Below are 56,004 nucleotides of genomic sequence, written 5' to 3' on the forward strand. Positions count from 1 at the left end.
CGCCGTAATCGGACTCAAACTCGTCCCACACGCACCCCGAACCGGCGGCGGAACAGACACCCGGTAACCCGGCGGCGGCCGTGTCACCGCTCCCCGCAGTGTGCCGCTGTGGCTATGGTGTGCCACTGTGGCTATGGGCCGTAGCGGCCCCTGCCACGGTCAATTTGTTGACGTGCATCCCTGATGGCCCGCGCAACGTCCGGATTTTGAGCCTCGATATCATCCGCGCCCTTGTCAAAGCTTCGGAAGGAATGGAACAGTATTGGCAACAGACAAAGGATGCAAATACCCGCGATGATCACAATCGAGACAATGTCCATTGCTTAGCTTCCCCCTTGTTTTGGAAGGAACCACAGGCAACGCGATGGCTAGATTCTGTGCGTCCTCCCTTCGAGACTAACCTGCCTGCCCCTGCCCCTGCGACGGATGCGGCATCGGCCACCCGGATTGGCGTTCCCCTGCCGGCGCCGCCTGGCCCGGGCGCCACCCCCGTCAAGAATACGAACGACGTCGTTCGCCAGCCGCGCCTGCAGACCCCGCCACGTTTCGGGTGTGGCCGCAGTGGAAGCCGTCAGCCCCGCCGCGGCTGCCCTGGCTGTTTGCCGATGAGCAGGGTCGCCAGGTATCGGTGGGGATTGCGGGTGCCGAACGCCGCGCGGAGAACCTGCCGCAGTGCCTCCGCCTCGGGCCCCGGTGCCAACAGCGCGGCCTGCGCCCGCGTCTGCATCAGCGTCTGTTCGCCCGCCTCGTGGCGCGCGGTGTGGTAATCCTCGAGGGTCTCAAGAGGCGCGGCGCCGCCCAGGACCGCGGCCAGGCGGGAGGCGAGGTCGACGGCGTCGAGCATCCCCGTGTTCAACGAGGACCCTCCGGCAGAAAACACGTGGGCGGCGTCGCCGGCGAGGAAGATCCGGCCAACCCTGTACCTTTCCGCCTGACGGCTGTTGACGAGCGTGGACCGCAGCCACCGTCCGCCGCTGATCGGCAGCCCGATGCCCAGCACGCGCCTGATGCTGGACTCCATCTCCTCCAAAGAAATTTGCTCAGCCGGTTCCTGCCTGTCGAGCGGCTCCTGGGCGGCGATGATGTAAAGCTCCTTGGATGCGCCGCGGTCCAGCGCCGACACCGGGGCGATCGTGAGGGAACCCGTCGCCGTGTGGTTGGCCTGGAACAACACCAGCCGCCGGCCGCCGGGAAGTTCGACGGTGTTCCTGGTCCGGCGGACTGAGCCTGCCGGGATGGTGACGTGCCCGATCCGCACCAGCTGGCTGCCTGTGGTGCCCGGAAAGTCGATGCCGAGGTGGTGCCGCACGAAGCTGTGGGCGCCGTCGCACCCGGCCAGGAATCCGGCGTCGAGTGTGTAGCCGCCGGGGCCGGAAGCGACCTCCACGAGCACGCCTTCGCCGTCGTCGTGGAATCCGGTGACGGCGTGCCCGCGGCGGATGTCCACGCCCGAGGCGCGGGCACGTGCCTCGAGCAACTGCTCCAGCCGCCGTTGCGGTATCGGCAGGATGCGCAGCGCGTTGGGCCGCAGCGGGTTCAGCCGCAGCGGCAGGGCTCCGAAGGAGTAGCGGGGCACGGGGATTGCGTGCAGGCCCTTCTGCCCGCGCAGCAGTCCGCGCTTCGCCAGGACTGTGGCGATTTCGCCCACCAGACCGTTTCCCTTCGGCATTGCGCTGGGCTCAACCGCCCGCTCGAGGACGACCGGGGCAATGCCTGCGCCCGCCAGCTCACAGGCGAGCATCAACCCCACGGGCCCGGCCCCGACAATGACAACCTTCGCCCCGCTGCCCCGCGTCCCGGTCGCAGCCATATTTTGTCCCGCTTTCGTCCGCTAGGATACCCAGCTTGCCACCGGGCCCGGGACAGATCCAGTGCCACGCCAGGCTGTGCCGAATGACGGCGGGGGCAAGCGGCGGCGGATGTCCACGCCCGTGGTGCGGGCCTGAAGCAGCGCGGGCCTGAAGCAGCGCTGAGGCCATCGAACACGTCGCCTCAGCCGTGGAGCGGCGATCCCACCACCGTGAACCGGAAACCGCCAAACTCGCCCGACAACAGCGGCCGGACAGCGGCGATGGATTCCTGAACCTCGGACAGCGCGAGGGAGGCCTGATGAGACTGCTCGTCTTTCCACAGTTCGACGACGAACACGGTGTCCGGGTGGTCGTCGGCAACCCCGACCTCGTAGACGAGGCAGCCGATTTCACCCAGCATGTTGCTGCGCCGAGTGAGGTGGGTGACCAGCTCGTCCCGCTTGCCGGGGAGGGTTCCAAGGGTTCCAGCATTGGCGAAGGTCATGGTGCCAGCATAGTTTCAGCCGTCAAGCCCGGGTCACGCCGATTGCGTCCAGCCACGGTCAGCGGCCCGTTAATGCCAGCGCAGCTTCCACCAGTGACGGCCAAAGCTCCGCCGCCGCCAGCGGCACCACCACCCAGTCCTTGAACGGCCGGTTCATCCCGGAAGGGTCAAAGAGCGCAGCGCCCGGAAGCGCGAGAGCAGCGGCATGGCCAGCGGAGTCCCGTCCCAGTTTGAAGGCGACGGCGTCGCCGTACAGGGCGCCGATTGCCTTGCCGGCCACCATGAGGGACGTGGAGCCAAACATTTTCCCGACCGTGACGCCCGCATTTGCAACGTCTGCGGCAAGATCACCGAAGGCGGCGACAGCGGCCGGCGACGGAACGAGCTTCTCCATGCCTGAATCATGCCCGACAAGGCGCCCACCAGTCGAGAGGTGGCGCGTTGGCAGGGGTTTCGATGCCCGACCACGGGCGCGGCGCGGAGCGCACCCGGGACCGATTCAGCCGGCCACCTTGAACACCCCGTGCGCGCCGCGTTCGGCGTCCACCATGTAATGCGAGACGAACGGGTAGTTGCCGGCCTGCGGGAACGCCAGCTCCACGAAGCCGCCCTGGGCCGGGGCCAGCGCAAGGGCCTGCGATCCGGCGGCCGGGTCGGAGCCGTCCAGCAGGTAGCGGCCCTCGCTCCACACCGTGCTGAACTGGCCGCCCACCACGTGGAAGGCCGTCGCCCGGTTGGGCCCGGCGTCGAGCACCCAGACGCGCACCTTCTCGCCAACCTTGGCCGTCAGCGGGCGGAAGTCGTACTGGTTGGCGTAGCCGTTGAACACCACGGCGTCCGGCTTGTCCGCCTGGATCTTGGCCAAGTCCGCGACGCCGCCCTGCGGACCCAGGTACAGCTCGGACTGGATGAGCACATACTCCTTGTCCACCTTTGGCAGCTTCGGCGGGTCGATGATCACCGCGCCAAACATGCCATTCGCGATGTGCTGGCTCATGGGCATGGTGCTGCAGTGGTACATCCAGATCCCCGCGCGCGTGGCTGTGAACGTGTAGGTCAGCCGCTCACCCGGGTTGATGGTGCGCATGGGCACATCAGGTGCCAGCGCGCCGGCGTGGAAGTCGATCGAGTGGCCCATCGTGGCGTCGTTGATGAGGGTGACCTTGAACGTGTCGCCAATTTTCCCCCGCAGCGTGGGCCCCGGCGCCGAGCCGTTGTATGTCCACAGCGTTTGCTTCACGCCGGCGGCCACCTCCGTCAGCTGGTCGGTCACCTTCATGGTGACGTTGTGCACGGTCCCGGTAGGCAGCGGCGGGATCACCGCGTTGTGCGCGGTGAAGCCGGCGGCAGGCTCCTTCATGAAGTCCAGTTGCGACGCGGCGCTTGGACCGGCGGTGGCCATCCCGTGGTCCATGCCCGCCATGTCACTGGCCGTTGGCGCCGCCCCGGTGGCGACGATGCTGAACACCATGCCCTGTTGCCGGTGCCCCACAATGCTGCACCAGCCGTCCATGGGGGCGCCGATCACGCCGACGTCCACGGTGGCCTGCTCCCCCGGATACAGCCTCCCGGATTCCGCACCGCCGGCCGTGACGAGGTCGTGCACCATGCTGTCCACGTTCGTGACATGGATGACCAGCCGGTTGCCCACCGGCACGTCCACCTTGTCCGGGTGGAAGCGCATGTTCTTCATCGTCATTTCCACCGTGGTGGTCTTCCCGGTGGCCGTGACGGCAGTTTGGTCCCCGGCCCGGGTGAGTCCCGGCAGGGCTGTCGGGTCCGCCACGATCCCCGCCACCATCACCAGTACGACGACGGCCAGTCCGGCTGCCGCCATCCCCCACCTTCGGCCCGGGGCCGGGTTGTAGGCGGTCGCGGTGCCTGCCGGCGCCGCCGCCGGGGAAGCCGCAGCGGAAGCTGCGGCAGGGGCACCGGGCCGGGCACCCGGCGTCGAACTTTCGGGACGTTTTTGCAGCAGGGCCATGCCCAGCAGCGGCAGGAACCAGGCCAGCCCGGCCAGGACCAGAAAAGTGGTGCCCACCCGGACCAGGCTGGGCACGGGCAGCAGTGACGCCAGGAGTGCGCTGTTGGTCAGGACCACGCGGAACACGGCGGCCCTGTCCAGGATGGCGGTGCGATGCTTGACCATCGCAGGGCCGCCGCCCAAAACCACCGGCAGCAGGTAGCTCAGCGCGGCGCCCAGTACCTGTGCCGCGAACCCTGCCGCCAGCACGGGCGCCACGGACTCGATGCCGTGATGCAGCCCGTTCCAAGAGCCGGAGGTCGCCGTCAGCCCCACCAGCCACACGAGCGACGCGGCCAGCCACACCAGCGCGGCAATGGCGGAAAGCGGCGCAAAGGTCACCGGCGGCTTGCCGCGCACCGCCTTCGCCAGCGGAATGCACACGTAAACCACGCCGCCCAGATACACGAGCAGGCCCACTGTGCACAGGAACATGACGCCGGCAGCGGCCCCCGCGGTGGTCAGGAGCACCCCGGCCAGCAGCGCAAAAACGCCGTGCCGGGCGACGGAATCGGCGCCGTCGGCCACACGGGTGCGCAGCATGGTGGGCAGCAGCGTCATCAACGTGCCCAGGACGGTCAGGCCAACAAAGCCCAGCACGTTGACCGCCAGGTGGACCAGCAACAGCCGCGCGTGCGCCTCGCCGCCCACATTGGCGGCGAGCGCGGCGCCCACCCCGGCGCCGACGGGCAGCAGCAGGCACGCGGCAACGTAGTACCAGACGGTGGCGCCAAAGCGGGAGGGCAGGGCCTTGCGCGCGCGCAGCCCCAGCACCACGGCATGGGCCGCCACCACGGCACCAACCAGGATGCTGCCCAGCAGTGTCAGCAGCCAAATGTTCGCCACCATGGACACGACCACGGCCAGCACCGCCACATTAAGCAGCACCAGCCGGACCGCCATGCCGCGCTGGCTGGGGGTGGGACCGCGCAGCAGTGCCTGGGCAAAGTGCCAGCTCCACACCAGGATCGAGTTGGTCACGGCGCCCAGGAACAGCAGGTGCACCATGAGCCAGCCCGAAGCCGGCACGTTGCGGTGGATGAGGACCACCACCACCAGCGCCACGAGCCAGAAGACTGCGGGGGCGTTGGCGCGCAGGTGCCAGCCGGCCCGGTTCATGCCGGCGGGACCCTGCGGGGCACCCGGTTTCCCGGGCGGGGCCAGATTGATGTTCACGCAACAGCCTTCGGTGGATGGGTGGCCTGCCAGAACGCCATGACGGCAAAAAGCAGGATGGCGATGACATTTAGCACGCCGCCGGTGACCCACGCGCCGTGGAGGCCGCCGGCGTCGCCCAGTCCCAGTCTGATGAGCAGCGAAAGGTGCAGCAGCACGGCCGGCACCCAGAACAGTTCGGTGTACGGCAGCGGCTTGCGCAGCACGGCGGGCAGGATCACGGGGGCGTGGGCCATGATCATCGAGATGGTGAAGCCAAGGAACACGGCGTGGAGGACGACGTCGTACGAGGCGCCGGTCAGTGTCGTGTCATGCAGGGCCAGCACGACGCCGGCAATCGCCAACCAGCCGTATCCCGCCAGCAGGCACGCGGCAATGTAGCGCGGCAGGCCCTGGCCGCGGATGGTCTTGCGCGCCGCGTCGTAACCGGCCAGCCAGGCAACCATGGCCAGCAGCGACAGCCCAAAGAGCGGATAGCCGGCGGCGGGCCACAACAGCGTGGCCACAGTGGCCATGGTCATGGCGAAGGCCAGCGACGTCAGGAGGGGCTCGGCGCGCGGGCTGGCGATGCCGATCCTGGCCAGTTCCAGCCGTTCCCCGGCAATGGTCAGGACCACAAAGCTGATCAGGAACGGCAGCAGGACCGCGATGCTGGGCACGCGCAGCCACAGCGCCGCAGCCCCGACTGCCGCCACGCCGCCGAGGACCTGGATCAGCACCACGTTGTCCCGCTGGCGCCGCCACAGCGGGATGTACACCAGGACCATGGCGATGGTGCCCGCCAGCAGCACCAGCTTGCCCACGAGCAGGGGCAGCGGGGAAATCATCAGCAGCCCTGCAATGCCGAGCAGCGCCGGCGACAGGTAACCGGCCGCCTTTCCCAGTGCCACGGAGCGTTCCAGCGCAATCACCGTGCCCACAAAACTCAAGACGAGCAGCATGCCGTGGATCTCCGGGAACCGCTCGAGCTTGACGGGCGCGTCGGCACCGAGCAGCTGCAGCCCGGCGTTCAGGCCCACCAGCAATGCCGCGCCGGCCGGCAGCAGGAACAGCATGCGGAAGCCGGGCCTGCGCAAAAATGCCTTGGTGCGCCGGGACCTCGCGGACTTGGACGGGCCATTTTTGGATGGTCGAACCCCGGAGGGGCCGCTCTTGGTCGCGGCGCTCACGTGGCCGCAGCCGACGGCAGGTGCAGCGTGCAGATGCCGGGCGCGGCGAAGGGAACCAGCTCCACGCCGTCCTCCCGGACGCCGCTGCCTTCCAGCAAGCCTTTGACCAGTCCCAGGTGCACGGCACAGACCACAGAGGTGTTTTCCCGGGCCGCCGCCAGAATCGGACAGGTGGTCAGCGAGAAGTCGGTGGCGTCGGCGTTGCCCTGGATGCCAAAACCGGCGTCGCGCAGCGAAGCGGCCACATTGCGACGGGTCCTGAGCTGGGCGGCCGCGCCTGGCACGGCAGGCGCGGAAATTGCCCCGCCCGTGCGCGCCAGATGTGGTCGGCGGTCACTGGCACCCGCGCCGGCACCGCCAATCGTGGCGCCGTCCGAGTCGGCACCGCCAACCGTAGCGCCGTCCGAGTCCGTCCGCGAGCCTCCGTCTGCACCCGCCAGGACGTGCGCCCACTGGCGCCCGGCCTGGTCGCCAGCTGCAGCGGGGTCGGCGCTGGTCGACGCAATGTGACGGGCCAGCGCGGCGGCCAGGGCGGCGTAGCCTGCCGGGGGATCCGGCACGGCCGGGGCGTAAAGGGAGGCGGGGCGGCCGCGGCCAGAACGGGACGCCGTCGTTCTTGTGGCAAGGCCTGAAGCTGCCAGGGCGTCCAGGTGCTCGCGAACCGTGTTCGCGTGCTGGCCGGTTTCGGCGGCCAAGGCGTCCACGGTGAGCGGGTCGGCGGCGGCACGCAAACGCTCAAGGACCGCTGCGCGCGCCTTGGAGATTGGGGCGACGGGCTCCGTACCGCCCGGCCTGGGCCCGCGCAGCGGTGGTCCCGACATATTATTTTCCACGGAATATATTGTAGTAATATAAACTCACAATCTCCATTCGAACCACGAAGAAAAGGAAATTTGCCGTGAACAATCTGGTCCTCGCCTCCTCCTCCGCCGAGGCTTTGGCACTCGAAGATGCCAAAACCCGCTTGGCCGAAGCGGGCGGAACACTGGGAACACTGGCTAAAAACCTGGTCTCCGCCGCGGCGGGCGCCGCCGGTGAGCTGGCCGGCGAGGATCAAGCGAAACTGGTGGACTTTGCCGAACGGGAGCTGCTGCCACTGGCCGCCGCACTTGCCCGGGAACTCTCCGGCGCCACTGGCCAGGACACCCTGGTGGCACAACTGGCTGCCGGCCACCAAGCCCGCCTGGCCGAGGCCGTCAAAAATCTCCAAGAACAGGACGTGCCGGCGAAAATCGTGTACGCCGGGGGCCGCCTGGAGGAAGCCGCTGTCGCATTTCTGGACCACGCCACCTCGCTGATTGTGCCGGCACTGGCGCGGAATCCGTCACTCACGCTGGCCGGCATCCTGCCGGAGCGGGCAGTTGCCCCGGAGTCCGCCCCCACACCCGCCACGGGTGGCTGTGCCTGCGGCGGTCATGATGAGCCCGGCCTGTCCGAGCTGGACACGCGCGTCATCCCGCACGCCATCCGCCACGCCACCATCTTTGGCGCGCTCGAGGGCCTCGACGCGGGCCGCGGCATCCTGCTGGTGGCCAACCACAACCCGCTGCCGCTGCTCGCCCAGCTGGAACAGCGCTCCGCCGGCAAGTTCGCCGTCGACTACGTGGAAAACGGCCCGGACACCTGGAAACTGAGCATGGTCCGCAACTAAGCCCCACCGGCACCCTAACCTCGTACCTCGCCCAGGGAACCCTGCCGGCGTGGGCCCAACGCTGAAGCGGACCCACCACGTCCAAACGAAAATGCCGCCGCTCCCGCAAACTGCCGCCCGTACAGCGGTGGCAAAAAGCAGGAGCGGCGGCATTTTTCATGGAACCTTAAAGCGCGGCCTCGATCGCGGCCCGCGCGGCCGGGTCGGAGTCGTTCAGGAACGTCGAGATGCGTGCAGCCTCGTCGGACTCGCCGATGGCGCCCGCAGCCCGGCCCAGCGCGTAAAGCGCCCGCAGGAAGCCGCGGTTGCCCTCATGCGAGAACGGGACCGGACCAGTTCCCTTCCAGCCGTTGCGGCGCAGGGCGTCCAGGCCGCGGTGGTAGCCGGTGCGTGCATAGGCATAGGACTCAATGGTCCGACCCTCCACGTACGCCTCGTCCGCCAAAATGGCCCACAGCAGGGACGACGTCGGATGGGATGCGGCCAAGTCAACGGCTTCGTCGCCGGCGGCCAGCCGGGTCTGAACATCCTCCTCGGCCGGGAGCAGTGTGGGCTCGGGGCCCAGGAGGTTCCGGCGGAATTCCTCGCTCACGTTACTTGAAGGTCTTGCCGGCGGAGCCGAGCTGCTGCGCGGCTTCCACCACGCGGGCGGCCAGGCCCTTTTCGGCGGCGGCACCCCAGACGCGGGGATCGTACGTCTTCTTATTGCCGACCTCCCCGTCCACCTTCAGGACGCCGTCGTAATTGGCGAGCATGTGCCCGGCCACCGGGCGGGTGTAGGCGTACTGCGTGTCCGTGTCGATGTTCATCTTGATGACGCCATAGGAAACGGCGTCCTTGATTTCCTGCTCGGAGGAGCCGGAACCGCCGTGGAAGACGAGGTCGAACGGGCTCGCCTTGCCCAGCTTCGCGCCGACCTGCTCCTGGATGTCCTTGAGGATCTCCGGTCGCAGCTTCACGTTGCCCGGCTTGTACACGCCGTGCACATTGCCGAACGTCAGGGCCGTAATGTAGCGGCCGTGCTCGCCGGCCCCCAGCGCCGCAACCGTGGCCAGGCCGTCGGCCACCGTGGAATACAGCTTGTCGTTGATGGCGTTCTCCACGCCGTCCTCCTCCCCGCCCACCGCGCCGATCTCAACTTCAAGGATGATGTGCGCTGCCGAGGTGCGGGCCAGCAGTTCCCGGCCGATCCGCAGGTTTTCCTCCAGGGTCTCGGCGGAGCCGTCCCACATGTGCGAGTTGAAGATCGGGTCGCGCCCGGCCGCAACCTCGGCCTCGGACGCGGCCAGCAGCGGCAGCACAAAGCCGTCCAGCTTGTCCTTCGGGCAGTGGTCGGTGTGCAGGGCAACGTTGATGGGGTAATTCCTGGCCACTTCGCGGGCGAACGCCGCGAAGCCCAGGGACCCGGCCACCATGTCCTTCACACCGGCACCGGACCAGTAGGCGGCGCCTCCGGTGGAAACCTGGATAATCCCGTCCGTTCCGGCATCGGCGAAACCCTGGAGCGTGGCATTGAGCGTCTGCGAAGACGTCACGTTGACCGCCGGGTAGGCGAAACCGCCAACCTTCGCACGATCAATCATTTCGGCATACTTCTCCGGTGTTGCAATGGGCATGAAAAGCTCCTTGGGGCTAAACGGTACAAAGAGGCGAAGCTGTTGGCCGCCTCCAGCATGGCTACCCCCATCCTAGCGATTGCCACCACGGTGTAGAAGAAGATGAAGCCGGCGCCCGCTTTGTGGACTTTACCCGCGCACGATGGCGGGCCCCGGCCTGGGTGCCGGAGCCCGCCTGTGTTGTGGTTTCAGTTTTACCCAGTGCCGGAGGCCCTAATGGCCGTAGTTGCCTCCCCCGCCGCCGGGGTGTCTGTGCTGGCTGATGGCCAGCGCAAACCGGTAGCTCATGCTCCCAACGCCGGTGACATTGTCATATCCCCTGGCCGTGGACAGCGACGAGTCAAGGTCCATGGAAAGCAGGTACTGATTGCCGCTGTTGGCGCTGGTGTAGGCGAGGACCGGCTGCTCGTGCTGCGGCACTACGTCGGTGAATGCGGTGGTGCGCGCCTTGGCGGTGGCGTAGATGGCCGGGTTCGCGAAACCGAGCACCTTGCCCGAAACCTGCTGCGCCACCGCCATCTGGCCGGCGGTGAGCGGGCACGCCAGGGACGTGCCGCCGTAGGTCTCGGTGGTGTATGGATCCGTGGCCAGCGTGGTGTCGTCATTGATCGGGCTGATGCCGACCACGTAGCCGGTGTAGGGGTCCGCCAGTGAGGAGATGTCCGGGACAACCCGCATGCCCTTGGCCAGTGAGGATGGCACCGTGCCCTTTTGGTAGTCCGGCTGCGCGAAGATGGCGCTGGTACCGCCGCCGGCCCCGCCGCCGTACAGGTTCCCGGGGAGGGGGGAGGTGTAGGCGCCGTTGGAGATTTGGTCCAGAATGCCGCCCCAGCCGGTCTCAAATTTGTACGAGCCGTTCCTGTTCACGGCCAGGCTGGTGCCGCCCACCGCGGTGACCCAGGGGGAACTGGCCGGGAAGTCCGGCGCGGTGTAGCCGAGGTTGATGGTCTCGTCGCCGCTGTCGCCGCTGGAGTAGTACAGGCCGATGCCTTCACCCGCCGCCTGCAGCTCAAGGTTGACCTGGCCGAAAAGATAGTTGGCCGACACTGCCTCGCCGATGTTGCCGTAGCTGTTGCTGACAATGTTGGCCAGCTTGCCGTCAAGGATCTTCGAGAGTGCGACGTCGATCCCGGCGTTGCAGTTGTTGCCGCCGACGTAGAGGATCTTGGCCCCTGGCGCCGTGCCGTGCACGGCGTCAACGTCGAGGGACTGCTCCGGCTGCCAGCCGCTGGGGAACCCACACAGCGCCTCATCCCTGAACTCCCCCGGCGACGGGACAATTTGCCGGTAGTTGCTCGAGTTCATGGGCGGGAGGCCGTAGGCGGCCGAATAGGTGTTGGCGTCCGCGAGGATGGTCGGCGACGCGTACGCATCAATGATCGCCACTGTCTGGCCTTTCCCGTCCGGCGCATGCCCGTGGCTGCCGCTGTTCCCCGGCATTGCGCGCACCACGGTGCCCTTGCCGTAGGCGGACTGGATTTGCTTCGGCGTGTACCCGCAGATGAAGGTCGGGGCCTTGGTCTTGCCGTACGCCTCCGGGATGGTGGTGGTGTTCTGGCCCCAGTAGTTTGAACACGCGGCTGTCTTCGCCTGCGGGGCGGCACTGCGCGCCCGCGGTGTCGCATTTAGTCCGGAATCCGGGGTGGCGTAGTTCGGGTGTTTTGCCGCGCCCTGATCAACGGTGATGCCGGAGACGTAGGCAGCGATGGACTTCGGCAGCGTGGGCACCTTCGACGGACCGACAAGGGTCGTGCCCTTGAAATCGTACTTGTGGAGTTGTGCGCCAAAGACCGAATTCACTTCAGAGGCGCTGCCGCGGAACACCACGTACTGCCTGCTGTCGGGGGTGCCCGTGATCGTCATCCCCTTGGCCTTCAGGAAGCTGACCACGTTGGCATAGTCGGCTTTGGTGGGCGAGTACCGGGCAATCCACTGCGCCGGGCTCAACGACTTCTGGTACATGCTGCTGCGGGGGTTGGAGACTTCCCCGGCCAGCGCCTTTGCGCCAGCCGGGTTGCGCAACGGCAGAAACAGTTCGCCTTCCACCGAGGTGTCCGCGGCGGCGGCACCTTGGTCGTTGGCCGGTTTGGCCCAGCTGGGGACGGCACCGGGGAACGCCGTGTTCGGGGAAGGCGGGGTCGCCATGGCACCCGCACTTCCCATGGCCGCGACGCAGGCTGTGGCCGCGCCGATGGCCAGGATCCTGGCAATGTTTCTTGGGAATTTGAACAAAGTTCTCATTTGAACTCTTTCACCGGTCGGGCACCCTATGCGCCCGCACAAGCCCGAGCCTAAACCCGCTGTGTTTTTGCTGGCTAGGGTCTGGGAAGAATCTATGATTTTTATTTAGGGTACCTTCTGGCTGAAAACGTGCCGGCGGATCCAGGCGTGCATGGCAATGCCGGCCGCCGAGGCGGCATTGATCGAGCGGGTGGAGCCGAACTGTTCAATTGACAGCGTGGCCTGCGCGGCGGCGTGCACTTCCTCGCTGAGTCCGGGACCCTCCTGTCCAAAGACCAGCACGCAGTTGCGCGGCAGCTCATACGTCTCAAGCTTTTCGGAATCGGGGAAAATGTCGATGCCGATGATGGCCAGCCCCTCACCTTGTGCCCAGGCGACAAACTCGTCCACGGTGGGGTGGTGGCGGACATGCTGGTAGCGGTCGGTGACCATGGCGCCGCGGCGGTTCCACCGGCGTCGTCCGATGATGTGCACTTCCTTGGCCAGGAACGCGTTGGCGGTGCGCACCACGGTGCCGATGTTCATGTCGTGCTGCCAGTTTTCGATGGCGATGTGGAAGTCGTGGCGGCGCGTGTCCAGTTCGGCGATGATGGCCTCCATCGTCCAGTAGCGGTACTGGTCCAGGACGTTGCGGCGGTCGCCCCCGGCCAACAGTTCCGGATCCCACTGGGCGCCCTCGGGCAGCTCGCCCTCCCACGGACCCACGCCCACCTCATGGTGAAGTTCCGGGTGGTCAACGGATTCTGCGGCGGGGATCTCGGCGGGAGGTGTCACCGTCCAATTTTAGCCGTTCGGCCGACATCGCAGTGACGCCGTCTGCATGGGCGGCGCGGGCCGTACATCTGAGAGACTGATGCCAGGATAACAACGTCACCAGGAGGCACCATGAACAAGCTGAGCAACCGCACGCCCGCTGACATTGAATGCTGGCTCACCGACATGGACGGCGTGCTGGTCCATGAGAACCAGGCCGTCCCCGGTGCGGCTGAGCTGATCCAGCGCTGGGTGGACACATCCCGGCGCTTTCTGGTGCTGACGAACAATTCCATCTACACCCCGCGGGACCTCGCCGCCCGGCTGCACGCCTCCGGGCTGGAGGTGCCCGAGGAGAACCTCTGGACGTCAGCGCTGGCCACGGCCCAGTTCCTCAAGTCCCAGATGCCACACGGGCGGGCGTTCGTGATTGGCGAGGCCGGGCTGACGACGGCGCTGCACGAGGCCGGCTTCATCCTCACCGACCAAAACCCCGACTATGTGGTGCTGGGCGAGACCCGCACGTATTCCTTTGAGGCGATCACCCGCGCCATCCGGCTCATCGGCGACGGCGCACGCTTCATCGCCACCAACCCGGATGCCACGGGCCCGTCCGCGGAAGGTCCGCTGCCGGCCACCGGCGCCATCGCCGCCCTGATCACCAAGGCCACCAACCGCGAGCCCTACGTTGTGGGCAAGCCGAACCCCATGATGTTTCGCTCCGCCATGAACCGGATTGAGGCCCACTCGGAGACCACGGCGATGATCGGGGACCGGATGGACACCGACATCATCGCCGGCATGGAGGCCGGCCTGCACACGGTGCTGGTCTTCACCGGCATCACCCAGCCGGAAGACATTGACGCCTATCCGTTCCGGCCGGACCAGGTACTAGGTTCCGTGGCGGACCTGATCGCCCACATCTAACGTCCTGTCCCGCGGGCTGCCAGGAACCAATAAAGAGGTCGGAGAAAGCCACGCCGTACGACCGGCAATTGTACTGGTATGGGCAACCAAAAGGACGTTCTAACACCAGTTTCAGCAGCTGTCACCAGTTCAACCGGCAGCCCACACCGGAAACCGCTGGAATCCCCTAGCCGCGGGCACCGTGCTGAGGAGTCGCCTACGCCAGAAGTTGTCCGCCGGAAGCCTCCAGGTAGCAGGTCCCGCACAGTGACTCGTACCAGACGTCCGCACCGTCAATGGCCACCTGGTCCCCGTCAAACACCACTTTGTCACCCACGCGGCGGGTGTTGAAAACGGCCTTGCGGCCACAGCGGCAGATGGTCTTGAGCTCCTCCAGGGAATGGGCAATCTCGAGCAGCCGGGCCGAGCCGGGGAACGCCCGGGTGCGGAAGTCCGTGCGGAGCCCGTAGGCGATGACCGGGATACGGTCCAGGACGGCGATGCGGAACAGGTCATCGACCTGCCCCGGCGTCAGGAACTGGGCCTCGTCAATGAGCAGGCAGGCCACTGGCGGGACCTGGACGTGTTCCAGCAGGGCGTCGGGATCGTCGCCAGCGGCGTGGGCTGCATAGACCGCGCGGGCGTCGTCGTCGGGCTGGATGAGGAAGTCCACGCTGCGGTTCATGCCGAGGCGGGACTCAATTTCCCCGGCGCCCTTGGTGTCGATCCCGGGTTTGGCCAGCAGCACCCGCTGCCCGCGTTCCTCGTAGTTGTACGCCACCTGCAGCAGACCGGTCGACTTGCCGGAATTCATGGCGCCATGTCGGAAATACAACTTCGACAAAACGGTCCTTTCAAGTGTTGCGTGGTTGCAAAGTGCCCGGTCGCCGCCGGGTTCTCGACAGGCAAGCGTCAGTCGAGGCCGAGTTCGTCCTTGCCGAATGCGAACAGGTACGGGACGCCTGCCTCGGTTTCGATGCGCTCCTTGGCGCCGGTGTCGCGGTCCACGATCACGGCGACGGCCTTGATGTTGCCCCCGGCCTTGCGCACGGCTTCCACCGCAGTCAGGGCGGAGCCGCCGGTGGTGGAGGTGTCCTCGAGGACCACCACGTCGCGCCCGTCGACGCCGGGGCCCTCGACTTGGCGGCCCATTCCGTAGGACTTTTGCGCCTTGCGCACCACGAACGCGTCGATGTCCCGGCCGGCGTCGGCCGCTGCATGCATCAGGGCAGTGCCGACGGGGTCCGCGCCCATGGTCAGGCCGCCGGCGGTCTCAAACTCGATGCCGGCGTCGTCCAGCATGGCGAGCATGACGCGGCCGGCCAGGCGTGAGGCCTCGTGGTGGAGGGTGATGCGGCGCAGGTCGATGTAGTAATCGGCCTCCTTGCCGGAGGAGAGGATCACCAAGCCGTGGACCACGGCCAGTTCCTTGATGAGTTCGAGCAGGCGGGCGCGGTCGGCAGCGAGTGTCTGGGTCATGGCTCCCATTCTAAATGGTTCGCCGACAGGGCGCCTGTTCTGCGCACGACTCACCACGGGCCGTGCGCACGACGCCGTTCTGCGCGCCACCCGATGTGAGTGGCGCGCAGAACGGGACAGGATTGTTAAGTTTTGCTTTCCGGCCTACCCGTCGGCGCCGGCCGGCGTCGTGGTGGTGGTGAAACCCTCCAACTTGTTCGCGGCAATCGCGTACTTGTTGTTGAACGTCCCTGGGATGGTGACCTTGGAGGTGTCCACGCCGTTCCCCTTCTCCATGGCGAAGATGACCTTCGGTCCGCCGGCAGGCATGAGGCCGTCCGGCAGGAACTGCCCCTTGTCAGTGGTCAACCCGGCAATGTACTGCTCCTTGCTGATGGTGCTGTTCTGGACGTATGACGCCGGCAGCTTGTTCGCGATGTCCGCTGCCGAGTGCGTGTCGATCCAATGCATGGTGGCGACCAGTGCGTCCACCACCTTTTGGGCGGCGTCCTCGTGATCCTTCACCCAGCTCGCATTGGCCAGGAGTCCTGCCGCAGGCCAGTCGCCGCCGAGTGTCTTGGTGGCGCCGGCCGCGGTGGCCAGGTCAACGGCGGTGTAGGCGAGCTTCTTGCTCTCCAAGGCACCGACTGTGGGCTGGGTGGTCATGACGCAGTCCGCGGACTTGCGCTGGATGGCGGCGATGGCGGTTGATCCGGCTCCGACGGCGAGGGTGTGGTAATCCTTCTTCGTCAGGCCGGCCTTGGAGGCGACAAACTGGGTCAGCTCGTCAGTGCCGGAGCCCAGGTCGGTGACACCCATCGTCTTGCCCTTGAAGTCCGCCGGCGAGTGGACGCCGCTGTCATTGCCGCACATGATGCGTTCTCCCGGCGCACCGGAGAGCTGGACCAGGTTGATGACGTCTTTGCCCTTGGCCTGGAAGTCGACGGTGTGGACGTACCAGGCGCCGGCCATGTCCACCTGCCCGGAGGCCATGGCGTCCTCGGCACCCACGCCGCCGTTTTGCTCCGTGGAAAGCTCCACGTTCACGCCGTACTTCTTGTAGAAACCCAGCTGCTGGGCGAGTTCGTAAGGCAGGTAAATCTGCTTGTCGATGCCGCCCACCATCATCTTGACCGTGGGGAGGGATGCGGAGCCGGCGTTGGCCCCGTTGCTGCCGCCGGTGCCACCGCCGCCGCAGGCAGCGAGGCTGAGCGCCAGTGCTCCGGTGGCTGCAACCGCGTAGATCTTGTGCTTGACCATGATTTTTCCTTATTGTTTATCCCGGAATTCCGGGTGTTTGCCTAATTAAGTGAATGAAACGCGGTTCTCAGATCGCCTGTGCCTCGGAACGGCTCGGCGGCCGCCATTTCAGCAGCGAATGCTCCAGCAGGCTGATGAGATATTCCGCGCCGAGTGTGATGACCGCGATGATGACCATGCAGGCGAAGACCGTGTTGGGGTCGAATGTCCCCTGTGCCTGGCTGATGATCAGCCCGACGCCGTGCTGGGCGCCGAGGACCTCGGCAACGAGTGCGCCGATGATGGCGAAGCCGAACGCCGTGTGCAGGCTGGCGATGATCCAGGTCATGGCGGACGGGATGGTCACGTGCATGGCCACCTGAAGCGGCGAGGCCCCCAGGACGCGGACGTTCGAGATCAGGTTCTGGTCCACCTCGCGGACGCCCTGGAAGGCGTTGAAGAAGACCACGAAGAACACGAGGACTGCGGCCAGCAGGACCTTGGGGCCCATGCCGAGACCGAAGGCAACGATGAAGATCGAGCCAAGGACAATTCGGGGAATTGAGTTCACAATCCGGATGTAGGGGCCCACGACCTCTGACAGGTACCTGTTGGAGCCCAGGAGTATCCCCAGCACGACGCCGGTGAGCGTGCCAAGCAGGAAGCCCAGCAATGCTTCCTGAACCGTGATCCACAGGTTTTCCCAAATGGAACCGAAGGCCGTGCCATCCCTGAAGAGCGTGACCAGGCTGTTCCAGACTTCGGTCGGCTGGCCGAAGAAGAACTTGTCGACCCAGCCGACCGCAGTGAACCACTGCCAGCCACCGATGACGACCACGGCGAGCAGGATCCGGCCGACCCATATCCAGGTCCGCCGGCGTGTGACGGTGCGTCGGGCCGCGGACTTGAGTTCGGCCTCCTGCTCATGAACCAGGGGTGCGTTATGCGTCAGCGATGTCATGCTGGTACACCTGCCGTCTGCTGGTAGGCCCGGGTGACCTCGTCCTTGAGGGAGGCCCAGATCTGCCCCTGCAGTTCCAGGAAACGCTCTTCGTGGCGGATTTGCTGGACGTCCCCCCGGGGCCGGGGCAGGTCAATGTCGAAGACATTCTTGATGGCGCCCGGGCTGCTGGTCATGATGACCACCTTGTCGGCGAGCGCCACCGCCTCATCCAGGTCGTGCGTGATGAACAGGACCGTGGGGCGAAGGCCCTCCCAGAGCTGCAGCAGTTCGTTCTGCATGATCGCCTTGGTCTGCACGTCGAGCGCGCCGAACGGCTCGTCCATCAGCAGGATCCTCGGGTTGTTGATCAGCGCGGCCGCCATGGCGACGCGCTTGCGCATGCCGCCGGAAAGCTGGTGGGGGTAGCGGTCCTCGAAGCCGGACAGGCCAACGCGCCGCAGCCAGTCCATGGCGAGCTCGGTGGCCTCCCGCTTGGGCGTGCCGAGCAGGACCGGCCCAATCAGCACATTGTTCAGGACGGTCTTCCAGGGGAAAAGCGCGTCCGCCTGGAACATGTAGCTCACGCCGTTGGTGATGCCGTCGACGGTCTGGCCGCCGACGCTCACGGAGCCGACGCTTGGCCGCTCCAGGCCCGAGACCTGCGCCAGGGTGGTCGACTTGCCGCAGCCGGTTGGCCCCACGATGGCGCAAAACTGGCCCGGTTCGACGGTGAGCGAGACGTCACGGATGGCCGTGAACGTCTCGCCCTTCGGAGTGAGGTAGCGCTTGGTCAGGCCATGGATTTCGATGCGTCCCGCATCTTCCCCGCCCCCACCGCCGCCCTGGTCCGTGGGCGTGTGGCCCCTTCTGTGTAAATCTGACACCGTTGTCACTGGTTCCCTTCCTAAGTTTTGTTCGCGTACGTGAGTCGGATCACATAAACTATGTCGAGCTTAGAAAGAGACGGTCAGTGCCAAAAGACTTCAGTAAGTTGTGCAACTTATCCGCAAAAGTGCATGTTTTGTGCATTTTCTGCAACGCGCTTCCAGCCCCGTCGGGAGAACGGCTCCGGTGAGCCGAATTTCCCCGCAACACGTCCGCCGCTTCAGGCACCGTTCCCTGACGCTGACCACACAGATCCTGCTCAGCATGCTCTCCCTGCTGGTACTCGCAGTGGTCCTTGGCGCTTTCCTGTTCACGATTGTCAGCAACCAAACACTGGACCGGCAGTACCAACTCCGCGCCCTGGGTATCGCCACCACCACCGCAGCGATGCCGGCGGTCCGCTCCGCCCTGGCGACGGGGGACCCCGGAGAGACCATCGACGCGTTGGCCCACCAGGTCACGGACTCGGCAAATGCCGCCTATGTGGTGGTCACGGACCGGAACGGCATCCGGTTTTCCCATCCAAACCCCGCGCTCATCGGCAAGAAGCTGGAGGAGCCCGTTGCCGTCCTGGACGGGAAGACGCACCTGGGTTTTGACCCGGGCAGCCTGGGTCTTTCGGCCAACGCCAAGGCCCCGATCTTCGGTGCGGACGGCACCGTGATCGGCCAGGTGTCCGTGGGGATCCTGGACACGAAGGAGCAGGACGAGCAAGCCCAGAACATTTGGCTGATCGCCGGATTTTCGGCGCTGGTGCTGCTCCTTAGTGTGGGCGGCTCGCTGCTGTTGTCCCGGCGGATCAAACGCGTCACCTTCAACCTTGAGCCCTCCGAGATCGCGTTCCTGCTGCAGGAGCGCGAGGCGCTGCTGCACGGGATCCGGGAGGCCGTCGTCGGGCTTGACGACGACGGCAAGGTGACGGTGATCAACGAGGAGGCACGGCGGCTGCTCAAGGTCGAGGAGACGGCTCTGGGGACGCCCGTGGCCGAGCTGGTCCCGGCCGGCAGGCTGCGCGAGCTGCTCACCGGCACGCTGGACGGGGTGGATCAGGTGGCACTGACGGAAGACGCCCTGCTGGTGGTCAACCGCATGCCGGTGTCCATCGGAGGGCGGAGCATCGGCTCCGTGGTCACGCTGCGGGACCGCACCGAGATCGAGGGCCTGGTGCGGGACCTGCACTCCGTCCAGGGCCTGATGGAGGCCATGCGGGCGCTGGAGCACGAATACGCCAACCGCCTGTACGTTGTCGACGGGCTGCTGGAACTGGGCGACGTGGAGCAGGCCAGGACGTATGTCTCACAAATCTCCGCCGTCTCGCGCTCGCTGGGCGAGGGGCTGCGTTCACGCATCGCCCCGCCGGAACTGGCCGCCCTGCTGCTGGCGAAGATCACAGTGGCGGCCGAACAGGATGTGCAGATCGAGGTCACTGCCGAGTCCCGGCTGGAACGTCCGATGGTGGACCAGTCGGAACTGCTCACTATCGTCGGCAACCTGCTGGACAATGCGGTGGACGCCCTCGCCAATTCTCCGCGGCCCCGGACCGTGAGCGTCCAGCTGGACGACGCCGACGGCGTTTTCATCGCCGTCCGGGACAACGGCCCGGGTGTGCCGGCGGACAAGATTGACGCCGTGGTGGTTGACGGGTATTCCACGAAGGACACGCGGCCCGGCATGCGCCGTGGCATCGGACTGGCCCTGGTGCGGCGGATTGTGCACCGCGCCGGTGGCACGCTCGATGTGTTCCCAGGGCCCGGAGGTAACTTTGAAGTATGGCTGCCGGCAACGGCGGACCTCGAGGACACGGCAGACACCGAAGCAGGGGGCACGCATTGATCAGGACATTGGTGGTCGACGACGACTTCAGGGTGGCCGGCATCCATGCCGCACGGGTGGCCAGGGTTGACGGCTTCGAATGCGTGGGCGAGGTGTACAGCGCGGCGTCCGCGCGGGAGGCCATTGCCCGGCTGTCCCCCGACCTGCTGCTGCTGGACGTGCATCTGCCGGACGAGGACGGGCTCTCACTGCTGCGTTCCCTGCAGTCCGCCGGGGCCCAGGTTGACTGCATCATCATCACCGCCGCGCGGGACCTGGCCACGGTCAGGTCGGCCATGAGCAGCGGTGCGGTCTACTATCTGGTCAAGCCGTTCAGCTTTGACCAGCTGCGCACCCAGCTGGAGGCCTACCAGCGGTGGCGGCAGGCACTGGACTCCGCCCCAACAGCGAACCAGGCAATGGTGGACAGCCTGTACAACACCCGGTCCGCGGCGGTGCTCCCCCCGACCCCCGTGCCGCGTTTGCAGCCCACCATGCAGAAGGTCCTCGACGCCGTGAGGGCCGCCGGGGGACCCATCGGCGCCGCGGAGATCGCCGAGCGGCTGGGCGTCAGCCGGCCCACCGCCCAACGCTACCTGGGCGCCCTGGAACGCAAGGGCCTGGTGGTGCTTGACCTTAGTTACGGGACCACGGGCCGCCCGCTCAATTCCTACACCATCGCGTAGGCGGCGCCTTTAGCGGTCCGTGCCGCCGGGGGCCAGCGATTCCAGGAGCCCCACCTCATCCCTGCGCGGCAGCCCCTCCCAGTCGCCGGCCGTACTCACGGCAAAGGCACCCAATACCGCTCCGCGCCGGAGCCGTACGGCAACGTCCCCACCGTCAAGGAGCGCCGAGAGATACCCGGCCACAAAGGCGTCCCCGGCGCCAACGGTGTCCACCGCTTCCACCGAAACCGCGTCAACGTGGCTCATGCCGTCTTCGGTGTACGCGTCCGCACCCCGGGCACCCAGCTTGACGACGACGTCGCGCACGCCGCGTTCCAGCAGTTCAGCGGCGATTGCACCTGCGGCATCCGCGCCGCGCGGCCGCCGGGAGAGAAGGTCCAGTTCGTCATCGGAGGCTATGACGACGGCGGCATGCCTGGTCAGCGGGGCAAGAACGGCCCGCGCCGCCTCCCTGGTCCACAGCTTGCTGCGGAAATTGACGTCCAGCGACACCATCATGCCGCTCGCGGCCGCCATCTCAGCCGCGAACGCAACGGCATCGAGGGCGTGCGCCGACAACGCCGGAGTAATCCCGGTCAGGTGCAGGATTCTCGCACCGTCCGCGAGCGGCTGCTCGAGGTCCGCGCGGCTGATGCCTGAACCGGCCGAGCCCTGGCGGTAATAAAAGGCCCGGCTGATGTCCGCCGTGCGCCGTTCCAGGAACATCACCCCGGTGGGCCGCCCACTGTCCCTTTCCAAACTGAGGTCCACGCCCTCGGCCCGCAACTGCCGTTCGATGAATTCGCCGTGCGGGTCCCTCCCAACACGGCCGGCCCAGCGCGCACCGAATGCCCCAGCCGGGACAGGCCCACAGCAACGTTCGACTCCGCCCCGGCGGCATGCATGGCCAGGTTGCCGCCCTGGGCCAGGGGCCCCTCGGAGCGCAGCGAGACCATGGTCTCGCCGAAGGTCAACACGTCAACGGATGCCACGGGCCCTCAGCTCTCCCCTCGGGAATGGTCGGCAGCACGCCGAAGGTACTCCCGGGCGCGTGCGCGCATCCCGCCCAGGTCACCGCCGGCCGACGCGGCATTCCCTACCAGGGGGCTGCCCGGCCCAACGGCGGCGGCGCCGGCATCCCAATAGTCGGCCGCGTCCCCGGCTCCAACCCCGCCAACCGCAATCAAGGGGACGTTCGGGAACGGGTCATGCAGCGCCTTGAGGTAGCGCGGCCCCCCAATGAAGGCGGGAAAGAGCTTGATCAAGGTGGCACCGCGGCTCATTCCCTCATGCACCTCGGTGGGCGTCAGTGCCCCTGCCAGCACCGGGAGGCCCCGGCGGACGCCCTCGCGGACGGAGTCCGCCAGGGCGGGCGTGACGATGAATTGGGCACCGGCGGCTTCCACCTCCCGGACGTCGCTCACGCTCAGGACCGTGCCGGCCCCCACCAGCGCGTCCGGCGGTGCGGCTGCGCGGACTGCGGCAATGACGCCCGGAGCGTCCGGCGTAGTCAATGCAACTTCAACATAGCGGAACCCCTCCTCCATCAGCGCCAGTGCGGCCGCCGTTGCTGCTTCTCTGCAACTGCCGCGCACAATGGCCACGAGCTTGGCCGCCCGAACCCCGGCAAGGAATTCCTGTGGTGTCTGGTTCATCATCGCCTCACCATTCCGCAAAGGAGCCGTCGGCGTGGCGCCAGACCGGCCCACGCCAGGCGTGGCCGCGCTTATCGGCCTCACGAACGGCATGCTCATCAATTTCAATGCCCAGCCCAGGGCCAAGAAGTCGCTCAAAGTGGCCGTCCACAAACTTCAGCGGGCTCTTGTCCAGCACGTAGTCAAGGACCTCGGCACCCTGGTTGTAGTGGATGCCGATGCTTTGCTCCTGGATGAGGAAGTTGGGCGTGGCAAACCCCACCTGCAGGCAGGCGGCGAGCGCCAGGGGCCCGAGGGGACAGTGCGGGGCCAGCTGGACGTCATAGACCTCTGCCAGCGCCGCTATTTTGCGCACCTCGGTGATGCCGCCGGCGTGCGAGAGGTCGGGCTGTGCCACGGCGATGCCGGCCTGCAGCGCCGGCAGGAATTCCTGCCGGTTGTATAGCCTTTCCCCCGTGGAGACCGGCGTGGTGGTTGACTGGGTGAATTCCCGCAGCAGGTGCGTGTTTTCCGGGACCACGGGCTCTTCCAGGAAGAACGGCCGGTAGGGTTCCAGGAGCGGCGCCACCCGGCGGGCGTTGGCGAGGGTAAACCGCCCGTGGAAGTCGACGGCAACGTCGCGGTGCTCCCCGAGAACTTCCCGGGCGGCCGCCACCCGGCGGACCACGCCGTCGATCTCCGCCACCGACGCCACGGGGGACATCCGCCCGCTGGCGTTCATTTTCACGGCCGTCAGCCCAACGTCCAGCTGGGCCTGGATCGACTCGGCGACTTCACCCGGTTCGTCCCCGCCCACCCAGCCATAGGCGCGGATGCGGTCGCGGACGTGTCCGCCCAGGAGCTGGTGGACCGGGGTGTTGAAGTGCTTGCCCGCAATATCCCAGAGCGCCTGGTCCAGGCCCGAGACCGCACTGGCGAGGATGGGCCCGCCCCGGTAGAAGGAACCCTTGGTCATGACCTGCCAGTGGTCCTCGATGCGGAGCGCGTCGGCCCCCATGAGAATTTCGGAGAGCTGTTCGACGGCGGTGCGCACGGTTTCGCTCCTGCCCTCGCACGTGGCCTCCCCCCAACCCACAATCCCGCTGGCGGTCTCGATCCGCACAAACAGCCAGCGCGGCGGGACGAGAAAGGTTTCTACTTTGACAATGCGGGTCACGAATGCGCGCCTATCCCTTGGTTGCGCCGGCAGTCATGCCGGAGACGATGTATTTTTGCGTGAAAAGGGCGATGACCATGATCGGCACGGTGACCACCGTTGCCGCGGCCATGAGCCCGCCCCAGTCGATGCTGGCGTAGGAGACAAAGTCAAAGATCGCCACCGGGAGGGTTTTCGTGTGGGCGCCGGAGAGCACCAGCGCAAACATGAAGTTGTTCCACGAAAAGATGAACGCCAGGATCCCCGCCGTCGCCATGCCGCCCACGGACAGCGGGAGTGTGATCTTCTGGAATGCGCCGATCGGGGTCAATCCGTCGACCTGGGCGGACTCCTCCAGTTCCAGCGGCATGGAGTCGAAGTAGCTCATCATGATGTACACAATCAATGGCAGCGCCACGAACATGTGGCTCAAAATGAGGACGGTGAATCCGCCCACCATGCGCATGTTGGAGAATACGTAGTACCACGGCACCAGGAGGGAAATCCCGGGGATGACGCGGGCCATCAGCACCACCAGGGCCGAACGCTGCATGGTGAACCTGCTCATGGCGTAGGCGGCGGGGACGCCCAGGACCAGCGAAAGCACCGTGGAGACGAACGCCACCCAGAAGCTGTTGAAAATGTAGACAAAGTAGTTGTTGCGGGTGATGACGTTGACGTAGTTCTCCAACGTCGGGGTAAAGACGATCGTCTTTGTGGCGTCGTAAATGTCAACGTTGGTTTTCAGCGATGACGCGAAAAGCCAGGCCAGGGGGGCCAGCAGGGCCAGAACCACGACGGTGAGCGCACCAACGCGGAACCATTTGTAGGCACGCACGGACAGCGGCTTGCGGCGGCGGACCGGCCGCGCGGTGCCGTGCGGATCCACTTGGGTGCTGCCGGCGGACAGAAGTGATTTGCTCATTGCTTCGCGCCTTTCCTGCGCCGGGTCAGAATCCACATGAACGCGATGATGATGAGGAAGAAGATCATGAGCACGGCGGAGGCAACGCCGTATTCGTTGTAGTCGAAGCTCAGCCCGTACGCGTACACATTCAGCGTCTCCACCTCATGGAAGGACCCTCCGCCCTTGCCCTTCGTGGCGTAGAGAGTGTCAAAGGTTTTCAATGCGTCAATGCTGCGCAGCAGGATGGCGACGATCACGGTTGGCATGATCAGCGGCAAGGTGACGTAAAAGAACCGCTGCCTGGCGTTGGCACCGTCAACGCGTGCGGCCTCGTCGGGTTCATCCGAGAGCGACGTCAGCCCGGCCAGCAGAATCAGCACCACCATCGGCGTCCACTGCCAAATGTCCATGAAGATGGTGGTGGGAAGGGCCGTGTACTGCCCTGACAGCAACGGTTGCGGGGGAATGCCCACCCAGCCGAGCATCTGGTTCGCGAAGCCGATGTTGGGGTCAAAGATCAAACGCCACATCATGCCGACCGCCACCGGTGTTGCCACCAGCGGAAGCAGGATGGCGACGCGGACCCATTTCTCCCCACGGAAGGGACGCCAGAGAAGAAGGGCAATGATCATGCCGAGGACCATTTCGACAGCCAGCGCGCTAAAGGTGAAGTAGGCGGTCCGCCCGGCCGCGGGCCAAAAGCGGTCGGTGTCGGAAAGGACCGTCAGGTAGTTTTTCAAGCCGATGAAATCCGACGGCGCCCGCACCGAACCGTGCGCATCCGTCAGGCTCAGGTAGATGGTCCACACCAACGGGAAAATGATGAGCAGTCCAACGAAGATCATGGCCGGGGCCGCAAACAGCCATTTTCTGTGCTTGTTGGCCCAGTCGGAGAAGGTCCTCGGCTTCGCCACCCCCTTTGCACGGGTTGGGGTCGTATAAGAAACAGACATGGTTCACCTAAAGAGTTGGGACGGATGGGCCTGCACGCACAGCCCGGTGCGGCGGTGCGGCAAGGCAGCCAACGGGGCTGCCCTGCCGCACAGAAAGGCTCTGCTACTTGTCGCTTTCCAGGAACTTCTGGAACGCGTCATTGGATGTTGCCGCGGCGGCGGCGGAATCACCGCCCGTGATGGCGGTGACGATCGGTTCCCCGACAATCTCACGCGCCTTGCCAACGGCAATCACCAGGGGACGGTCGTGGCCCACCCCGTGTTCGGCACTGAAGGCGATGGCCTCGGCCAGGTCCTTCGGGTATGTCGAGATGCCGTCAGCGTCCGCCCAGACGGAACTGCGCGGTCCGGGGACGCCGGCCTTCTGGGCGGCAAGGGTCCGTTCCTTGGATGTTGCCCACTGGATGAATTTCCAGGCGTTGTCCTGGTTTCCGGAGGCCGAGTTGATGGCAAGGCCCCATGAGGGGATGTTGTAGGGCTTGGAGCCCGCGGGGCCCGCCGGCAGAGCGGCGAACCCGACCTTGTCGGCAACCTTGGACTTTGCGGTGTCGGTGGCGTTCTTGTACAGGGAATCGGCCTCGGTGTAGAAGGCCGCATTGCCCTGCGTGAAGATTGCCATGGCCTCCGGCCAGCTCATGTCCGTGCTGACGTTGGCGGGACCGTACTTGTTGATCAAGCCGCCATAAAACGCGTAGGCGGCCTTGGCCTCAGGCGTGGCGATGGTCGACTTCCCGGAATCGTCCATGAAGTCCCCGCCGAAGCTGTACAGGAAGCTGGAAAACTGCGTGACCGCCGCGGACTTGTTGGTGCGGGCCACGAACCCGGCAATTCCCTTGTTGGCCGCGGAAATCTTCTTGGCCGCTGCTTCTAGCTCCTCCATGGTCTTGGGAACGGCCACCCCCGCCGCTTCGAGGAGGTCCTTGCGGTAGTAGAGCACCTCGCGCTCGGTGATGATCGGGACGCCGACCACCTTGCCGTCAAAGGTGCTGGCGGTGACCGGTCCCGGCTGGAAGTCCTTCCAGTCCCACGACGCATCCGAGCTGACGTGCTTGGTCAGGTCGGCCAGATACGTGTTCTTGGCGAACTGCTTGCCCTCCTGCAGGGGGCGGTACATCATCACATCAATTTCATCGCTGCCCGCGTTGAGCTTGACGTTGTACTGGTCGGAGAGCTGGTCTTCGCCAAGCTGGGTCAGTTCGACCTTCAGTCCTGACTCTTTCTCAAATTCCGGGATGGCGGCCTTGATGCCGTCGGTCCACACATGGTTGGCCAGCGTGACGCGAACCGTGTCGGAGGCTTTTCCTTCGCCGCCGCCACAGGCAGCAACACCAAACGGAACCACAACTGCAACAGCGAGAAGCTGGAGTACAGAGCGTCGCTTCATTACGACTTCCTTTTCTTTTGGGCCGGAGCCTCAAGGCTCCAAACAACTATGTGGCATCAAAACACATATGCCGTATTTGCGATGTTAGTCACATAAAACATACTTATCAACGACCGTGATCCAATCGGTATGATGCACTCATGACCGCCCCCCGGACAGTTGAGCCACCACCACCCGCCCCCGATCACGGCTCGGGGGCGGCCGGGGGAGTTCCATCCACCGGGCTCCCCCGGGAATATCTGCACTCGGCGCTTGTCGACAAACTCGGCCTGGCGGTGGTGACGCGGGAATTTCCGCCCCACGCCGTGCTCCGGATCGAGGAGCTGGAGGCACGCTATGGCGTTTCGCGATCCGTCATCCGGGAGGTCATCAGGGTCCTGTCGTCCCTGGGTCTGGTGGCATCACGGCGCCGCCTGGGCACGGTGGTCCAAGCCGCATCGGCTTGGAACTTGTATGATCCCCATGTCATCCGGTGGCGCCTGGCCTCGAATGACCGCATCGACCAGCTGCGCAGCCTCGGGGAGCTGCGTTCCGCCGTCGAACCCCAAGCGGCGAAACTTGCTGCAGAACGTGCCAGTTTTGCCGATGCCAGCGAGCTGGTGTCGCTGTCGGCCAAAATGTGGGCCAGAGGCCACGATTCCAACATTGCCGAGTTCCTCAAGCTCGACGTGCTCTTCCACGCAAAATTGCTGGAAGCCTCCGGCAATGAAATGTTCGCCCAACTCAATTCACTTGTGACCGAGGTTCTCAAGGGCCGCATTGAGCATGGCCTCATGCCGCACAGCCCCAACCATGAGGCCATGCAGTTCCACGTGGATGTTGCCAATGCCATCCAGAGGCGTGACGGCGCGGCTGCACATGCGGCCATGACCAGGATTGTTGAGCAGTCCATGGATGAAATGGGCGTCATTTGGGAAGAGGCGCATCCGCCAACTGCAGGGCGGGACCCGGCCCCGTAACACGCCGGTTACATCCACGCGCTAGCCTTAGTCCCATGCGCGAACTCCAGGCACAGATCATTGCAGAACTAGGCGTCCAGCCCCGGATTGACCCGGCTGCGGAAATCAAGCGGCGCGTGGATTTCCTCAAGGACTACCTCAAGGCCACGGGCACCAGGGGCTATGTGCTGGGCATCAGCGGCGGCATCGACTCCACACTGGCCGGCCGCCTGGCACAGCTCGCCGTTGAATCGCTGGCGCAGGAGGGCATCGATGCCAACTTCATCGCCGTCCGCCTGCCCTACGGCGTCCAGCACGACGAAGATGACGCACAGGCGGCCATGGGCTTCATCCAGGCCAAGACGGAACGCACCTTCAACATTGCCGCGGCCGTGGACGGCTTTGAGGCGGAATTTGCCAAGACCGCCACGGAGGACGTCTCCGACTTCAACAAGGGCAACATCAAGGCCCGCTCCCGCATGATTGCCCAGTATGCGCTGGCCGGCCACGACAACCTGCTGGTGGTCGGCACCGACCACGCGGCCGAGTCCGTCACGGGATTCTTTACGAAGTTTGGCGACGGCGGAGCGGACATCCTGCCGCTGTTCACCTTGAACAAGCGCCAAAACCGGGCCCTGCTGCGCGAACTCGGCGCCCCCGAACTGCTCTGGGCCAAGGTGCCCACCGCAGACCTGCTGGATGGAAAGCCCGGGCGCACCGACGAGGACGAACTCGGCATCAGCTATGACGAGATTGACGACTACCTGGAGGGCCGCGACATCGGCGAGGTCTCGGCGTCGGGCATTGAACGGCGCTACCTGCAAAGCCGGCACAAGCGCACCACGCCGGTGTCCCTGCTGGACACATGGTGGAAGTAGGGCGCCAGACCACCGGCTGCGCGTATATTTCAAAGTGAACGAACGCCTGGACCCCAGGCCCAACATTCCGGCAACGACGCCGAAAGGTGCTCACCATGAACGTCACTGAAGAATTCCGCGCGGCCCGCAACAAACTGCTGGAGATGCGGCTTGACAACGCCAGGGCCCAAAGGGAATTCACCTGGCCGGCATTCACCGAGTTCAACTTTGCCCTGGACTGGATCGATCAAATCGCCCGGGACCCGGCTACCGGCAACAACCCCGCGCTGGTCATCGTGGAACAGGACGGCACCGCCACCCGCCGCAGCTTCAAGGACCTCTCGCTGCGGTCCAACCAGGTGGCCAACTGGCTCCGCGGGGAGGGCATCCACCGCGGCGACCACATGATCATCATGCTCGGCAACCAGGTGGAACTGTGGGAGCTCATGCTGGCCTGCATCAAGCTCGGCGTCGTCATGATCCCCACCACCACCATGATGGGTCCGGCCGATCTGCGTGACAGGGTGGAGCGCGGTGCGGCCCGGTGGGTGGGCGCCCGGGCTGAGGACATCGCCAAGTTCGCCGACGTGCCCGGAGATTACGCGCTGGTGCGCATCGGCGCCGGAACCGGATCAACCGCAGACGCCGGCCGGGCCGTCCTGGACTACTCTGAGTCGACCCATTCAGCCAAGGACTTCACGCCGGACGCCCCCACCAGGGCCGATGAAACCATGCTGCTCTACTTCACTTCCGGCACCACGTCCAAGGCCAAGCTCGTGGAGCACACGCACACGTCCTACCCCGTGGGCCACCTCTCCACCATGTTCTGGATCGGGCTGGAACCCGGCGACGTCCACCTGAACGTCGCCTCCCCGGGCTGGGCCAAGCACGCCTGGTCCAACGTCTTCACCCCGTGGATTGCCGAGGCCTGCGTCTTCGTTTACAACTACACACGCTTCGATGCCAAGGCCCTCATGGCGCAAATGGACGCCGAGCACGTCACCAGCTTCTGCGCCCCGCCCACCGTGTGGCGCATGCTCATTCAGGCCGATCTGACGCTGCTCAAGTCCCCGCCCACCAAGGTGGTTTCCGCCGGCGAGCCGCTCAACGCCGAGGTGATCGACCAGGTGGAGCGCGCCTGGGGTCAGCTGATCAGGGACGGCTTCGGCCAGACCGAGACCACCGTCCAGGTGGCCAATACGCCCGGCCAGCCCATCAAGATCGGCTCCATGGGACGTCCCCTGCCCGGCTACGACGTGGTACTGGTGGACCTGCTCACCGGGGAGGAAACGGACGACGGCGAGCTTTGCCTGCGTCTGGACCCCGCCCCCGTGGGGCTCACCAAGGGCTACTTTGGCGACCCCGCCAAGACGGCGGAGGCCTTTAGGGGCGGCTACTACCACACCGGGGACGTGGCCAGCCGGGACGAGAACGGCATCCTGACCTACATCGGGCGCAGCGACGACGTCTTCAAGTCCTCCGACTACCGGCTCTCCCCGTTTGAGCTGGAGAGCGTGTTGATTGAGCACCCGGCGGTTGCGGAGGCGGCCGTGGTCCCCTCCCCTGACGAGCTGCGCCTGAATGTGCCGAAGGCCTATGTGGTGCTGGCCGCCGCCTACGAGCCCAGCGACGAGCTCGCGGGGCAGATCTTTGCGTTCTGCCGCGAACACCTGCCGGCGTACAAGCGGATCCGCCGGCTGGAGTTTGCCGAACTGCCCAAGACCATCTCCGGGAAGATCCGGCGGGTGGAGCTGCGGGCCAACGAAGAAGCGCGCCACGGCCCCGGTTCCGTGCCGGGCGCGCCCGTTCCGTCCGGACTGGGCCGGGAGTATTCAGATTCCGAGTTCCCCGCCGGCGCAAGCTGACAATAGGCGCCAACGGTGATACCGCGTTCCCGCAAAACGCGCCAACGGTGATACCGCGTTCCCGCAAAACGCGCCAACGGTGATACCGCGTTCCCGCAAAACGCGCCAACGGTGATACCGCGTTCCCGCAAAACGCGCCAACGGTGATACCGCGTTCCCGCAAAACGCGCCAACGGTGATACCGCGTTCCCGCAAAACGCGCCAACGGTGATACCGCGTTGGGGGGTCTGACAGGCTGGCCCGGCGGCGGGGTTGGTGTTCCCGTAGGCGACGTCAGGGAGACTTGAGGCCGCCCGCGGCCGAAGGTCGGAAAGTCGCCGAGGGAATGCCGGCCCCGCCGCCGCGAAACCGGGGATTACTTCGCCGGGGTCGGTGTGGCCGCTGCCTTCGCGGCCGGAGCGGACTCGGTCAGGGCGTCGACCCATTCCTGGTTGTCGGCGATCCACTTCTTCACGGCCGGGCCGTGGTCGTCCGTCTTCGCCCCGTTGAACATGGCGTTCTCCAGCGAGTACAGGTGCTTGGAGTCCATCTTGAAGTTCTTCAGCCAGCCGTCAAGCTTCGGGTAGTCCTTGTCAAAGTCCATGCGTGAGTAGCCGTAGATGCCCTCGGCCGCGCCCAGCGCCCCCTTGGGGTCCTTGAGGTCCTTGATGTCGAAGGCGTCATAGGCCCAGTGCGGGCGCCACAGGGTGACGGCGATGTTCTCACCCTTGGTGGTGGCGGCCTTCAGCTCCGAGAGCATCGCCGGGGTGGAGGAGGTGACGTAGTCCATCTTCTCCAGACCGTAGTCCGGAATCACCTTCTTGTTGGTGGCCTCGGTCAGGCCCGCGCCTGCTTCAATGCCCACAATCTTGTTCCCGAACTTGTCCGCGTTGGCTGCCAGCTGGTCCAGCGAGTCGATGGGGGCGTCCTTGTTCACGGCGATGGTCAGCTTGGCCTCGCTGTTCCACTTGCCGAGCTCGGAAATGTCCTTCCCGTACTTGTCCATGAGGGTCTTGTGCGTGACCGGCAGCCAGGTGTCCAGCGTCAGGTCGTAGTCGCCGGTCGACAGGCCCGAGAAGACAGGGGCAACGTCGGCGTTCTTCAGCTCGACGTTGTAGCCCTTCTCATCCAGGATCGACTTCCACAGCTCGGACGCGGCAATGCCCTCATCCCAGCCGTTGAACACGGCGATGCTCACGTCCTTCTTATCCCCGTTGTCCACGGTGGCGGCGCTGGATCCGGAGCCACAGGCGCTCAGGCCCAAGGCCACGGTTGCCGCGATTGCGGCAATTGACAGAAACTTCTTCTTCAAGGTTCATTCCTTTCATTGGCCGCACAGTTGCGCAGCCGCGATTGGTTTGTAAAACGTTCTCCCGCCATTCGGCGGGCAGACCTTAGGCGGCTTGGAGCACCGCAGCCGTCTTGTCGCTGCCCAGGCTCGCCGTCACCCGGTCCAGGAAGATCGCCAGAATGACGACGGAGATCCCGGCCTCAAAACCCAGCCCGGCATCGATGCGGCTCAGCGAGGCAACGATTTCGCCACCGAGGCCGGGCGCACCGACCATGCCGGCGATGACCACCATGGACAGCGAGAGCATGATGACCTGGTTGACACCGGCCATGATGGTGGGCCGGGCCAGCGGCAACTGGATTTGGCGCAGGATCCTGGCCGGGCTGGAGCCGAAGGCGTGCCCGGCCTCCACCACTTCCTTGTCCACGCCGCGGATGCCCAGTTCAGTGAAGCGGACGCCCGGGGCCATGGCGAAGATGATGGTGGCGATGATGCCCGGCACCACCCCAACGCGGAACATGAGCAGGGCGGGAATCAGGTACACCATGGCGGGCATGGTCTGCATAAAGTCCAGAATGGGCTTGATGACACCTGAGGCCCGGTTGGAGCTGGCTGCCCAGATGCCCAGCGGGATGCTGATGACAACGGCCACCACGGTGGCGATAACCACCAGCGCCATGGAGTGCATGGCGTTGTCCCACTGGTCGACGGCGGCAATGACGGTGAATCCAACGACGGTACCGATCCCCAGTTTCCAGCTGCTGGCCCACCAGGCGATGGCGGCAAAGACGAGGATGACGGCCCAGAACGGCGGGGCGTTCAGCAGCCAGTCAAGGCCGTCGTAGGCGTTGACAAAGACGTGGCGGACGGCAGTGAAGAAGCCGTCGAGCGTGGTGATCAGCCAGTCAAGGCCCACTGCCACCCAGTCACCCAGGGGAATCCTGAAGTCCGGTTCCACTATGCGTCTCCTTCGGTCTTGGCCAGCGCGGCCGTGACAAGTTGTTCGGGCAGCGGCGCCGTGGCGGCCTCAACCACGGGGAACTCGCCAGTGGTCGAAGGCACATTGCCCAGGGCGGCCAGCAGCGTCACGCGCGGCAGGGCACCCACCAGGCGTCCGGCGTCGTCCACCACGGGCAGCGGGATGGGACTTTCCACAGCGCGGCCAAAAAGGTCATTCAAGGCAGTGTCCGGGGTGACCGGCTCAATGCCGTTGCGCACGGCGGAGGCCAGGTCGGAGCCGTGCTTTTCCACCAGCGCCATGACATCGCGGTCGCGGACCACGCCGTGGAACATGCGGCGGCGGTCCACCACGAACGCGGCCGAAACCTGCAGATCCCGCATGGTTCGCAGGGCGTTGCGGGGCCCACCGGAGAGGTTGACCACCGCCAGCGGCGGCTCCATGACACCGCCGGCGGTCAGCACGCGGGTCCTGTCCACGTCCTGCACAAACTGCGCAACGTAGTCGTTCGCCGGACTGGTGAGAATCTCATCCGGCGTGCCGATCTGAACGATCTCGCCGTCACGCATGACGGCAATCCGGTCGCCCAGGAACATGGCCTCATTGAGGTCGTGGGTGATGAAGATGATGGTCTTGTCCAGTTCGGACTGCAGCACCACCAGCTGTTCCTGCATTTCGCGGCGGATCAGCGGGTCAAGGGCGGAGAATGCCTCGTCCATGAGCAGGATGTCAGTCTCGGCGCACAGGGCGCGGGCCAGGCCGACGCGCTGCTGCATGCCGCCGGAAAGCTCGGACGGGAACTTCGCCCCCCAGTCTTCCAAGCCCACCAGGGACAGGACCTTTTCGGCGCGGGCCAGGCGGTCCGCCTTCGCCACGCCCTGGACCTCCAGGGCGTAGGCGGCGTTCTCGAGCACGGTACGGTGCGGCATGAGGGCAAAGTGCTGGAACACCATGGAGATCTTGCGCTGGCGGACCTTGCGCAACTCCTTGTCGCTGATCTTGGAGATGTCGGTTTCGCCGACGACGACGGACCCCTCCGTGGGTGCCCACAGCCCGTTGAGCGTGCGGATCAGCGTGGATTTTCCGGAGCCGGACAGGCCCATGACCACGAAGATCTCACCCCGGTTGACCTCGAAGGAGGCGTCGATAACGGCGGCCGTGCCCAGCGTGGCCACCTCGGCGCGGCTCTTGCCGGACTTCAGGCGCTTGACCACCTCGGCAGGGCGCTTGCCGAAGGCCTTGTAGACATGGCTGACCCGCAGGGCAATGTCCGGGCCGCCGGGAGGAGCGGGCTGTGTTTCTTTTGGTGCCTCTTGTTGCGTGGATTCGTACACGTACTACCCATCTACGCCGCATGGCGCACGGACGGGATCGCCGTCGGTGCGCGGATGTGGCGGTTAAGTGGTGGTGCTGCAGGCGTTGAAACGCGTCAAACTCTTCGCTTCCCCGCACGCCCCGGCCGGGGCAGCAAGGAAAGACGGCCCCAAGCGAGATGGGGAACGGGAAGCTATCCCTGCCGCCAGTTCGTCACGGCCTGAGTCTGGCGGGGAGTCATCGGCGGCCACACCCGTTCTGGGTGTATTCACTGTCAATTCCCAGCTGCCCGCAGGCTTGTCGGTTTACTGGTTCATCTCCACGCTAACAAAACGAATTTCGCTGTCGGCATAAAACGCCGCCCATTTGGGTGGCCCGGGCAACCATCCTGCGGCCATGGGCCTGCGATGGCGGGGCCAGGCAGGAGTTATGGCTTTGTGACCAAGCGCATGCTTTTCTGCCGTTCCACACCCCGGAAAGTAGTGGCCTTCGTCACAGCGAATGCAGAAAATGGAGCCGCGGGTGCCGCCGGCCGGAGTCCGTGCCATCACCACTTGCGCAGCTTAACTTGATAGCTTGAAGGCGTGAAGATAGCTACCTGGAATGTGAATTCGCTCCGCGCCCGTGCCGACCGTGTGGAGGACTGGCTGCGCCGCACCGACGCCGATGTCCTGGCCATCCAAGAAACCAAGTGCAAGGACGAGAACTTCCCGTGGGAGCTCTTTGAAAACAACGGTTACGAGGTGGCCCACTTCGGCTTCAGCCAGTGGAACGGCGTGGCCATTGCGTCCCGGGTGGGCCTGGAGGACGTGGAGCGCACCTTTGCCGGCCAGCCCGCATTCGGCAAGGGCGGAAAGGACCCTGTGCAGGAAGCCCGCGCCATTGCGGCCACCTGCGACGGCGTGCGCATCTGGAGCCTCTACGTGCCCAACGGCCGCGCCCTGGACGACGAGCACATGCCGTACAAGCTGCAGTGGCTGGACGTGCTGAAGAACCGGGCCACCGGCTGGCTGGCGGAAGACCCCAACGCCCAGATCGCATTGATGGGCGACTGGAACATCGCCCCCCAGGACGACGATGTCTGGGACATCGACTTCTTCATCGAGCAGGGCCTGACCCACGTCAGCGCGCCCGAGCGCGCAGCGTTCGGTGCCTTTGAAGCGGCAGGTTTCTCCGACGTCGTACGCCCCCTGCACCCGGGGCCCGGCGTCTACACCTACTGGGACTACACGCAGCTGCGCTTCCCCAAGAAGGAAGGCATGCGCATCGACTTCGTCATGGCCTCCCCGGCGCTGGCGGCGCGCGTGACCGGTGCCGAAATTGACCGCGCGGAGCGCAAGGGCAAGGGCGCCTCGGACCATGCGCCCGTGATCGTGGAGCTGGGCTAGGCCATGCGCAACGGGCTGTATCTAGGGGGTGTGCAGTTGCCGTTTGTCTCCAGCCTGCGCGTCTACCTGCCCCGTGAAACCTACACGCCCGAACAGTTCAACTACCTGCAGGGGCGCCTGGACGCCGGCCAAAACGCCGTCACCGTTGATGCCCAGGAACTGGCCGATTCACTGGGGCGGGTCAGCCGGACCTCGGCAAACCCCCTGCCGACGCCGGCCGCGGACCGGGTCCGGGTGTTCCAGGCCAGTGAGGGGTCGGCACTGCTGTACGCCCCAAACCAGGTGGTGGCCCGTTCCATTTCCGCCACCACCGAGCTCCTCAGCGGTCCCATGGCGCAACTGGCGAAACTGGTGGTGCCCGACGCCGAATGGGACCGCCACCTGGAGCGGATGGAGACCGCGCCCGTGCCTGGCGCCACGGTGCAGACCCGCACATCCACGTGGGGCATCCCGTTCAGCTGGTTCACCCTGGTCCATGCCAATGACCGCATGGAAGTCGTGGAAGCCAACGGCCGCATTCTGACCGTGCGCATCCAGGTCCCCCTGCCACTTGCGGTGGAACGGGCAGGGCGGACGCTGAAGATGCTGGCCGAAATGGCCCCGGACCTTGACCTGTTTGAAGAGCTCGACGATCTGCACGGCTGGCTGGACGCGTTCAGCGACGACGGCGTGGTGGAACTCGACTACGGTCCCGTTGCCAACCGGGTGCACCCCGACGACTCCCCCAGCGACGTCCACGACGGGCTGCAGTGCCTGGCCGACGGGGACCTGACCGGCGCCGCGGCCGCCTACCGGCGCCTGGCCCGCCGCTGGATGCCCATCCGCCAGCTGGCCCGCGCGAACTAGCCCCCACTGCCGGCCCGATTCCCGGGAACCTGCCAGCCGCGGGCCCAGCCAGCTCCTCCCCGTTGGAGGATCGCGGGACTTTGAAGCTGCGCAAGGTGAGAGCCCAGCCATGCGCAGCTTCGGAGTGGTTGGGATCGATCCCCGGCCCGGCTCAGGACCGCGGCGCGGCCGTGCTGTGCCGGATTTTCAGCTCAAACGGCATAAGCACGTCCCTAACGGAACCGGCAGCCCCTGCCAGCTCGGCCAACAGCATTGCGGCGGCGGATCGGCCATGGTTCCAGGGCTCCTGGGCAATGGTGGTCAGCCCCGCCGGGGCTGAAAAATCGTGGTCGTCAATCCCCACAACCGACAGTTCCTCGGGAATACGGATGCCGCGGCGCTGGGCCTCAAACATGGCACCCAGCGCCATCTCATCCGATCCGCAAAAAAGCGCGGTGGGAAGCTCACCCGGCGCATCGAAAATTCGCACTGCGGCCCGCGCGCCGTCAGCCACCGTGAAATCGCCGGCCGCGGTCCAGTCCGGTCGGAGCTCCAGCCCCGCACCCGCCATTGCCGTCTCGAACGCCACCGTGCGCAGTGCCGGGACCTTGAAGTTCTTCTCGTCCTGGATGCCGCCACGGATGTGGCCAACGCCGCGGTGCCCCAGCCCGATCAGGTGGCCGGTGGCGGTTGCGGCGGCTGCGGCATCGTCAATGTAGACGCCGTGGCAGCCCGCCACCGGGCCGCCCACGGAGAGCAGCGGGATGTCCGTGTGGTGGAGTTGGCGCAGTTCCTCCTCGGAGAGTCCAAGAGACAACACCAGCAGCCCGTCAATTTGTTTGCGCACCATGCTTTCGGTGAAGCTGCGCTTCTGCCCGTGGACATACCCGCCCAGGCTAAAGAGCAGCAGGTTGTAGCCATTCTCGCGCAACACCTGGTCGATCCCCTCGATGGCGTGCCCAAAGTACCAGCGGTCCACAAACGGCACCAGCACCCCTACGGTCCTGGTGCGGCCGGTGGCGAGGCCGCTGGCCGACGGCGAGGGCACGTAGCCCAGCTCCGCCGCGACGGCCAGCACCTTCGCCCGGGTGGCCTCGCTGACCCGGGGCAGTCCCCGCAGCGCGCGTGACACCGTGGCCGTGGAGACCTGCGCCTGCGCCGCAACATCGTCAATGCTCACGCCCATTTCGACTCTCCCCTCAGGTGAATCCAACGCGGTGGGTCCGCCCGCCGCCGTGCAGAAGCGGACCGCCGCGACGCTGATTCAGGCACGACGGCGGCCCGCCCGCTCAGCGGGGGCGCCGGGCCGTGCGGGCAGGCAGTTTCCGGCGCAGCCTGACCATGCCCCACAGCCCCAACACCAGGGCCAGGAGTCCCATGGCCCACAGCAGCGCCGGCTGTCCGGTCACCTCCATCCAGACGGTGACGGCAAGAACCACCAGTGCCCAAAACCCCAGAAACCCGATGATCAGATCAAAGTCCTCGGCGCTGCGCTGCCGGGATGCGGGAGCATGAAGTCCGGAATCCTTCTGCTTGCGGGGGCCCATCTACTTCACCGCCCCGGCCGTCAGGCCGGCCACGATCTTGCGCTGGAACACCAGCACCAGGATCACCAGCGGGATGGTCACCACGGTTCCGGCGGCCATGACGGCCGTATACGGTTCCTGGTGCGGCTGCGAACCGGCAAAGTAGGCGATGGCCACCGTGACGGTCTTCGTGGCCTCGCTGGAAAGCTGGCTCGCAATGAGGAACTCGTTCCACGCCCCAATAAAGGCCAGGATGGCCGTGGTGAAGACAGCGGGAGCTGCCAGCGGCATGATGACCTTGCGGAACGCCTCACCCTGGGTGCAGCCATCGATCCGGGCCGCTTCCTCCAGCTCCCACGGCATTTCGCGGAAGAAGGACGTCAGCGTGTAGACCGTCAGCGGCAGCACGAAGGAGATGTTCGGAATGATCAGCGCCTGGTAGGTACCCATCCAGCCAATGTTGGTGAACAGCTGGAACAGCGGGGTCACGATGGCGACACCGGGAAACATCGAGGCACCGAGCACAAAACCAAGCACCAGGAACTTAAAGCGGAACTCCAGCCGGGCCAGCGCATAGGCGGCAAACACGCCGAACAGCAGGGCGACAGCCGTGGTCACGCTGGAGACAATCAGCGAGTTCAGCAGGTTCTGCGCAAAGTGGTTGCCCAGGCTTTCAGAGAACACCGTGGTGAAGTTGTCCCAGGTGACATGCGTGAACCAGGGGGTCGGATCGAAGGTGTAGCCGACGTCCCTGAAGGCGGTGACCAGCATCCAATAAAACGGCAGCAGACACCAAATGAGGATGATCGCCGCGCTGATGTAGGTGCGAGAGCTGGACCAGCGCTCCCTCCGGCGGGCAACCGACTTTGCCGCCGACGGATCTAGGGTTGCAACACTCATCTCACTTCGCCTTTCCCGAGTTGGTGGCCGATTCGACGGCATTGGCCCCCAGGAAGCGGACAAAAATGAACGCCACAATGAAGATGATCAGGAACGTGATGGTGGACAGTGCCGCGGCCGAGTTGAAGCCGATCCGGATCTGGTTCACCACCAGGATGGAAAGGGTTGTTGTCCCGTTGGCGCCTGCCGTCATGATGGCCGGAAGGTCGTACATGCGCAGGGCGTCCAGCGTGCGGAACAGGATCGCCACCATCAGGGCCGGCTTGACCAGCGGAAGCGTGATCTGGGTGAACCGCTGCCAGGCGGTGGCGCCGTCGACCTTGGCCGCCTCGTAGACGTCGTTCGGGATCATTTGCAGGCCCGCCAGGATCAACAATGCCATGAACGGCGTCGTCTTCCAGACGTCCGCAATGATGATGGCAGCCCGGGCGGGACCCTCGGAGCCCGTCCACAGGATGGAGGTATGGAAGAGGGTGTTGGCAATGCCGTCAAAGGCAAAGATAAAGAACCACAGCTTGGCGGTCACGGCGGTCGGGATGGCCCACGGCACCAGGACCGCGGCGCGCAGGGCGCTGCGTCCGCGGAACGTCCGGGACATGATGATTGCCATCCAAAAACCGATCACGGTTTCCAGCGCCACGGTAATGACGGTGAGCAGGAACGTGGTGCCGGTGGCCGACCAGAACTGCGAGCCGAGGGTGCCGGCAGGGCAGGAAGCCTGGCCCGTGGGGGTGTTGCACTGCTGGAAGATCCAGTGGATGTAGTTATACAGGCCGGCGAATCCGCCGGCCACGAAGGAACCCGTCACGGGGTCCAGGCCTTGGTCCTTCTGCAGCGACATGACGATGGCGTCGATGACCGGGTAGACAATCACGATGCCAAGCACAATCAGCGACGGAATGATCAGCAGCGCTGCTGCACGTCCCTGCGTCTTTTGCTTCCGGTCCTGCCCGACTTCCTTGTTCTCCAGTCCCGTCCCTGGGTCCTTCTTGCCGCGACGGGTCAGCGGCTCCGCTTGCATTGACATGCCCCAGTCCTTTCCTCGGGTGCCGATTGCATGGGTGGTTGGGAAGGACGACGGCGGCCCGGGCACCCAGGTGCGCGGGCCGCCGTCGTCCTCAAATTGCCGTGTACCGGCTGGTTACGGCGTGTCGCCGGCCTACTGCGAACCGGCCGCCGCGAGGGCCGCCTGCATGTCGGTCATGGCCTGGTCAACGCTTTTGTCACCCTTCAGGGCCGCGTAGGCGTTGATTTGGACCGCCTGGGTCACTGCCGGGTAGAACGGCGAGACCGGACGGGGCACGGCGTTCTTGATGGACGTCAGCAGGACCGGCAGGTATGGCAGCTGCTTGACCAGGCCGGCGTCGGCATACAGGGACTCGCGGACCGGGGCCAGCGAACCCTGCGTGGCGTAGAACTTCTCGGTTTCCTCGCTGGTCATGAACTTCATGAAGTCCATGGCCGTCGCCTTGTGCTTGCTGTACACGCTCATGGCGATGTTGTGCCCGCCCAGTGAGGAAGCGCCGGGTCCGTCCTTGCCGGGGAGAGGTGCGATCCCGAACTTGTCCTTGACCACGGACGAACCGTCAGTCTTGGCCAGGTTGTACACATAGGGCCAGTTGCGCAGGAACAGCAGCTTGCCGGCCTCAAAGGACTGGCGGCCCTGCTCCTCCTGGTAGGTGATGGCCTGCTTGGGGATGTTGCCGTCCTTGAATGCCTGGACCAGGTTGGTCAGCCCGGCCTTGGCTTCCGGCGTGTTCACAGCCGGCTTGCCGTCCTTGTCCACGATGACCCCACCGGCGGTGTTAATGGCCTCTGCGGCGTTGACGGTCAGGCCCTCGTACTGGGCAAACTGGCCTGCGTAGCAGTCAATGCCCTTGGCCTTGGCGATGGAGCACATGCCCATCATCTCGTCCCAGGTCTTGGGCGGGGTGGGAACCAGGTCCTTGCGGTAGTAAAGGATTCCGCCGTCGGACGTCTGCGGGGCCGCGTAAAGCGTGTCCTTGTAGGTGGCCGTGGCCACCGTGGCCGGCAGGAAGCCGGTGGTGTCGAAGGCCGTCTTGTCCTTCAGCGGCTGCAGCCAGCCCTTGGCCGCGAACTCCGCCGTCCAGACAACGTCCACGTCGACGACGTCGTAGCCGGCATTTTTGGCCTGGAAGTTCTGCACCAGGTCGTCGTGCTGCTGATCCGCCTTGTCCGACTGCTCCTTGAAGGTGACCTGTTCATTCTTGTGGGCCGGGTCCGCATTCCATTTGTCCACGAGCGGGCGGACGACGTTCGAATTGTCCTTGCCCTGGACATAGGTGATGGGTCCGCGCCCGTCCAGGTTGGCGCCCGCGTCGCCGCTGAGCCCGCCTGCGGTCGAGCCGCCACCGCTGCCACCGCCGCCGCAGGCCGCCAGCGTCATCGCCAGGACCGACACCGCCGCCAATGAAGCAAACTTCCTTGAATGTCTCATTCCACGCTCTTTCCCGTCGGTGAAAACTTGCAACTGTGAAATTACCGAACCCGTGCAACAGTCCGGCGTATTGGTGATGGGGATCACTCTAGGCATGCGGCACGGCGGAGTGCAAGCGCTTACGCACAATTGTGACCATTTCATTATCCGGGCCCACCTCACGGATCTCCGGGCCCCTCCTTCGCAAGCCGCGCCGCCACCCGCCCGCCGCATCCCGTGAAAGAAAAATCCCGTGAAAGAAAAAGGGGAGGGCGGCCGGCGCCCAGTTTCCCGGACCCCGGCCACCCTCCCTTGGAAAGGGGTTCGGCGGCTACTTCCCGTGCTTGAAGATCCCTGCGATCTTGGCGCCAAGTCCCTTGGCGTTGCCCACTGCATCCTCGGCGAAGTGCTTGACGTTCTCCGCGGCCTCTTCGGTGAATTCCTTCATGTTCCCGGCAGCGTCATCTGCGAATTCCTTGATGTTCCCGCCCGCGTCGCCGGCAAAGTCCTTGGCCTTCTCCGCAGCATCGCCGGCAAAGTCCTTGGCCTTCTCCGCAGCATCGCCGGCAAAGTCCTTGGCCTTCTCCGCAGCATCGCCGGCAAAGTCCTTGGCCTTCTCCGCAGCATCGCCGGCAAAGTCCTTGGCCTTCTCCGCAGCATCGCCGGCAAAGTCCTTGGCCTTCTCCGCAGCATCGCCGGCAAAGTCCTTGGCCGAATCCAGCGGGTTTCCTGCGTTGTTCTCGCTCATGTGGTTCTCCCTCTTTTCGATCTGGCGGCCCCGGCGCTGAGCCGGCTGGTGGTGGTGAACTGAAGACTAGCGGACCCGTTCGGCTTTCGTGAACCGTGACCTGGCGCCGGACCCGATGCTCACCAGCACCGGAACCTGCAGGCCCAGCAGCGCGTCCAGGGCATCGACCAGGGAGCCAATGTCCGCGGCAACTTCCTGGGGGGCGACGCCCTGGCGTGGAAGGACCCGGACGCGCACGCACGCCTGTCCGCGGAAGTCATAACTCGTCACGGACACTCCCGTCAGGTCCCCGCGTTCCAGAAGGGCCGCCTTGAGGGATTGCTCGGCAACGGCGGAGCTGAGGGCCACCTTGCCGACGGCAGCGTCGTCGTCGGTTCCGTCGCGCTGGAACAGGATGTTGGTGCGCCCCTTTCCCTGGTTGGCCACCCAAGTCACCATGGACACCACCACCACCAGCAGGCAGGCGGCCACGACCAGCCAGATCCAGCTGCCGCTGCCCGGGGCCAGACGGGTCCGGGCGGCTAGCTCGCCCAGCCACTGGACCTGCGGCCCGGCCCATTGCTGCCACCAGCGCGCAACGGACGGAACCGCGACCAGGACGGCCAGCGCCGCGCCCAGCGCCAGCAGCAACAGTCCGGTGAGCACCAGCAGGAACCTGTTAAGACCGCGCGGCGTGCCGTTCATACGCCCACCACCCCGCTTCCGGAGAGCTTGACGGTCACTTCCGGTGCCGGTTCCAGCGCCATGGCTGCCAGCTCCGCCTCCACGGCGGCACGGATGTGTGACTCCTCAAGGCGGATGCCGGACGTCGGACGGACGTTGACCTGCACCGCCCGGGCCGACACCACCACCATGACCTGCTCGCGCGTCACCCCGGCAGCGAGCCTTGCCCGCTTTGCCAACGCCGAGGCGATGACCTCGTCATCTACCACAATGGCGATGCGGGGATCCGGAATGATGTGCCGGGCGCGCCGGCCCGGCAGCACGGCGTAGGCCAGGAAAATCAGTCCAACCAACAACAACAGGACACCAATGGCGCCCAGCAGCATCGGCTCGATGCCTTCGGGCAGCCCGGCAAGGCGCTGCGCGAACGCAAGCGGGTCGATCAGCCACGGCGGCTGGCCCACGGCCCGCAAAATGGCCTCCAACAGGCCGTAGACGGCCAGCAGCGTCATCAGGATCGCGGCCACCACGGACAACCGGGCCCTCGAGGAATGCGTTTCACGCTTGAGGATGCGCGGGGTCAACTCACTCATTGAACGCGCCCTTCGTCAGTGGAATGGATGCCGGATATGCGGATGTCGACGCGGCTGAGTTGCGAGCCCGTGAGGTGTTCCACTTGCGTCAGGATGCCCGACTTCGCCGCCGCTGCCCGGTCCGCAACATTTCCGCCCGTGCGGGCAACACGGTCCGGATCCCTCCGCACCGCAGCCAGGGAGGGCACACTGATCGGCGAGGAAACAGACAGCGCCAGCGAACCGGCGTCGTCCGCCCAGGACACGCGCACAGAGGAGGGCGCGACGCCAAAAACCCCGGCGGCCGCAGCCCGGGCCACCGACGTCAACGCCTGGGTGCTGATCCGGGTGTGCCCTGAAAGCTCACGTTCGGCGCTCACGGCAGTGCCCGTTTCCGTCACGACGAAGAGCGCCGGCCGGTGAGGGCGTCCAGCACCCCGCGCCAGTCGAGCCTGCCTCCGGCGGCCCGGCCGACAAACGCACCAATGGCGATGAAAAGGGCGCCAATGATGAAGCCCCAGAAGCCAAATCTAAAGGCCATGTAGGCCAGGAAGGCGCCAAACCCGGCGCACACCACTGTCAGGTTCACGGCTGCCCTCCGTGGTTGGTTGCTACGGTCGCAGGCTTGCCCGCGGCGCCGTAGCGGTCGGCCAACTTGGGCCGGGACTGCTGCTTGTCTGCGTCGGCGGACGGAATGAAGACGTCGGTGATTTCAATGTTGACTTCGATGACGTCGCGTCCCACCAGTTCTTCCACCGCGGCATACACGGCGGCCCGGACGGTGTTGGCCAGGTTTTGCAGCGGGTAGCCGTAGAGGGCCATCATGACCAGGTCCACCGCCACCTGGGACTCCCCCACTTCCACCCGGACGCCCTGGGTCAGGTCGGTGGCTCCGACGACGTCCCGGATAGCGCCAATGGAGCGTGAGGCCCCCGAGCCAAGCGCGTGGACCCCTTCGACCCCGCGTGCCGCGACACCCACCACTTTGGCCACCGCGGTGTCCGAGATGATGGTGCGGCCTTGTGCGTAGTCGGGCTGTGCTTGGAATGCCCTTGGTGCTTGCGGTGTTTCCGACTGTTGGCTTGGCCCGTCCATGAAAGCTCCTTGTCGCGTTTCTTTTACGGTAAGCCTATGCATCGATAAGTTGGGGGGCAACGCCGGGCGGATTCGCGGTGGCGGACCACCGAGAGTACGGGCATGGTGTTTTACCCTGCCTTTACCCTGGTGTGCACGGCCATTTCTGTACTCTGGGGCAGTTCCGGGCGAGATTCCACTTCCTGGACCGGCATACCCTTACTCTCGAGGTCCTCCGTGGCGCGCCCAGTCACGGAGCTGCGACTTTGAACAATCGCCCGCTTGCGTCAGTGGGCGAAGACGCAAAAAAACCCCTTATCTCTAAGGGGTTTTCGTGTGGTGGCTCCGACCGGCGTCGATCCGGTGACCTTTCGATTTTCAGTCGAACGCTCTACCAACTGAGCTACAGAGCCTTGGTGAACTGCGAAAGCCTTTGTCACCAGATCCCCTGAAAGGCATTTCAGGAAACCTAAGCGACCCTGACGGGACTCGAACCCGCGACCTCCGCCGTGACAGGGCGGCGCGCTAACCAACTGCGCTACAGGGCCTTACATTGTTACTATATTTGTGTTGTTTTTCGCGCTTTCACGCGAAATTCACGAGTTATAGTTTAGCAGTATATTCAGGCTTGAATTACCACTGACTCGCAAAGTACCCCCAACGGGATTCGAACCCGTGCCGCCGCCGTGAAAGGGCGGTGTCCTAGGCCGCTAGACGATGGGGGCATCGTCACATGCATCCGGTCCGCAGATGCCTGCGTGCCGTCCGCAGTGGACTTCAAAAACTATAGGGCCTATTTGCCCAGAACACAAAACGGGCCGGGGCCTTGTGCCGTGGGACACACGCTGGGTGCCAAACACTAGGCTGAGGGCATGACCCGCGACCCACTGGCCTCCATTCCCTCCTTTGGCCCGCTTCGGATGGATGACGCTGATTTTGACGCCGCAGTGGAACAGGCTTTGGCCGCAATCCCCGCGGACATTAGCGCCCGGATGGACAATGTGGCAGTCTTTGTCGACGACGACTATATTCCCCGCGAAGGCGACGATCCCTCCACGGTACTGCTGGGCTTGTATGAGGGGACTCCGTTGACGGAACGTGATTCCTGGTGGGGCGCAGGTTCGCTGCCCGACCGCATCACCATTTACCGCACGCCCATCCTGGACATTTGTTCCTCGCGCAAGCAGGTTATCCACGAGGTCACCGTCACCGTGGTCCACGAGATCGCCCACCACTTCGGCATCAGCGACGAACGGCTGCATGAGCTGGGCTGGGGGTAGTTTCCCCGAGACCGCAGAAGGGCAAAAACGCCTAAATTACAGGGTTGTGGTTACATCGGTGTAGTTTGTGTTGCTGCTGTTACTGGTGTTGCCAAAGCGAACTCTGGGGCCGTAGTGTCGTCAGTGCTGTGTAAATATGCCTGCCATTTTTGGTGTGCGCTTGGCTGGATATGGTGCCAGGCATTTACCGAACCGATCTGCAATGAGGTCTTTGAGGATGCGCATTCCCTTCCTGGTACGCGGGACGACTGCTGCCGCATGTGCGGCGCTGGCTGCAACCGCCGTGCTCTCCCCCGCCGTGGCGGCCCCTGCCCAAGGCGCGGTTCCCACACGGACCGTTCCGGCGTCGTCGCTTGGAACCGCCGCATTCGGGAACGTGGCCATGGCACCAGCCATCCCCAGCTCCGACGACATAGCCAAGGCCAAGAAGTCCGAGGCGGCCACGGCGGAGGAATCCACCAGGATAGAGGCCCTTCTCGCTTCCGCCACGGACCGCCTGCAGGGATCGCTCGCGGGCACCGTTCGGGCCAGCGATGCCTACACGAACGCCCTGGTGGCCCTGAATCAGCGCCAAGCCGAGGCCGTCGCGGCCAAGGCCAAGTCCGACGCCGCCGCGAAGGAGTACAAGTCCGCCAAGGCCCAACTGGGCCAGCTGGCAGGGAACCTGTACAAGAACGGCGGGCTGAACCTGAGCATGCAGGCGTTCCTAGGCAATTCCACCGCCGACGACACGATGTACCAGGCGTCCACCCTGATGGCGCTGTCGACCGAGCGGGCCAACACGTTCGACTCCGCTGCAGCAGCCTCCTCAATCTCCGCCGCGTTGCGGGCGCAGGCCGCCGAGGCCCAAAGGGCGGCAGACAAGGCAGCCAGGACTGCCGACGACTCCAAGCGTGCGGCCCAAAGCGCCACCGACGCCATGACAGCCGTGGTGAAGGAAAACCAGACCCAGCGCGACGTCCTGCTCCAGCAGCTGGCAACGCTGCACAACACCACGGCTGCGCTGGAAGGCGCCCGGGTGGACGGCCTGGCGCAGAAGGCCCGCGAAGAGGCCCTGGCCCTGCAAATCAAGGAATCCGCCACTGCGCCGGCACCAGTGGCGCCAGCCGTCATGTCCCCCGCGGCACCGGCGAACCCCGGGAACGCCGCTCCCGCCAATACGCCGCAACAGCCTGCCGCGCCCGTCAGGACGACTCCTGCCGGGCCGGCACAACCCGCGCCGGCCCGGCCAGCACCCGCTCCGGCACCCGCGCCGGCTCCCGCGCCCGCCAAGCCGGCTCCCGCGCCGGCTCCCGCGCCCGCCAAGCCGGCCGGGTCCTCCATCCAGGTCATGGTCAACTACGCCATGTCCCAGAGCGGCAAGCCATACCAGTGGGGCGGCACCGGGAACCCGAGTTTTGACTGCTCCGGGCTGGTCCTGAAGTCGTTTGCGGCGGCCGGAATCTCGGTGCCGCGCACGGGATCCGCCCAGTTCTGGGCGGCGCCGCAGCGTGTCCCGTTGTCCCAGATGCGCTTTGGCGACCTGCTGGTCTTCAACGAATCCTCACCCGGATCGGGCCAATTTGACCACATCGCCATCTACATCGGCAACAACCAGGTGGTGCAGGCGCTGGGCCCCGGCTACCCGCTCGGGGTCTACTCGCTCTCAGACATGGCATTGGGCGGAATGCAACTGTTCGGCAGTGCCGCCCGGTACTGATTCCGGGCCACTCCGAGCGCACAGATCTGGCGGCCCGTCGCGGTCTGAGCGTCCCCTTTTGGGCGTCCGAACGTACAGCCGTGGTGACCCGGCGACGGCTTGAACCCGCCCGCGGCCTCCGAATGTACGGTTCTGGCGAGCTTCCCAGCGACAACGGTCGCCATAGCCGTACTCTGGGAAATTTTCCATTGGCCAAGTCGCCCAAAGTGTACTGTCGGCGGATTTCGGCAGATTCAAATACTGGACCCAAAGATTCGACCGTCAGCGCTCGGACGGCAGACGCTCCCTCCACCGAGGGGGCGTCAGCCACTGAGGGGGCGTCAGCCACTGAGGGGGCGTCAGCCACTGAGGGGGCGTCGTTCATCGAACCGCCGAGGGGCGTCCGGAAAAAGTGGCCGTTACCTGAGGGAGCGTTGGATCGAGACAGGACCGGCCGCGGCGAATCAGGCCTGCAGGAGCGGACCAAATGCTGCGCGGTCGCCCATGCGGGGGTCCTCGCGGTCCCTGACCACCATGATGGGGCCCTTGGCGTGGTGGCGGACACCATCGGTGGTGGAGCCAAGCATCATGCCGGCAAAGCCGCCGCGACCGCGGGTGCCCATGACCAACAGCTCCGAGGTTGCGGACGCCTTCACCAGGGCATCCACCGCGGAGCCCTCGACGAGCTGGATGTCCATGGGGAGTTGGGGGAAATGGTTCCGCAGCCACTTTTCACCGGCGTCCAGCTGCGTCTGGATCTCAGCAAACAACGCTTCGCGATCCACGGGGGCCGGCATCCAGGACAGCGACCCCGTGTACGGCTGCACCGCGCAAATGATGCGCAGCGACGATCCGGACCGCTCGGCCTGTTCGGCGGCCACCAGCACGGCGTACCGGGCCTGGTCCGAGCCGTCCACACCCACCGTGACAACCTTTTCAATGACCGACGCCGGGGCCTCGCCCAGGCGCGGGGCGCAGCTGAGCGGCACCGTCACCGTCGGGCATTTCGAGTGTGCCGGCAGGGCGGAGCTCACACTTCCCAGCAGGCGGCCGAGGAAGCCGCCGCGGCCGCGGGTGCCAAACACCAGCAGTTCGGCCGTCTCGCTCAGCTCGAGCAGGACGCCTGCGGCGTCGCCGTTTTCCACGCGGGCATCCAGCTCCACGCCCAGGTCCGCCACCTTGGCGGCCGCCTCGCGAAGGACAGCCTCGGCGCCTTGGCGGATGACGTCGTCGTCCACGGTGGCGTAACCGCCGTCGAGTCCCGAGGCTGCAAAGATCGGCACGGTGTAGGCAGTGACCAGGTGAAGCGGGGACTTGCGGGCACGGGCCTCGCGGGCGGCCCACACCACGGCGCAGTTGCTTTGATCGGACCCGTCAACCCCCACAACTATTCCGGTGGGGGCGGGGATGGGGTCGGGCTGGGCAACCGGGGAAGTTTGTTCTGGACTGCTCATGCTGCGCCTCCTAAGGTGAGTGGCCAAAAGGGGCGTGAAGACGGTTGTCCGCCTCCCCTTCGCGGCCTGTACTTGTGACTATTGCCCCTCCGCCTTGGTGCGTCAAGTTACACGCGCCGCCCCGGCGTGTATGTTTCCCCGAGCCCCGGCCACCGGCCACAATTTCTGCCGGAACGCAAGCCTTTGTGGCAGAGTGTGCACTGCAGGGCAACTACTCACAAGCGGGTGCCAATGATGAAACTTTCCGGGCCGGACGTGGCCCGCGGCCTGGCCGGGACGCTTCCCGCCGGCGCCGGGGCCGAGACCTGGCGCCTGGCCGATGCGGCCTGCGCCCGCATGCCCACCCCGCTCGCCGTGCTGGACCTTCCTGCCTTGTCCCGCAACGCCGGATCGCTGCTGAGCCGGGCACACGGGGTGCCCATCCGTGTGGCCAGCAAGTCCATCCGCAGCCGCGAGGTGCTGCGGGCAGTACTGGCCCAGGACGGCTACTCCGGGATCCTCGCGTTCACGCTCCCCGAGGCCCTCTGGCTCGCTGCCGATGATGCGTTCACTGACATCGTGGTGGCATATCCGACGGCGGACGGCCCGGCGCTGCGGGCCCTGGCCGGGGACCCGCTGGCGGCCTCCCGCGTGACGCTTATGGTGGATTCCGCCGAGCAGCTGGACTGGATGGAGGCATCGCTGGCGGACGTCCGTCGCGCGGCCCCGGTCCGGCTCTCCCTTGACCTCGACGCGTCGTGGCGGCCCAGCGTGGCCGGCCGGCCGGTGGGCCACATCGGCGTGCGCCGCTCCCCCGTCCGCAGCGGTGCCGACGCCGTGCGGCTGGCCCTGGACATCGCCTCCCGCACACAGGGCACCCGGAGGCTGTTCACCCTGGTGGGGCTCATGGCGTACGAGGCCCAGATTGCCGGCCTGCAGGACACCCCGCACACCGGCAACCGAGTGGCGGACCTGGCGAAGTCGCAGCTGCTCAAACAGATCCAGCGGTCCTCGATGGCGGAGGTGGCCGGGCGCCGCGGCGACGTGGTGGCGGCGCTGCGGAACGTGACAGAGCTTGAATTTGTCAACGGCGGGGGCACCGGAAGCCTGGAGCTGACGGCGGCGGACGGGTCCGTCACGGAGCTGGCGGCCGGCTCGGGGCTGTTTGGACCCACACTCTTTGACGGGTATTCGCGGTTCACCCCGGAGCCTGCCGTGGGATTTGCAGTGCCCGTGGTGCGACGGCCGGCTCCCGGCATGGTGACCGTGCTCGGCGGCGGCTGGATTGCGTCCGGACCGCACGGCGCGGACCGCTCCCCCGTGCCCGTCCATCCTCCCGGCCTTTCGCTGCTGGGCGCCGAGGGCGCCGGCGAGGTGCAGACGCCGCTGCGGGGCGCCGCCGCGGCCGGACTCCGCATCGGTGACAAGGTATGGTTCCGCCATGCCAAGTCCGGCGAGGTGTGCGAGCATGTGGACGCCCTGGAAGTGCTCGACGGCGGACACCGGGTGGGCACGGTGGGCACGGTGCCCACCTACCGCGGTGAAGGGAAGGCCTTCGTATGACCGGCTGGCACAATTGGGCCGGCGACCAGCGCTGCCGACCGGAGCAGGTGCGCCACCCGTCCACGGTGGCGGAGATTTCCGCCGTGGTGGCGGCGGCAGGCCGTGCCGGCACCACGGTCAAGGCCATCGGGGCCGGGCACAGCTTTACGGACATTGCCCTGACCAGCGGCGTGCAGCTGCACCTGGACGGCCTGACCGGACTGCAGTCCGTGGACCGGGCCGCCCGTCGGGCCACCTTCGCGGCGGGGACCCGGCTCCATGAGATCCCAGCGCTGCTTGCGCCGTACGGGCTGGCCATGGAGAATCTCGGTGACATCGACCGGCAGTCGCTGGCCGGCGCCATCTCCACCGGAACCCACGGCACCGGGCTGGCGTTTGGCGGCATCTCCACCCAGGTGGCCGCCTTGGAACTGGTCACCGGCACCGGTGCGGTGCTGCACTGCTCCGGGCACGAAAACCCCGCACTGTTTTCCGCCGCCCGCGTGGGGCTGGGCGCACTGGGGATCATCACCTCCGTGACGCTGCAGTGCGTGGACGCATTTACACTGCACGCGGTGGAGCGGGCGGAACCGCTGGCCGGCGTCCTCGACGGGCTGCTGGAACGCCAGAGAGCGGTGGACCACTTTGAGTTTTACTGGTTCCCCCACACGGGCACTGCGCTGACGAAGACCAACACACGCTTCCCGCCGGGCCAGGGGCCGGCGGGGGTGGAGCCGCTGACCGCAAGGGCACACCTGCTCGATGACGTGCTGGTCTCCAACAAGTTGTTTTCAGCCCTGTGCTCCCTGACGGGCAAGGTGCCCGCCGCGATTCCCCGCGTCAACGCAATGGCGGCGCACCTGACGGGCAACCGGGAGTTCGCCGACGTCTCACACAGGGTGTTCGCGAACGAGCGGACTGTCCGCTTCCGGGAGATGGAATACGCGCTGCCGCTTGCCGTGCTGCCGGACGTCCTGCGGGAGCTGGACGCCATGATCGGGCGCCGCGGATTCAACATCTCCTTCCCTCTGGAGGTGCGGTGCGCCGCGGCAGATGACATCCCGCTGTCCACGGCCAACGGCCGCGAAACCGGATACATTGCCGTCCACCAGCACCTGAAAACGGACGCCTTCGACTACTTCCGTGCAGCCGAGGAGATCTTCCGGGCCCACGGCGGGCGCCCGCACTGGGGCAAGTGGCACTTTCTCCATTCGGAGGACTTTGCCGGGCTCTATCCAGACTTCAAATTGTTCGGTAGTGTTCGGAATGTTGCCGATCCGCAACGCGTGTTTCGGAACACTTATTTGGATCGCGTACTCAGCTAAGCACCCACGGCGCAGCCCGCTCCCGGACCGCCGCCGTACGAAAGTTCTCCTACCGTTCGAGGAGGCATTGCCATGACGGCTGCGCCCGTTTTTGACGTGGCTGCGCCAACAGCCGCGCCCCTTCCGATCCTGACCGCGCGGCCCACGGAGGCCACCACCACCATTGTGATCGGGTCCGGATTTTCCGGCCTCGCCATGGCGGCGGAGTTGAACCGGCAGGGCATCAAGGCCATTGTGGTGGACTGCTCCGCCCCCAATCTGGCGGCGCCGGTGACCGGCGGCATCAGCCTGGACGCGATGGGCGAGCGGTCGGAGATTCTGCGCCTGCTGGAGCACTACGCCCACCGGCACGATTTGGACATCCGGCCCGCCACCCGCGCCCTGGGCATAAGGCACACACCGGCGGCAACCCCCGCCGGGCGCCAATGGGAGGTCCAGACCGCTACGGGTACTCTAACGGCGCACAGCATTGTCTTCACCCGCGGCGCGCTGAGCCAGCTGCGCCGGATGCTGCACAGTGTGGGCATCAGCACCGGCCAGGGCCTCGGCGCCGCCATGCATTCCCTGGGCCTGTACCTCATAGGCGTGGGCGAGCTGGCCGTTCCCACCACACAGGAAACACTGCACCAGGCCAAGCGGGCCGGAGCGTCCATCTCGGCCCGGGTGGCTTCCCGGAACACCGCCGCCGTGCCCGCTGCGGTTTAGTCTTCGGAACCGAGCCGGCGGCGTGCCACCACGATCATCGCCACGACCACCACAACCAGCACCCCGATCAGGCCGAACACGCTCCACGGAATGCCGCCGCTGTCGGGGGCGGGCTGTGACGCAGCCTCGCTGACCTGCTGCGCCGACTGGGCGGGCCCCGCCACGGCACCCGAGCTTGCTCCGCCCGCCGTCGCGGTGAACGTGAACACGCCTTCCACGGGATGCGAATCGGAGGAGACCAGGCGCCATTTCACCGTGTATTTGCCGGCCGGGGCGCCCGGCTTGAGCTGCTGTGTGGCGATGTTGTCCAGCACGGAAACCCCGCCCTGGGACCAGTTGGTGCCGGAGGCATCCACCACGTTGATCTGCGAGCCAATGGTGGCCGGCGTGTTGGACATGGTCAGCGTCACGAGTTCCGGCATGGACGCCACGGTGGAACCGTCAGCAGGCGAGGTCCCGTCAAGTTGGTCGTGCGCCAGGGCCGCCGTGGACCCTCCCACCAGTGCCATCAGCACGACGGCGGATGCCGCCAGGGCGCGCCACAGGACTTTGCTGCCGCGCACGCGGCCGGCAATGGCCGTCCTTTTCCTCACGGCAACCCGCGCCGGTGTCACGTTCGTCTCATTGGTCCGCAGCTCGGAAGGGAAATTCACGGCGATTGTTCCTTGGCTAGGCAAAAGGCTGGCACCCCACCCTAACGGAGGAACTTGGGAAGATCCTGCGGAGCCCGCGGGGCGGTGCCGCTTCACCGGGAGGACCCGGCGCACGGGGCGGGGACGGCGTCGTGCTTGGGGTGGGCTTAGGGCGCGCATAAGGATGGGGCAAAAACGCCCCGGACGCCCCGTGATGCCGGCGACCGTTTCCGGCTAGTATTTTCACGACTGGATTATCCTTTTTCTTCGCCCCGGAAGGCCACACCCATGGCAACAAAGACGGCTGTCCGCATGTCTGCGGTCGACAAGTACTTCATGATCACCGAGCGCGGCTCCAACTACTCACGCGAGATCCGCGGCGGCTTCGCCACCTTCTTTGCGATGAGCTACATCGTGGTCCTCAACCCGTTGATCCTTGGCGGCGCGGATTCCTCCGGGGACGTCCTGGGGCGGGCCCGGGTGGCCGCCATGACGGCGCTCGTGGCAGGCGTGCTGACCATCATCATGGGCGCGTGGGCGAAGCACCCGTTCGCGCTGGCAACAGGCCTGGGCGTGAATGCGTTCGTCGCGGTGACGGTGGCGTCCCATCCGGGCCTGAGCTGGCCGGACATGATGGGGCTGGTGGTGCTCTCCGGCATCACCATGTTCATCCTTGTCCTCACCGGCTTCCGCACCGCTGTGTTCAATGCCGTCCCGGCCGGGCTGAAGACGGCCATCGTGGTGGGGATCGGCCTTTTCATTGCGCTGATCGGCCTGGTCAACGCGGGCTTTGTGCGGCGCATCCCCGACGTGGCAGGCACCACCGTGCCGGTGGGCCTGGGCTTTGACGGCAAGCTGCTGGGCTGGCCCACCCTGGTGTTCGTGGTGGGCCTGGTGTTGACCATCGCCCTGGTGGTCCGCAAGGCCAAGGGCGCCATCCTGATCGGCATCATCGCCTCCACCCTGCTGGCCAACATCCTCCAGGCCGTGTTCAACATAGGCCCCAGCTTTGACGGCAAGACGGCCAACCCCGAGGGCTGGTCCCTGGTGGTGCCGAACTTCACCGGGCTGACCCCGCCGGACCTGAGCCTGTTCGGCAAGGTCAGCCTGTTTGGTTCCTTCTCCCACCTCGGAACCCTCGCGGCCCTGCTGCTGGCCTTCAGCATCCTGCTGAGCATCTTCTTTGACGCGATGGGCACCATGGTGGGCCTGGCCAACGAGGCGGGCACCGTGGACAAGGACGGAAACATCCCCAACGTTGACCGCGTGCTGCTCGTTGACGCGTTCGGCGCGATTGCCGGCGGCGGAACCTCGGTGTCCTCGAACCAGATCTTTGTGGAGTCCGGTGCGGGCATCGGCGAGGGAGCCCGCACTGGCCTGGCCTCGGTGGTCACCGGCCTGTTGCTAATCGTGGCCATGTTCTTCACCCCGCTGATCTCCCTGGTCCCGTTCGAGGCCGTTGCCCCCGCCCTGGTGGTGGTCGGCTTCATGATGGTCTCCCAGGTCGGCAAGATCGACTGGTCCGACTGGGGCATCGGCATCCCGGCATTCCTGACGTTCACGCTCATGCCGTTCACGTACTCCATCGCCAACGGCTTGGGTGCCGGCTTCATCGCGTATGTGCTGATCCGCCTTTTCCAGGGCCGCGCCCGGGAAATCCACCCGCTCATGTGGGCGGTGGCGTCCGCGTTCCTGATCTTCTTCGGAATCGGCCCGATCGAGCAGCTTTTCGGCATCAAGTAGTCCCCACGCCCTCCCCGGCCTCGTCCCTCGGTCGGGGCCCCTCGGACGTGTGGGACCAGCCGCGTCCTGCCTAGACCCACCCACACCCACACCGCTCTTTGAGGCGGCGTCTGCCATCACAGACGCCGCCTTTGCCATGCGGGTGGCAATTCCCGGGCGGCTGCTGTTGTCTGGAAGCATGGACTTCACTTCGCTCACCGTTGACACCCTCCCCGCCGCCTGGAACGGACGGAACGACGGCGACGGCGCGGCCCACCGGCGCTGGTGGCAGGGCGTCGCCACGCCGGGCGGGGACCTCGACGCGGCGTCGGCGGTGGCCCGCGAAAGCGCATCCTCCGCGGGGCCGGCCGCTCTCATGGGCTTCTGCTCCGACGAGGGCGTGCGGCGCAACAAGGGCCGCGTAGGCGCCGTGGCTGCCCCCGCCGCCATCCGCGCAGCCCTGGGGTCGCTGGCGTTCCATGGCGCCCGCGCCGTCACGGATGTGGGCGACGTGGTGGTCGCCGGGGACGCGCTGGAGGACGGCCAGGTCCGCGCCGGCCGCACCCTCACCGCCATGCTCGACGCCGGGCAGCTCACCTTTGTCCTCGGCGGCGGGCACGAAACCGCCTTTGCCAGCTACCTCGGCGTGGCCGGGACTGCGGCCGTGGCCAACGGCGCCCGGCTGGGCGTGCTGAACCTGGACGCCCACTTTGATCTTCGCGAAGCCCCTGTCCCCAGCTCCGGCACGCCGTTCCTGCAGATGGCCCGCGCCGAAGCCGCCGCCGGCCGCGACCTGAATTACGCCGTTGTCGGCATCAGCGAGCCCAACAACACGCGGGCGCTCTTCAACACGGCGCACGACCTGGACGTCAAGTACCTCCTGGACGAGGACTGCTCGGCGGAGCGGACGGCCGCGTTTGTGTCCGCGTTCCTGGAAACGGTGGACATTGTGTACCTGACCATCGACCTGGACGTGCTGCCCGCGGCCGTGGCGCCCGGCGTCAGCGCGCCGGCCGCGTACGGCGTGCCGCTGCCCGTCATCTCCGCCGTGTGCCGCCAGGTGGCGCAGAGTGGGAAGCTGTTCCACTTTGACGTGGCGGAACTCAATCCGGAGTTCGACATCGACAACCGCACGGCCAAGGTCGCAGCCCGGCTCGTGGACACGCTTCTGCGCTAACTCGAAGGCGGCGGATCCGGTATTTTTCCGTCCGGCTTTCCGGTCCTCGGCCGCGGGCGGCCTCCGGGCCTCCCTGACGCCGAACTACAAAAAATCCCGGCTCCGCTGCCTGGCCGCCGCAGTGTCAGTGCACCTCGGCCGCGACCTCGTCTTCCAGTTCTTCGCCGCCACGGAACTGGGTCTTGTACAGCGTGTAGTACGCGCCGCGGCGGGCCAGCAACTCTTCGTGCGTGCCGTGCTCGGCAATGTCGCCGTCCTCCATGACGAGGATGGCGTCGGCGTCCCTGATGGTGGAGAGCCGGTGCGCGA

At 66.0% G+C, this 56,004-nt stretch carries 55 protein-coding genes and 3 tRNA genes (1 of these 58 only partly in view); 16 read left to right on the forward strand and 42 right to left on the reverse strand.

Annotated features, from left to right (window positions below; genetic code table 11):
- Positions 1 to 571 precede the first annotated feature (571 nt).
- The 6 genes from CVV68_RS18275 to CVV68_RS18300 all read right to left on the reverse strand — a co-directional run bounded on the left by CVV68_RS18275 (position 572) and on the right by CVV68_RS18300 (position 7,496).
- Complete coding sequence (locus tag CVV68_RS18275) at positions 572 to 1,810, reverse strand: FAD-dependent monooxygenase (RefSeq protein WP_110502438.1); 1,239 nt, start codon at positions 1,808 to 1,810, stop codon at positions 572 to 574.
- Between the two features lie 182 nt (positions 1,811 to 1,992).
- Complete coding sequence (locus CVV68_RS18280) at positions 1,993 to 2,295, reverse strand: putative quinol monooxygenase (protein WP_110502439.1); 303 nt, start codon at positions 2,293 to 2,295, stop codon at positions 1,993 to 1,995.
- A 58-nt stretch (positions 2,296 to 2,353) separates the two neighbouring features.
- Entirely contained in the window at positions 2,354 to 2,689 is a 336-nt protein-coding gene (locus tag CVV68_RS18285) for a hypothetical protein (RefSeq protein ID WP_110502440.1), read from the reverse strand.
- A gap of 105 nt (positions 2,690 to 2,794) precedes the next feature.
- Entirely contained in the window at positions 2,795 to 5,494 is a 2,700-nt protein-coding gene (locus tag CVV68_RS18290; RefSeq protein ID WP_245933634.1) for a multicopper oxidase domain-containing protein, read from the reverse strand.
- Positions 5,491 to 6,663 (reverse strand): DUF8744 domain-containing protein, encoded by a 1,173-nt coding sequence (locus tag CVV68_RS18295; RefSeq protein WP_245933635.1) that lies wholly within the window; start codon positions 6,661 to 6,663, stop codon positions 5,491 to 5,493. The genes CVV68_RS18290 and CVV68_RS18295 overlap by 4 nt, the downstream gene beginning before the upstream one ends.
- Positions 6,660 to 7,496, reverse strand: a complete 837-nt coding sequence (locus CVV68_RS18300) for a helix-turn-helix transcriptional regulator (protein WP_211320904.1) — start codon at positions 7,494 to 7,496, stop codon at positions 6,660 to 6,662. Before CVV68_RS18300 ends, CVV68_RS18295 begins: the two co-directional genes overlap by 4 nt.
- A 65-nt stretch (positions 7,497 to 7,561) precedes the next feature.
- Between CVV68_RS18300 and CVV68_RS24360 the strand changes: the two genes are divergently transcribed.
- On the forward strand, positions 7,562 to 8,314 hold the full coding sequence (locus tag CVV68_RS24360) for a DUF2249 domain-containing protein (RefSeq protein WP_245933636.1): 753 nt from the start codon (positions 7,562 to 7,564) through the stop codon (positions 8,312 to 8,314).
- A gap of 166 nt (positions 8,315 to 8,480) precedes the next feature.
- Here CVV68_RS24360 and CVV68_RS18310 read toward each other — a convergent pair whose 3' ends face one another.
- The 4 genes from CVV68_RS18310 to CVV68_RS18325 all read right to left on the reverse strand — a co-directional run bounded on the left by CVV68_RS18310 (position 8,481) and on the right by CVV68_RS18325 (position 12,945).
- The gene (locus CVV68_RS18310) at positions 8,481 to 8,906 is read right to left on the reverse strand and encodes a DUF3151 domain-containing protein (protein ID WP_110502443.1); all 426 of its coding nucleotides are present in this window, start codon (positions 8,904 to 8,906) and stop codon (positions 8,481 to 8,483) included.
- A gap of 1 nt (position 8,907) precedes the next feature.
- Entirely contained in the window at positions 8,908 to 9,930 is a 1,023-nt protein-coding gene (fbaA, locus tag CVV68_RS18315; RefSeq protein WP_110502444.1) for a class II fructose-bisphosphate aldolase, read from the reverse strand.
- Between the two features lie 213 nt (positions 9,931 to 10,143).
- Entirely contained in the window at positions 10,144 to 12,171 is a 2,028-nt protein-coding gene (locus CVV68_RS18320; protein ID WP_245933637.1) for a S53 family peptidase, read from the reverse strand.
- Between the two features lie 105 nt (positions 12,172 to 12,276).
- A complete protein-coding gene (locus CVV68_RS18325) occupies positions 12,277 to 12,945 on the reverse strand; it encodes a TrmH family RNA methyltransferase (protein WP_110502445.1) in 669 nt (222 codons plus the stop codon).
- A 111-nt stretch (positions 12,946 to 13,056) separates the two neighbouring features.
- Here CVV68_RS18325 and CVV68_RS18330 point away from each other — a divergent pair, with 111 nt between their 5' ends.
- Positions 13,057 to 13,851: an HAD-IIA family hydrolase gene (locus CVV68_RS18330; RefSeq protein ID WP_110502446.1), complete on the forward strand. Its 795-nt coding sequence runs from the start codon at positions 13,057 to 13,059 to the stop codon at positions 13,849 to 13,851.
- A gap of 196 nt (positions 13,852 to 14,047) precedes the next feature.
- Here the strand turns inward: CVV68_RS18330 and CVV68_RS18335 are convergent, their stop codons facing one another.
- The 5 genes from CVV68_RS18335 to CVV68_RS18355 all read right to left on the reverse strand — a co-directional run bounded on the left by CVV68_RS18335 (position 14,048) and on the right by CVV68_RS18355 (position 18,363).
- Positions 14,048 to 14,674 (reverse strand): thymidine kinase, encoded by a 627-nt coding sequence (locus CVV68_RS18335; protein ID WP_110502447.1) that lies wholly within the window; start codon positions 14,672 to 14,674, stop codon positions 14,048 to 14,050.
- Between the two features lie 68 nt (positions 14,675 to 14,742).
- Positions 14,743 to 15,309, reverse strand: coding sequence for an orotate phosphoribosyltransferase (gene pyrE / locus CVV68_RS18340; RefSeq protein WP_211320905.1), 567 nt, complete (start codon positions 15,307 to 15,309; stop codon positions 14,743 to 14,745).
- 144 nt (positions 15,310 to 15,453) lie between these two features.
- Entirely contained in the window at positions 15,454 to 16,548 is a 1,095-nt protein-coding gene (locus CVV68_RS18345) for an ABC transporter substrate-binding protein (protein WP_110502449.1), read from the reverse strand.
- Positions 16,549 to 16,615: 67 nt separating this feature from the next.
- The gene (locus CVV68_RS18350; RefSeq protein WP_110502450.1) at positions 16,616 to 17,488 is read right to left on the reverse strand and encodes an ABC transporter permease; all 873 of its coding nucleotides are present in this window, start codon (positions 17,486 to 17,488) and stop codon (positions 16,616 to 16,618) included.
- Positions 17,485 to 18,363 carry an ABC transporter ATP-binding protein gene (locus CVV68_RS18355; RefSeq protein ID WP_211320906.1) on the reverse strand — a complete coding sequence of 293 codons (879 nt, stop codon included), beginning with the start codon at positions 18,361 to 18,363 and terminating at the stop codon, positions 17,485 to 17,487. Before CVV68_RS18355 ends, CVV68_RS18350 begins: the two co-directional genes overlap by 4 nt.
- A 178-nt stretch (positions 18,364 to 18,541) precedes the next feature.
- On the opposite strand from CVV68_RS18355, the gene CVV68_RS18360 reads away from it, so the two are divergent.
- A complete protein-coding gene (locus CVV68_RS18360) occupies positions 18,542 to 20,188 on the forward strand; it encodes an ATP-binding protein (protein WP_211320907.1) in 1,647 nt (548 codons plus the stop codon).
- Positions 20,185 to 20,853, forward strand: coding sequence for a response regulator (locus tag CVV68_RS18365; RefSeq protein ID WP_110502451.1), 669 nt, complete (start codon positions 20,185 to 20,187; stop codon positions 20,851 to 20,853). The genes CVV68_RS18360 and CVV68_RS18365 overlap by 4 nt, the downstream gene beginning before the upstream one ends.
- Positions 20,854 to 20,862: 9 nt before the next feature.
- Here the strand turns inward: CVV68_RS18365 and CVV68_RS18370 are convergent, their stop codons facing one another.
- From CVV68_RS18370 to CVV68_RS18395, 7 genes are all read right to left on the reverse strand, one after another.
- Positions 20,863 to 21,618 carry a sugar kinase gene (locus CVV68_RS18370; protein ID WP_245933638.1) on the reverse strand — a complete coding sequence of 252 codons (756 nt, stop codon included), beginning with the start codon at positions 21,616 to 21,618 and terminating at the stop codon, positions 20,863 to 20,865.
- Positions 21,558 to 21,824, reverse strand: a complete 267-nt coding sequence (locus tag CVV68_RS24365; protein WP_245933646.1) for a hypothetical protein — start codon at positions 21,822 to 21,824, stop codon at positions 21,558 to 21,560. The genes CVV68_RS18370 and CVV68_RS24365 overlap by 61 nt, the downstream gene beginning before the upstream one ends.
- Positions 21,825 to 21,830: 6 nt before the next feature.
- Positions 21,831 to 22,487, reverse strand: a complete 657-nt coding sequence (locus CVV68_RS18375) for a bifunctional 4-hydroxy-2-oxoglutarate aldolase/2-dehydro-3-deoxy-phosphogluconate aldolase (RefSeq protein ID WP_110502485.1) — start codon at positions 22,485 to 22,487, stop codon at positions 21,831 to 21,833.
- A gap of 7 nt (positions 22,488 to 22,494) precedes the next feature.
- Positions 22,495 to 23,643: a galactonate dehydratase gene (gene dgoD, locus CVV68_RS18380; RefSeq protein ID WP_110502452.1), complete on the reverse strand. Its 1,149-nt coding sequence runs from the start codon at positions 23,641 to 23,643 to the stop codon at positions 22,495 to 22,497.
- 10 nt (positions 23,644 to 23,653) lie between these two features.
- On the reverse strand, positions 23,654 to 24,547 hold the full coding sequence (locus CVV68_RS18385) for a carbohydrate ABC transporter permease (RefSeq protein ID WP_110502453.1): 894 nt from the start codon (positions 24,545 to 24,547) through the stop codon (positions 23,654 to 23,656).
- Positions 24,544 to 25,482 (reverse strand): carbohydrate ABC transporter permease, encoded by a 939-nt coding sequence (locus CVV68_RS18390; protein WP_170133247.1) that lies wholly within the window; start codon positions 25,480 to 25,482, stop codon positions 24,544 to 24,546. Before CVV68_RS18390 ends, CVV68_RS18385 begins: the two co-directional genes overlap by 4 nt.
- Positions 25,483 to 25,585: 103 nt before the next feature.
- On the reverse strand, positions 25,586 to 26,866 hold the full coding sequence (locus CVV68_RS18395; protein WP_110502454.1) for an ABC transporter substrate-binding protein: 1,281 nt from the start codon (positions 26,864 to 26,866) through the stop codon (positions 25,586 to 25,588).
- A 140-nt stretch (positions 26,867 to 27,006) separates the two neighbouring features.
- On the opposite strand from CVV68_RS18395, the gene CVV68_RS18400 reads away from it, so the two are divergent.
- The 3 genes from CVV68_RS18400 to CVV68_RS18410 all read left to right on the forward strand — a co-directional run bounded on the left by CVV68_RS18400 (position 27,007) and on the right by CVV68_RS18410 (position 30,526).
- Positions 27,007 to 27,825 carry a FadR/GntR family transcriptional regulator gene (locus CVV68_RS18400; protein WP_110502455.1) on the forward strand — a complete coding sequence of 273 codons (819 nt, stop codon included), beginning with the start codon at positions 27,007 to 27,009 and terminating at the stop codon, positions 27,823 to 27,825.
- Between the two features lie 35 nt (positions 27,826 to 27,860).
- Positions 27,861 to 28,682 carry an NAD(+) synthase gene (gene nadE / locus CVV68_RS18405; protein ID WP_110502456.1) on the forward strand — a complete coding sequence of 274 codons (822 nt, stop codon included), beginning with the start codon at positions 27,861 to 27,863 and terminating at the stop codon, positions 28,680 to 28,682.
- Between the two features lie 95 nt (positions 28,683 to 28,777).
- Positions 28,778 to 30,526, forward strand: coding sequence for an AMP-binding protein (locus CVV68_RS18410; protein ID WP_110502457.1), 1,749 nt, complete (start codon positions 28,778 to 28,780; stop codon positions 30,524 to 30,526).
- A 355-nt stretch (positions 30,527 to 30,881) separates the two neighbouring features.
- Here the strand turns inward: CVV68_RS18410 and CVV68_RS18415 are convergent, their stop codons facing one another.
- From CVV68_RS18415 to CVV68_RS18425, 3 genes are all read right to left on the reverse strand, one after another.
- The gene (locus CVV68_RS18415) at positions 30,882 to 31,817 is read right to left on the reverse strand and encodes a glycine betaine ABC transporter substrate-binding protein (RefSeq protein WP_110502458.1); all 936 of its coding nucleotides are present in this window, start codon (positions 31,815 to 31,817) and stop codon (positions 30,882 to 30,884) included.
- An 82-nt stretch (positions 31,818 to 31,899) separates the two neighbouring features.
- On the reverse strand, positions 31,900 to 32,754 hold the full coding sequence (locus CVV68_RS18420; protein WP_110502459.1) for an ABC transporter permease: 855 nt from the start codon (positions 32,752 to 32,754) through the stop codon (positions 31,900 to 31,902).
- Complete coding sequence (locus CVV68_RS18425; RefSeq protein ID WP_110502487.1) at positions 32,754 to 34,016, reverse strand: quaternary amine ABC transporter ATP-binding protein; 1,263 nt, start codon at positions 34,014 to 34,016, stop codon at positions 32,754 to 32,756. The genes CVV68_RS18420 and CVV68_RS18425 overlap by 1 nt, the downstream gene beginning before the upstream one ends.
- 636 nt (positions 34,017 to 34,652) lie before the next feature.
- Here CVV68_RS18425 and CVV68_RS18430 point away from each other — a divergent pair.
- Positions 34,653 to 35,456, forward strand: coding sequence for an exodeoxyribonuclease III (locus CVV68_RS18430; RefSeq protein ID WP_110502460.1), 804 nt, complete (start codon positions 34,653 to 34,655; stop codon positions 35,454 to 35,456).
- Positions 35,457 to 35,459: 3 nt separating this feature from the next.
- Complete coding sequence (locus CVV68_RS18435) at positions 35,460 to 36,302, forward strand: DUF8083 family protein (RefSeq protein WP_110502461.1); 843 nt, start codon at positions 35,460 to 35,462, stop codon at positions 36,300 to 36,302.
- A 151-nt stretch (positions 36,303 to 36,453) separates the two neighbouring features.
- Here CVV68_RS18435 and CVV68_RS18440 read toward each other — a convergent pair whose 3' ends face one another.
- The 14 genes from CVV68_RS18440 to CVV68_RS18505 form a co-directional block, all read right to left on the reverse strand.
- Entirely contained in the window at positions 36,454 to 37,467 is a 1,014-nt protein-coding gene (locus CVV68_RS18440) for a LacI family DNA-binding transcriptional regulator (protein ID WP_110502462.1), read from the reverse strand.
- Positions 37,468 to 37,570: 103 nt separating this feature from the next.
- Entirely contained in the window at positions 37,571 to 37,828 is a 258-nt protein-coding gene (locus CVV68_RS18445) for a hypothetical protein (RefSeq protein WP_110502463.1), read from the reverse strand.
- On the reverse strand, positions 37,829 to 38,707 hold the full coding sequence (locus CVV68_RS18450) for a carbohydrate ABC transporter permease (protein WP_110502464.1): 879 nt from the start codon (positions 38,705 to 38,707) through the stop codon (positions 37,829 to 37,831).
- A 1-nt stretch (position 38,708) separates the two neighbouring features.
- Positions 38,709 to 39,728: a carbohydrate ABC transporter permease gene (locus CVV68_RS18455; RefSeq protein WP_211320912.1), complete on the reverse strand. Its 1,020-nt coding sequence runs from the start codon at positions 39,726 to 39,728 to the stop codon at positions 38,709 to 38,711.
- A 138-nt stretch (positions 39,729 to 39,866) separates the two neighbouring features.
- Positions 39,867 to 41,165, reverse strand: coding sequence for an ABC transporter substrate-binding protein (locus tag CVV68_RS18460; RefSeq protein WP_110502466.1), 1,299 nt, complete (start codon positions 41,163 to 41,165; stop codon positions 39,867 to 39,869).
- Between the two features lie 310 nt (positions 41,166 to 41,475).
- The gene (locus CVV68_RS18465; RefSeq protein WP_110502467.1) at positions 41,476 to 41,892 is read right to left on the reverse strand and encodes a hypothetical protein; all 417 of its coding nucleotides are present in this window, start codon (positions 41,890 to 41,892) and stop codon (positions 41,476 to 41,478) included.
- 66 nt (positions 41,893 to 41,958) lie between these two features.
- On the reverse strand, positions 41,959 to 42,576 hold the full coding sequence (locus CVV68_RS18470; RefSeq protein WP_110502468.1) for a hypothetical protein: 618 nt from the start codon (positions 42,574 to 42,576) through the stop codon (positions 41,959 to 41,961).
- Positions 42,573 to 43,148: a DUF6286 domain-containing protein gene (locus CVV68_RS18475; protein ID WP_146238956.1), complete on the reverse strand. Its 576-nt coding sequence runs from the start codon at positions 43,146 to 43,148 to the stop codon at positions 42,573 to 42,575. The genes CVV68_RS18470 and CVV68_RS18475 overlap by 4 nt, the downstream gene beginning before the upstream one ends.
- Positions 43,145 to 43,507 (reverse strand): hypothetical protein, encoded by a 363-nt coding sequence (locus CVV68_RS18480; RefSeq protein WP_110502488.1) that lies wholly within the window; start codon positions 43,505 to 43,507, stop codon positions 43,145 to 43,147. Before CVV68_RS18480 ends, CVV68_RS18475 begins: the two co-directional genes overlap by 4 nt.
- Positions 43,508 to 43,524: 17 nt before the next feature.
- On the reverse strand, positions 43,525 to 43,716 hold the full coding sequence (locus CVV68_RS18485; protein WP_110502470.1) for a hypothetical protein: 192 nt from the start codon (positions 43,714 to 43,716) through the stop codon (positions 43,525 to 43,527).
- Positions 43,713 to 44,222, reverse strand: a complete 510-nt coding sequence (locus CVV68_RS18490) for an Asp23/Gls24 family envelope stress response protein (RefSeq protein ID WP_110502471.1) — start codon at positions 44,220 to 44,222, stop codon at positions 43,713 to 43,715. Before CVV68_RS18490 ends, CVV68_RS18485 begins: the two co-directional genes overlap by 4 nt.
- Positions 44,223 to 44,538: 316 nt before the next feature.
- A tRNA-Phe gene (locus tag CVV68_RS18495) sits at positions 44,539 to 44,614 on the reverse strand.
- A gap of 61 nt (positions 44,615 to 44,675) precedes the next feature.
- Positions 44,676 to 44,749, reverse strand: a tRNA-Asp gene (locus tag CVV68_RS18500).
- 104 nt (positions 44,750 to 44,853) lie between these two features.
- Positions 44,854 to 44,926, reverse strand: a tRNA-Glu gene (locus CVV68_RS18505).
- A gap of 147 nt (positions 44,927 to 45,073) precedes the next feature.
- On the opposite strand from CVV68_RS18505, the gene CVV68_RS18510 reads away from it, so the two are divergent.
- Both CVV68_RS18510 and CVV68_RS24680 read left to right on the forward strand, forming a co-directional pair.
- On the forward strand, positions 45,074 to 45,481 hold the full coding sequence (locus CVV68_RS18510) for a metallopeptidase family protein (protein ID WP_245933639.1): 408 nt from the start codon (positions 45,074 to 45,076) through the stop codon (positions 45,479 to 45,481).
- A gap of 217 nt (positions 45,482 to 45,698) precedes the next feature.
- Complete coding sequence (locus CVV68_RS24680; protein ID WP_110502472.1) at positions 45,699 to 47,180, forward strand: C40 family peptidase; 1,482 nt, start codon at positions 45,699 to 45,701, stop codon at positions 47,178 to 47,180.
- A gap of 443 nt (positions 47,181 to 47,623) precedes the next feature.
- Here CVV68_RS24680 and CVV68_RS18520 read toward each other — a convergent pair whose 3' ends face one another.
- Positions 47,624 to 48,613: a universal stress protein gene (locus CVV68_RS18520; protein WP_110502473.1), complete on the reverse strand. Its 990-nt coding sequence runs from the start codon at positions 48,611 to 48,613 to the stop codon at positions 47,624 to 47,626.
- Positions 48,614 to 48,844: 231 nt separating this feature from the next.
- Between CVV68_RS18520 and CVV68_RS18525 the strand changes: the two genes are divergently transcribed.
- From CVV68_RS18525 to CVV68_RS18535, 3 genes are all read left to right on the forward strand, one after another.
- Positions 48,845 to 50,155, forward strand: coding sequence for an alanine racemase (locus tag CVV68_RS18525; RefSeq protein WP_245933640.1), 1,311 nt, complete (start codon positions 48,845 to 48,847; stop codon positions 50,153 to 50,155).
- Complete coding sequence (locus CVV68_RS18530; RefSeq protein ID WP_110502474.1) at positions 50,152 to 51,459, forward strand: D-arabinono-1,4-lactone oxidase; 1,308 nt, start codon at positions 50,152 to 50,154, stop codon at positions 51,457 to 51,459. The genes CVV68_RS18525 and CVV68_RS18530 overlap by 4 nt, the downstream gene beginning before the upstream one ends.
- A gap of 72 nt (positions 51,460 to 51,531) precedes the next feature.
- Positions 51,532 to 52,164 carry an NAD(P)/FAD-dependent oxidoreductase gene (locus CVV68_RS18535; RefSeq protein ID WP_245933641.1) on the forward strand — a complete coding sequence of 211 codons (633 nt, stop codon included), beginning with the start codon at positions 51,532 to 51,534 and terminating at the stop codon, positions 52,162 to 52,164.
- On the opposite strand, the gene CVV68_RS18540 is transcribed toward CVV68_RS18535, so the two are convergent.
- Entirely contained in the window at positions 52,161 to 52,817 is a 657-nt protein-coding gene (locus tag CVV68_RS18540; protein ID WP_245933642.1) for a copper resistance CopC family protein, read from the reverse strand. The two genes, CVV68_RS18535 and CVV68_RS18540, sit on opposite strands and share 4 nt — an antisense overlap.
- 267 nt (positions 52,818 to 53,084) lie before the next feature.
- Between CVV68_RS18540 and CVV68_RS18545 the strand changes: the two genes are divergently transcribed.
- The gene (locus tag CVV68_RS18545; protein ID WP_110502475.1) at positions 53,085 to 54,539 is read left to right on the forward strand and encodes an NCS2 family permease; all 1,455 of its coding nucleotides are present in this window, start codon (positions 53,085 to 53,087) and stop codon (positions 54,537 to 54,539) included.
- Positions 54,540 to 54,717: 178 nt separating this feature from the next.
- On the forward strand, positions 54,718 to 55,695 hold the full coding sequence (gene hutG / locus CVV68_RS18550; protein ID WP_110502493.1) for a formimidoylglutamase: 978 nt from the start codon (positions 54,718 to 54,720) through the stop codon (positions 55,693 to 55,695).
- Positions 55,696 to 55,819: 124 nt separating this feature from the next.
- Here the strand turns inward: hutG and CVV68_RS18555 are convergent, their stop codons facing one another.
- Positions 55,820 to 56,004, reverse strand: the end of a protein-coding gene (locus CVV68_RS18555) for an ABC transporter ATP-binding protein (protein ID WP_110502476.1). Its footprint extends 1,825 nt past the window's final position; the window shows 185 of its 2,010 coding nt (coding positions 1,826-2,010); its start codon lies beyond the right edge, outside the window; the stop codon is at positions 55,820 to 55,822.

The organism is Arthrobacter livingstonensis, from assembly GCF_003219815.1.
GTDB classification, from domain to species: domain Bacteria; phylum Actinomycetota; class Actinomycetes; order Actinomycetales; family Micrococcaceae; genus Specibacter; species Specibacter livingstonensis.

What these genes read in the sequence shown, in the direction of transcription:
- CVV68_RS18275 (WP_110502438.1), bottom strand. Translation starts at nt 1,810, where the DNA reads ATGGCTGCGACCGGGACGCGGGGCAGCGGGGCGAAGGTTGTCATTGTC.
- CVV68_RS18280 (WP_110502439.1), bottom strand. Translation starts at nt 2,295, where the DNA reads ATGACCTTCGCCAATGCTGGAACCCTTGGAACCCTCCCCGGCAAGCGG.
- CVV68_RS18285 (WP_110502440.1), bottom strand. Translation starts at nt 2,689, where the DNA reads ATGGAGAAGCTCGTTCCGTCGCCGGCCGCTGTCGCCGCCTTCGGTGAT.
- fbaA (WP_110502444.1), bottom strand. Translation starts at nt 9,930, where the DNA reads ATGCCCATTGCAACACCGGAGAAGTATGCCGAAATGATTGATCGTGCG.
- CVV68_RS18320 (WP_245933637.1), bottom strand. Translation starts at nt 12,171, where the DNA reads ATGAGAACTTTGTTCAAATTCCCAAGAAACATTGCCAGGATCCTGGCC.
- CVV68_RS18330 (WP_110502446.1), top strand. Translation starts at nt 13,057, where the DNA reads ATGAACAAGCTGAGCAACCGCACGCCCGCTGACATTGAATGCTGGCTC.
- pyrE (WP_211320905.1), bottom strand. Translation starts at nt 15,309, where the DNA reads ATGACCCAGACACTCGCTGCCGACCGCGCCCGCCTGCTCGAACTCATC.
- CVV68_RS18345 (WP_110502449.1), bottom strand. Translation starts at nt 16,548, where the DNA reads ATGGTCAAGCACAAGATCTACGCGGTTGCAGCCACCGGAGCACTGGCG.
- CVV68_RS18350 (WP_110502450.1), bottom strand. Translation starts at nt 17,488, where the DNA reads ATGACATCGCTGACGCATAACGCACCCCTGGTTCATGAGCAGGAGGCC.
- CVV68_RS18375 (WP_110502485.1), bottom strand. Translation starts at nt 22,487, where the DNA reads ATGAACCAGACACCACAGGAATTCCTTGCCGGGGTTCGGGCGGCCAAG.
- CVV68_RS18385 (WP_110502453.1), bottom strand. Translation starts at nt 24,547, where the DNA reads ATGAGCAAATCACTTCTGTCCGCCGGCAGCACCCAAGTGGATCCGCAC.
- CVV68_RS18390 (WP_170133247.1), bottom strand. Translation starts at nt 25,482, where the DNA reads ATGTCTGTTTCTTATACGACCCCAACCCGTGCAAAGGGGGTGGCGAAG.
- CVV68_RS18395 (WP_110502454.1), bottom strand. Translation starts at nt 26,866, where the DNA reads ATGAAGCGACGCTCTGTACTCCAGCTTCTCGCTGTTGCAGTTGTGGTT.
- CVV68_RS18400 (WP_110502455.1), top strand. Translation starts at nt 27,007, where the DNA reads ATGACCGCCCCCCGGACAGTTGAGCCACCACCACCCGCCCCCGATCAC.
- nadE (WP_110502456.1), top strand. Translation starts at nt 27,861, where the DNA reads ATGCGCGAACTCCAGGCACAGATCATTGCAGAACTAGGCGTCCAGCCC.
- CVV68_RS18410 (WP_110502457.1), top strand. Translation starts at nt 28,778, where the DNA reads ATGAACGTCACTGAAGAATTCCGCGCGGCCCGCAACAAACTGCTGGAG.
- CVV68_RS18435 (WP_110502461.1), top strand. Translation starts at nt 35,460, where the DNA reads ATGCGCAACGGGCTGTATCTAGGGGGTGTGCAGTTGCCGTTTGTCTCC.
- CVV68_RS18440 (WP_110502462.1), bottom strand. Translation starts at nt 37,467, where the DNA reads ATGGGCGTGAGCATTGACGATGTTGCGGCGCAGGCGCAGGTCTCCACG.
- CVV68_RS18445 (WP_110502463.1), bottom strand. Translation starts at nt 37,828, where the DNA reads ATGGGCCCCCGCAAGCAGAAGGATTCCGGACTTCATGCTCCCGCATCC.
- CVV68_RS18450 (WP_110502464.1), bottom strand. Translation starts at nt 38,707, where the DNA reads ATGAGTGTTGCAACCCTAGATCCGTCGGCGGCAAAGTCGGTTGCCCGC.
- CVV68_RS18455 (WP_211320912.1), bottom strand. Translation starts at nt 39,728, where the DNA reads ATGCAAGCGGAGCCGCTGACCCGTCGCGGCAAGAAGGACCCAGGGACG.
- CVV68_RS18460 (WP_110502466.1), bottom strand. Translation starts at nt 41,165, where the DNA reads ATGAGACATTCAAGGAAGTTTGCTTCATTGGCGGCGGTGTCGGTCCTG.
- CVV68_RS18465 (WP_110502467.1), bottom strand. Translation starts at nt 41,892, where the DNA reads ATGAGCGAGAACAACGCAGGAAACCCGCTGGATTCGGCCAAGGACTTT.
- CVV68_RS18470 (WP_110502468.1), bottom strand. Translation starts at nt 42,576, where the DNA reads ATGAACGGCACGCCGCGCGGTCTTAACAGGTTCCTGCTGGTGCTCACC.
- CVV68_RS18475 (WP_146238956.1), bottom strand. Translation starts at nt 43,148, where the DNA reads ATGAGTGAGTTGACCCCGCGCATCCTCAAGCGTGAAACGCATTCCTCG.
- CVV68_RS18490 (WP_110502471.1), bottom strand. Translation starts at nt 44,222, where the DNA reads ATGGACGGGCCAAGCCAACAGTCGGAAACACCGCAAGCACCAAGGGCA.
- CVV68_RS18510 (WP_245933639.1), top strand. Translation starts at nt 45,074, where the DNA reads ATGACCCGCGACCCACTGGCCTCCATTCCCTCCTTTGGCCCGCTTCGG.
- CVV68_RS24680 (WP_110502472.1), top strand. Translation starts at nt 45,699, where the DNA reads ATGCGCATTCCCTTCCTGGTACGCGGGACGACTGCTGCCGCATGTGCG.
- CVV68_RS18520 (WP_110502473.1), bottom strand. Translation starts at nt 48,613, where the DNA reads ATGAGCAGTCCAGAACAAACTTCCCCGGTTGCCCAGCCCGACCCCATC.
- CVV68_RS18525 (WP_245933640.1), top strand. Translation starts at nt 48,845, where the DNA reads ATGATGAAACTTTCCGGGCCGGACGTGGCCCGCGGCCTGGCCGGGACG.
- CVV68_RS18530 (WP_110502474.1), top strand. Translation starts at nt 50,152, where the DNA reads ATGACCGGCTGGCACAATTGGGCCGGCGACCAGCGCTGCCGACCGGAG.
- CVV68_RS18535 (WP_245933641.1), top strand. Translation starts at nt 51,532, where the DNA reads ATGACGGCTGCGCCCGTTTTTGACGTGGCTGCGCCAACAGCCGCGCCC.
- CVV68_RS18545 (WP_110502475.1), top strand. Translation starts at nt 53,085, where the DNA reads ATGGCAACAAAGACGGCTGTCCGCATGTCTGCGGTCGACAAGTACTTC.
- hutG (WP_110502493.1), top strand. Translation starts at nt 54,718, where the DNA reads ATGGACTTCACTTCGCTCACCGTTGACACCCTCCCCGCCGCCTGGAAC.